This window comes from Achromobacter sp. UBA5777 (genome assembly GCF_002418565.1).
Lineage (GTDB): Bacteria > Pseudomonadota > Gammaproteobacteria > Burkholderiales > Burkholderiaceae_B > Achromobacter > Achromobacter animicus.
This window is the reverse complement of sequence record NZ_DIEJ01000276.1, coordinates 1-48,483: the sequence shown is the minus strand read 5'-3', so window position 1 is coordinate 48,483 and position 48,483 is coordinate 1. Positions and strand designations below refer to the sequence as shown.

At 65.5% G+C, this 48,483-nt stretch carries 48 protein-coding genes; 22 read left to right on the top strand and 26 right to left on the bottom strand.

What is annotated here, in order from left to right; translation table 11 throughout:
* Positions 1-385: 385 nt before the first annotated feature.
* From B3446_RS23700 to B3446_RS23685, 4 genes are all read right to left on the bottom strand, one after another.
* Entirely contained in the window at positions 386-1,579 is a 1,194-nt protein-coding gene (locus tag B3446_RS23700; protein ID WP_291385857.1) for a hypothetical protein, read from the bottom strand.
* 55 nt (positions 1,580-1,634) lie between these two features.
* The gene (locus B3446_RS23695; protein WP_291385855.1) at positions 1,635-2,363 is read right to left on the bottom strand and encodes a hypothetical protein; all 729 of its coding nucleotides are present in this window, start codon (positions 2,361-2,363) and stop codon (positions 1,635-1,637) included.
* An 18-nt stretch (positions 2,364-2,381) separates the two neighbouring features.
* The gene (locus B3446_RS23690; RefSeq protein ID WP_224776715.1) at positions 2,382-4,109 is read right to left on the bottom strand and encodes an alpha/beta hydrolase; all 1,728 of its coding nucleotides are present in this window, start codon (positions 4,107-4,109) and stop codon (positions 2,382-2,384) included.
* Between the two features lie 102 nt (positions 4,110-4,211).
* Entirely contained in the window at positions 4,212-4,871 is a 660-nt protein-coding gene (locus B3446_RS23685; RefSeq protein ID WP_291385852.1) for a glutathione S-transferase family protein, read from the bottom strand.
* A gap of 167 nt (positions 4,872-5,038) precedes the next feature.
* On the opposite strand from B3446_RS23685, the gene B3446_RS23680 reads away from it, so the two are divergent.
* Positions 5,039-5,803, top strand: a complete 765-nt coding sequence (locus B3446_RS23680) for a class II aldolase/adducin family protein (RefSeq protein ID WP_175137640.1) — start codon at positions 5,039-5,041, stop codon at positions 5,801-5,803.
* A 44-nt stretch (positions 5,804-5,847) separates the two neighbouring features.
* Here B3446_RS23680 and B3446_RS23675 read toward each other — a convergent pair whose 3' ends face one another.
* The 3 genes from B3446_RS23675 to B3446_RS23665 form a co-directional block, all read right to left on the bottom strand.
* Positions 5,848-6,636: a hypothetical protein gene (locus B3446_RS23675; RefSeq protein WP_291385850.1), complete on the bottom strand. Its 789-nt coding sequence runs from the start codon at positions 6,634-6,636 to the stop codon at positions 5,848-5,850.
* 163 nt (positions 6,637-6,799) lie between these two features.
* Positions 6,800-7,261: an SRPBCC family protein gene (locus tag B3446_RS23670; RefSeq protein WP_175122728.1), complete on the bottom strand. Its 462-nt coding sequence runs from the start codon at positions 7,259-7,261 to the stop codon at positions 6,800-6,802.
* A gap of 93 nt (positions 7,262-7,354) precedes the next feature.
* Positions 7,355-8,938, bottom strand: coding sequence for an FAD-dependent monooxygenase (locus B3446_RS23665; RefSeq protein ID WP_291385848.1), 1,584 nt, complete (start codon positions 8,936-8,938; stop codon positions 7,355-7,357).
* Between the two features lie 333 nt (positions 8,939-9,271).
* On the opposite strand from B3446_RS23665, the gene uvrA reads away from it, so the two are divergent.
* Both uvrA and B3446_RS23655 read left to right on the top strand, forming a co-directional pair.
* Positions 9,272-11,908: an excinuclease ABC subunit UvrA gene (gene uvrA / locus B3446_RS23660; protein ID WP_291385846.1), complete on the top strand. Its 2,637-nt coding sequence runs from the start codon at positions 9,272-9,274 to the stop codon at positions 11,906-11,908.
* A 6-nt stretch (positions 11,909-11,914) separates the two neighbouring features.
* A complete protein-coding gene (locus B3446_RS23655) occupies positions 11,915-12,364 on the top strand; it encodes a GNAT family N-acetyltransferase (protein WP_291385845.1) in 450 nt (149 codons plus the stop codon).
* 25 nt (positions 12,365-12,389) lie between these two features.
* Here the strand turns inward: B3446_RS23655 and B3446_RS23650 are convergent, their stop codons facing one another.
* Positions 12,390-13,172 carry a hypothetical protein gene (locus B3446_RS23650; protein WP_291385844.1) on the bottom strand — a complete coding sequence of 261 codons (783 nt, stop codon included), beginning with the start codon at positions 13,170-13,172 and terminating at the stop codon, positions 12,390-12,392.
* 169 nt (positions 13,173-13,341) lie between these two features.
* Here B3446_RS23650 and B3446_RS23645 point away from each other — a divergent pair, with 169 nt between their 5' ends.
* The 7 genes from B3446_RS23645 to B3446_RS23615 all read left to right on the top strand — a co-directional run bounded on the left by B3446_RS23645 (position 13,342) and on the right by B3446_RS23615 (position 20,816).
* Complete coding sequence (locus B3446_RS23645) at positions 13,342-13,851, top strand: RNA polymerase sigma factor (protein WP_291385842.1); 510 nt, start codon at positions 13,342-13,344, stop codon at positions 13,849-13,851.
* Positions 13,838-14,824, top strand: coding sequence for a FecR family protein (locus tag B3446_RS23640; RefSeq protein WP_291385840.1), 987 nt, complete (start codon positions 13,838-13,840; stop codon positions 14,822-14,824). The genes B3446_RS23645 and B3446_RS23640 overlap by 14 nt, the downstream gene beginning before the upstream one ends.
* A 220-nt stretch (positions 14,825-15,044) precedes the next feature.
* The gene (locus B3446_RS23635; RefSeq protein WP_291385838.1) at positions 15,045-17,489 is read left to right on the top strand and encodes a TonB-dependent siderophore receptor; all 2,445 of its coding nucleotides are present in this window, start codon (positions 15,045-15,047) and stop codon (positions 17,487-17,489) included.
* A gap of 112 nt (positions 17,490-17,601) precedes the next feature.
* A complete protein-coding gene (locus B3446_RS23630; protein ID WP_291385836.1) occupies positions 17,602-18,651 on the top strand; it encodes an NADP(H)-dependent aldo-keto reductase in 1,050 nt (349 codons plus the stop codon).
* Positions 18,652-18,933: 282 nt separating this feature from the next.
* Positions 18,934-19,998, top strand: coding sequence for a PAAR domain-containing protein (locus B3446_RS23625; RefSeq protein WP_291385834.1), 1,065 nt, complete (start codon positions 18,934-18,936; stop codon positions 19,996-19,998).
* 8 nt (positions 19,999-20,006) lie between these two features.
* Positions 20,007-20,426 (top strand): hypothetical protein, encoded by a 420-nt coding sequence (locus B3446_RS23620; protein ID WP_291385833.1) that lies wholly within the window; start codon positions 20,007-20,009, stop codon positions 20,424-20,426.
* Positions 20,427-20,816 carry a hypothetical protein gene (locus B3446_RS23615; protein ID WP_291385831.1) on the top strand — a complete coding sequence of 130 codons (390 nt, stop codon included), beginning with the start codon at positions 20,427-20,429 and terminating at the stop codon, positions 20,814-20,816.
* Positions 20,817-20,846: 30 nt separating this feature from the next.
* On the opposite strand, the gene B3446_RS23610 is transcribed toward B3446_RS23615, so the two are convergent.
* The gene (locus tag B3446_RS23610; RefSeq protein ID WP_291385829.1) at positions 20,847-21,650 is read right to left on the bottom strand and encodes a metallophosphoesterase; all 804 of its coding nucleotides are present in this window, start codon (positions 21,648-21,650) and stop codon (positions 20,847-20,849) included.
* Between the two features lie 108 nt (positions 21,651-21,758).
* On the opposite strand from B3446_RS23610, the gene B3446_RS23605 reads away from it, so the two are divergent.
* A complete protein-coding gene (locus tag B3446_RS23605; RefSeq protein ID WP_056558453.1) occupies positions 21,759-22,163 on the top strand; it encodes a lysozyme inhibitor LprI family protein in 405 nt (134 codons plus the stop codon).
* Positions 22,164-22,333: 170 nt separating this feature from the next.
* On the top strand, positions 22,334-22,894 hold the full coding sequence (locus B3446_RS23600; protein WP_291385861.1) for a DNA-3-methyladenine glycosylase I: 561 nt from the start codon (positions 22,334-22,336) through the stop codon (positions 22,892-22,894).
* Between the two features lie 77 nt (positions 22,895-22,971).
* Here the strand turns inward: B3446_RS23600 and B3446_RS23595 are convergent, their stop codons facing one another.
* Both B3446_RS23595 and gvpU read right to left on the bottom strand, forming a co-directional pair.
* Positions 22,972-23,667 (bottom strand): pentapeptide repeat-containing protein, encoded by a 696-nt coding sequence (locus B3446_RS23595; RefSeq protein WP_291385825.1) that lies wholly within the window; start codon positions 23,665-23,667, stop codon positions 22,972-22,974.
* Between the two features lie 5 nt (positions 23,668-23,672).
* The gene (gvpU, locus tag B3446_RS23590) at positions 23,673-24,119 is read right to left on the bottom strand and encodes a gas vesicle accessory protein GvpU (RefSeq protein ID WP_191576177.1); all 447 of its coding nucleotides are present in this window, start codon (positions 24,117-24,119) and stop codon (positions 23,673-23,675) included.
* Positions 24,120-24,290: 171 nt separating this feature from the next.
* On the opposite strand from gvpU, the gene B3446_RS23585 reads away from it, so the two are divergent.
* Positions 24,291-24,671: a hypothetical protein gene (locus tag B3446_RS23585; RefSeq protein ID WP_291385822.1), complete on the top strand. Its 381-nt coding sequence runs from the start codon at positions 24,291-24,293 to the stop codon at positions 24,669-24,671.
* A gap of 51 nt (positions 24,672-24,722) precedes the next feature.
* Here the strand turns inward: B3446_RS23585 and B3446_RS23580 are convergent, their stop codons facing one another.
* A complete protein-coding gene (locus B3446_RS23580; protein ID WP_291385820.1) occupies positions 24,723-26,081 on the bottom strand; it encodes a ParB/Srx family N-terminal domain-containing protein in 1,359 nt (452 codons plus the stop codon).
* A 190-nt stretch (positions 26,082-26,271) separates the two neighbouring features.
* Between B3446_RS23580 and B3446_RS23575 the strand changes: the two genes are divergently transcribed.
* Entirely contained in the window at positions 26,272-26,946 is a 675-nt protein-coding gene (locus tag B3446_RS23575; protein ID WP_291385818.1) for an ankyrin repeat domain-containing protein, read from the top strand.
* A 54-nt stretch (positions 26,947-27,000) separates the two neighbouring features.
* Here B3446_RS23575 and B3446_RS23570 read toward each other — a convergent pair whose 3' ends face one another.
* Entirely contained in the window at positions 27,001-28,107 is a 1,107-nt protein-coding gene (locus B3446_RS23570) for a porin (RefSeq protein WP_191576173.1), read from the bottom strand.
* Positions 28,108-28,359: 252 nt separating this feature from the next.
* Between B3446_RS23570 and B3446_RS23565 the strand changes: the two genes are divergently transcribed.
* From B3446_RS23565 to B3446_RS23555, 3 genes are all read left to right on the top strand, one after another.
* Complete coding sequence (locus tag B3446_RS23565) at positions 28,360-29,013, top strand: NUDIX hydrolase (RefSeq protein ID WP_291385816.1); 654 nt, start codon at positions 28,360-28,362, stop codon at positions 29,011-29,013.
* Positions 29,014-29,116: 103 nt separating this feature from the next.
* A complete protein-coding gene (gene prs / locus B3446_RS23560; RefSeq protein ID WP_291385814.1) occupies positions 29,117-29,962 on the top strand; it encodes a ribose-phosphate diphosphokinase in 846 nt (281 codons plus the stop codon).
* A 47-nt stretch (positions 29,963-30,009) separates the two neighbouring features.
* Positions 30,010-31,710 carry a nicotinate phosphoribosyltransferase gene (locus B3446_RS23555; protein ID WP_291385812.1) on the top strand — a complete coding sequence of 567 codons (1,701 nt, stop codon included), beginning with the start codon at positions 30,010-30,012 and terminating at the stop codon, positions 31,708-31,710.
* A gap of 84 nt (positions 31,711-31,794) precedes the next feature.
* On the opposite strand, the gene B3446_RS23550 is transcribed toward B3446_RS23555, so the two are convergent.
* The 5 genes from B3446_RS23550 to cyoA all read right to left on the bottom strand — a co-directional run bounded on the left by B3446_RS23550 (position 31,795) and on the right by cyoA (position 36,752).
* Positions 31,795-32,574 carry an SURF1 family protein gene (locus B3446_RS23550; protein WP_191576169.1) on the bottom strand — a complete coding sequence of 260 codons (780 nt, stop codon included), beginning with the start codon at positions 32,572-32,574 and terminating at the stop codon, positions 31,795-31,797.
* Positions 32,574-32,996 (bottom strand): cytochrome o ubiquinol oxidase subunit IV, encoded by a 423-nt coding sequence (gene cyoD / locus B3446_RS23545; RefSeq protein WP_370647789.1) that lies wholly within the window; start codon positions 32,994-32,996, stop codon positions 32,574-32,576. The genes B3446_RS23550 and cyoD overlap by 1 nt, the downstream gene beginning before the upstream one ends.
* Positions 32,997-33,004: 8 nt before the next feature.
* Positions 33,005-33,649, bottom strand: coding sequence for a cytochrome o ubiquinol oxidase subunit III (gene cyoC / locus B3446_RS23540; protein WP_175137660.1), 645 nt, complete (start codon positions 33,647-33,649; stop codon positions 33,005-33,007).
* Positions 33,642-35,645 carry a cytochrome o ubiquinol oxidase subunit I gene (cyoB, locus tag B3446_RS23535; RefSeq protein ID WP_291385809.1) on the bottom strand — a complete coding sequence of 668 codons (2,004 nt, stop codon included), beginning with the start codon at positions 35,643-35,645 and terminating at the stop codon, positions 33,642-33,644. Before cyoB ends, cyoC begins: the two co-directional genes overlap by 8 nt.
* Positions 35,646-35,708: 63 nt before the next feature.
* The gene (gene cyoA / locus B3446_RS23530; RefSeq protein ID WP_105241679.1) at positions 35,709-36,752 is read right to left on the bottom strand and encodes a ubiquinol oxidase subunit II; all 1,044 of its coding nucleotides are present in this window, start codon (positions 36,750-36,752) and stop codon (positions 35,709-35,711) included.
* A 221-nt stretch (positions 36,753-36,973) separates the two neighbouring features.
* Between cyoA and B3446_RS23525 the strand changes: the two genes are divergently transcribed.
* Positions 36,974-38,308, top strand: a complete 1,335-nt coding sequence (locus tag B3446_RS23525; RefSeq protein ID WP_191576167.1) for an MFS transporter — start codon at positions 36,974-36,976, stop codon at positions 38,306-38,308.
* 69 nt (positions 38,309-38,377) lie between these two features.
* Here B3446_RS23525 and B3446_RS23520 read toward each other — a convergent pair whose 3' ends face one another.
* Both B3446_RS23520 and B3446_RS23515 read right to left on the bottom strand, forming a co-directional pair.
* Positions 38,378-39,421: a histone deacetylase family protein gene (locus tag B3446_RS23520; protein WP_291385806.1), complete on the bottom strand. Its 1,044-nt coding sequence runs from the start codon at positions 39,419-39,421 to the stop codon at positions 38,378-38,380.
* A 40-nt stretch (positions 39,422-39,461) separates the two neighbouring features.
* Positions 39,462-40,040, bottom strand: coding sequence for a YdcF family protein (locus B3446_RS23515; RefSeq protein WP_291385804.1), 579 nt, complete (start codon positions 40,038-40,040; stop codon positions 39,462-39,464).
* A 208-nt stretch (positions 40,041-40,248) separates the two neighbouring features.
* Between B3446_RS23515 and B3446_RS23510 the strand changes: the two genes are divergently transcribed.
* Entirely contained in the window at positions 40,249-40,650 is a 402-nt protein-coding gene (locus B3446_RS23510) for a hypothetical protein (protein ID WP_191576163.1), read from the top strand.
* A gap of 73 nt (positions 40,651-40,723) precedes the next feature.
* On the opposite strand, the gene B3446_RS23505 is transcribed toward B3446_RS23510, so the two are convergent.
* The 3 genes from B3446_RS23505 to B3446_RS23495 all read right to left on the bottom strand — a co-directional run bounded on the left by B3446_RS23505 (position 40,724) and on the right by B3446_RS23495 (position 42,799).
* Entirely contained in the window at positions 40,724-41,368 is a 645-nt protein-coding gene (locus B3446_RS23505) for a hypothetical protein (RefSeq protein ID WP_291385802.1), read from the bottom strand.
* 52 nt (positions 41,369-41,420) lie between these two features.
* The gene (locus B3446_RS23500) at positions 41,421-41,819 is read right to left on the bottom strand and encodes a hypothetical protein (protein ID WP_191576161.1); all 399 of its coding nucleotides are present in this window, start codon (positions 41,817-41,819) and stop codon (positions 41,421-41,423) included.
* An 86-nt stretch (positions 41,820-41,905) separates the two neighbouring features.
* Positions 41,906-42,799, bottom strand: coding sequence for a LysR family transcriptional regulator (locus tag B3446_RS23495; protein WP_291385799.1), 894 nt, complete (start codon positions 42,797-42,799; stop codon positions 41,906-41,908).
* 120 nt (positions 42,800-42,919) lie between these two features.
* On the opposite strand from B3446_RS23495, the gene B3446_RS23490 reads away from it, so the two are divergent.
* The gene (locus B3446_RS23490) at positions 42,920-43,906 is read left to right on the top strand and encodes a TerC family protein (protein ID WP_175122755.1); all 987 of its coding nucleotides are present in this window, start codon (positions 42,920-42,922) and stop codon (positions 43,904-43,906) included.
* 222 nt (positions 43,907-44,128) lie between these two features.
* Positions 44,129-44,902 carry a trans-aconitate 2-methyltransferase gene (tam, locus tag B3446_RS23485; RefSeq protein ID WP_291385796.1) on the top strand — a complete coding sequence of 258 codons (774 nt, stop codon included), beginning with the start codon at positions 44,129-44,131 and terminating at the stop codon, positions 44,900-44,902.
* Between the two features lie 91 nt (positions 44,903-44,993).
* Here tam and B3446_RS23480 read toward each other — a convergent pair whose 3' ends face one another.
* Positions 44,994-45,800: an AraC family transcriptional regulator gene (locus B3446_RS23480; protein ID WP_291385794.1), complete on the bottom strand. Its 807-nt coding sequence runs from the start codon at positions 45,798-45,800 to the stop codon at positions 44,994-44,996.
* A gap of 143 nt (positions 45,801-45,943) precedes the next feature.
* Between B3446_RS23480 and B3446_RS23475 the strand changes: the two genes are divergently transcribed.
* The gene (locus B3446_RS23475) at positions 45,944-47,281 is read left to right on the top strand and encodes an MFS transporter (protein ID WP_313492432.1); all 1,338 of its coding nucleotides are present in this window, start codon (positions 45,944-45,946) and stop codon (positions 47,279-47,281) included.
* Here the strand turns inward: B3446_RS23475 and B3446_RS23470 are convergent.
* Both B3446_RS23470 and B3446_RS23465 read right to left on the bottom strand, forming a co-directional pair.
* Positions 47,202-47,534 carry a protealysin inhibitor emfourin gene (locus B3446_RS23470; protein ID WP_175122759.1) on the bottom strand — a complete coding sequence of 111 codons (333 nt, stop codon included), beginning with the start codon at positions 47,532-47,534 and terminating at the stop codon, positions 47,202-47,204. The two genes, B3446_RS23475 and B3446_RS23470, sit on opposite strands and share 80 nt — an antisense overlap.
* Positions 47,531-48,483: M4 family metallopeptidase (locus B3446_RS23465; protein ID WP_291385792.1), on the bottom strand; the 953-nt coding region annotated here is incomplete at its 5' end. The genes B3446_RS23470 and B3446_RS23465, both read right to left, overlap by 4 nt.

Below are 48,483 nucleotides of genomic sequence, written 5' to 3'. Positions count from 1 at the left end.
ACAACGACAACGGCTGGCAGCAGCACACGTCGTCCGGATGGCAGCCGGTCCAGCCCAGCGCGCAATCAAATTATCTGAACTCGCAACGACAGGCGCGGGACTATTCGACGCAACGCACGGANGACGCGTATGGCGGTGGCTGGCAGAACCGCATGAGCGATTCCGCGGGCGGCTGGCAAGGCCGCAGCGACGGCGGCTGGCAGGGACGCAGCGAAGGTGGCTGGCAAGGGCGCGGGGAGGGCGGCTGGCAGGGCCGCGGGATGGAGGGGCGCAGCTTTGGCGGGTTTGGCGGGTTCCGGGGCGGTGGCGGATTCCGGCGCTGAGCCTGAACGGGGCAGCGCGCTCACGTGGCGCGCAACGCGTGCCGGCTCCGCGGGCNNTGTGGTCAGTCCCGCACCAGGTACGCCTGTCCGCCCGGCTTCAGATACGCGGCCAGATCGCTGAACGGCACCTGCGCCAGCGTGCCAAGACACACGCCCGATGCATGCCCCACGCCCGACACAGACAGGCTCAGCGCACCCGGAGCGGTCGCGCCCAACGCAAGATAAGTCGGCCACAGATCCCAGCAGCCTTCCTTGGAGCGGTCTTCCGTCAGCCCCGCCTCGTCGCGCGCCGCCAGGGTTTTCTGTACCTGACCGGCAAGTTCCTTCAGCGCGGGGCGCGGTTCGCGGTTGTTCGGCTCGTAGGCGTCGAATACGCGGTTCCAATCCAGCGTTTCGCCGCGCAGCAGGTCCAGCGTGTAGGGATCGAAGTGGTTGTTGGGATGCGCGCCGCCACAGTCCAGGCTGCCGGATTCGGTCACCGTCATCATCGCGCTGGACAACCACGGCACGTTGACGACTTCTTCCTCGTAGTTGCCCAGCGTGCCCGCGGATGGGCCGTCGCTGGTGTAGGCCGACGCCTTGCAGGCCAGCGCCGCGTGGCTCATGCGCCAGTGGCGCTGTTCGAGCAGATGGTTGACGCGCGCCATGACCTGCTTGTCCGGATGCCGCGACAGGCGCGGATAGCTGAACTGCGTGCGCGGATCGCGCCACATGCGATAGGCCACGGTGGCGCTGCCGATGTCGTCGCCGACGGGCTCGGCATGGCCCGCCAGTTTGAGCGTGTCGTAGGGCACGCGGGCCGCGTCGATCTCTACGCCAAACTCGATGCCGCCATCGGGCGTCAGCGCGCTGGCGTCGTACTGCGCGACACGCGTGAGCGTGAAGCTGCGTTGCTTGCCCGTGCGCGTGTCGATCCAGACGCCGCGATAGCCCTGCGCGTCGAGCGTGCCTTGCCAGGTGGCGGCAGGCTTTGCGCCCGGCTGTTTCGCGGCCTGGTACGTCAGCGGCTCGGTCAGCGATTTGCCGGTGCCTTTGAGCGGAATGTCGACGCCGTTCTTGGGATAGAAGTAGCGTCCGGTCAGCTCGCCATCGGCGGCCGCGCTGTCCAGCTCCATCACGATGTCGCCCACGCCTTGCAGCATGCCCGTATAGACGGTGCGCTCGGCGGCCCTGGCCTCACCGGACGCCTGCATCAGCAGGGCCAGCGCCAAGGCGCCAAACGGAATCGAAAGCGGGCGAGCAATGGGAGAAGGCATCTGCGTGGTGGACCCTGAGACGTGGGCCGGTCAATATACCCGACGCGTCGGGGCTTCAATCTGCTGACCGCCACTGTCCAACGCCGGGGTTCACGCTGACGCGCCGGCCGTCCGCCCAGACCTGTTCCTCTTCCAGCCGCGACGCCGTTTCGGAGTCGACATCGAAGACGATGCCAAGCGCCTGCGCAACCGCCGGATCTTCGATCGGCAGCTCCCAGGACAGAAAGAGTTGCGACAGATCCCGGTCATCGGCAAAGTCCGCATCGTCATACTCGCTTTTATGCCGGGGAATCACGGCGTGCGGCTGGCAGGTGTCGAAGACGATGGCCACGCCGCGTGTGAGCGAAATGCGGTGGCCGGTGCCGGGAAAATGCACGTCCAGACCCTTGTCGTCGGACAGGAACAGATTGCAGAACGCCGCGCTGCCGTATTGACTGCCGTCGTGGTGATAGCGCGCGCCGCGGCAGGCCATGAGCGCCATGTCGCTGGCGGCCAGCGCATCGCCCAGCCCCAGCGCGCGCGTCCAGTCGCGCATGGCTTGCACACACACGCCGAATTCCGGCCAGCGCGCGTGGGTGCGCGACAGCGGCATCTGCTCGACGTCGCCGGGTTCGAGCAGCAGCCGCGTGCGGATCTCGCGATCCCAATCGGCAAGGAGACGCGCCGGCGGCGTGGGCACGTCCAGGTGGCCCGCGAGCAGCCGGCTGCTGACGCTGCGGCTGCGCAACACGTCATCGCGCGCATAAAAAAACGACGTCAATCGATCCTGCGATGGGTGATTCATGAGCTGCGCCTGCCGCGCCTAACCTCCGCGTCCTTCATAGGCGCCTTCGTCGCCGTCCTCGTCTTCCATCGCGGCCTGCGCGCGCTCCAGCAGATAGCGCTTCAGGCCTTCGAGACCATCGGGCGTCCAGTCCGTCACGCCGGTCACCGCGACCCACGCATCCACATAATGCTGCGGCGCGTAGACGTGTCCATATCCCATGGGCGTCGCCGTGCCCACCGCCATGTCCAGGGCCAACTGCAACATGGTCACCACGGGATACCAGCGCAGTTCGGGCGACACGTCCGGCCCCATCGGCGCGTTCATCCACGCGGGCGGACGGTACAGGTCGCGATAGTCGAAGAACGTGACGGGGTCGCTGGCGTATTGCAGGTAGACGACACGCATCGGCCCCCACGGCGCGTCGGCCGGCACGGGCGATCCGTGCTGGTTCATGAAGCGCACGAACGCGCCATCGCGCAGTTCGGGCAGCCAGGCGGGCGAGCCGGGGTTGCGGGCGTCCGTGATCTTGCGCCAGACCCGGCTTTCAAACGGGGGGCCGCTCCAGAGCGCGCCCTGGATCGGGTCGCCGATCATCTCGAACAGTTCGGCCGAACCGGCGGAGTTCATGGCGCCCAGGCTCAGGCCATGCAGATACAGCCGGGGCCGCCGGTCCTTGGGCAGCGTGGTCCAGTGGCCATACACCGCCTGAAAGAGCGCGCGCGCGGCCTCGGCGCCGTATTCGGGCTGCGCCAGCAGCGACAGCGGGCTGGACAGGTACGAATACTGCATTGCCACGCTGGCCACGTCGCCATTGAGCAGGTATTCCAGCGAGTCGGCGGCGGCGGGGTCGACCCACCCCGTGCCGGTCGGCGTGATGACGACCAGCACCGAGCGGTCGAAGGCGCCGACGCGCTTCATCTCGTCCAGCGCAAGCTGCGCGCGGGCCTGCGGGGTGGCCGCGCCGCGCAGGCCGACATAGACGCGAATGGGTTCCAGCGCCTCGCGTCCCGACTGTGTGGTGATCTCGCTGGCTGTCGGGCCCGACGCGATGTATTCGCGGCCCGCACGGCCCAGTTCATTCCAGCGGATCAGCGACGCCGGACCGCCCGTCTTGTTATCGGCGGTCGGCTGCGGGCGTTCGGGTTCCAGCAGCGCGTCGAATTCTTTGAACGAGGCGTCCAGCACGTGCAGCGCGCCGCGAAAGAACACATCGGTCGCCAGCAGCCAGAAGATCAGGAGGGCGATGGCCGCGCCCGTGACGTTGGCCACGCGCCGCGGTACGACACGCCGCACCTGCCGGGTCAGATAGCGGGCGATCAGCTTGAACAGCCGCGCCAGCGCCAGCAGCACGGCAAATGTTGCGAGGGCGATCAGGCTGACCTTGATGGGATGTGCGCTGGTCACGGGTTCCATCTGCATCAGCGCGCGGATGGTGTTCTGCCATTCGGCCGCGCGGCCCAGGAAAACGATCGCCACCGACACACACAGCAGGCCGATGACGGCATTGATGATGCGCGCCGTCCGGCCCCGGGGCTCGGGCAGTTCCATGTAGGCCCACAGCCAATGCCACAGCACGCCCAGGCCATATCCCGCGGCAAGGCAGGTGCCGGCAAGGACGCCCTGCGTGACGTGGGTGCGGGGGATGAGAGTGGGCGTCAGCGCCGCGGCAAAGAACAGCGTGCCGAGCATGAGGCCGACGCCGGATAGGGACTCCAGGTGCGAGCGCAGGAAGGTAGGCAGGTGGCGGGGCAAGGTCTGCTGCACGGTGGGCGTCCTCATCCGGGAGGGAATGGCGGGGATTCTCGCACGTTGCCGCGCGGGGGTCGCGGCTGTCGTTGTTTGTGGGAGCCGACAAGGAAGGGTCTGTCAGTCGCGGTCGGGCGCGCCCAGCGGAAAGAGCGTGCGGTAGGGCCGGGCCTCGTCGACCGCCCGCGCGAACGACGGACGCGCCAGCAGCCGCGCGCGATAGGCCCGCAGATGCGGATAGGCGTCGGCAATCGGATGGGCCCAGTCGGCGTAGAACAAGGCGGGCGCAGCGGCGCAGTCGGCCAGCGTGAAGTCGCTGCCCGCCGCCCACGTGCGCGTGGCAAGCTGCGCGTCGATCCAGGCGTACGCCGTTTCCAGCTTCTGCGCGGCCAGCGTCCGCGCTTCGTCACGTTTGGCCGGGTCGCCGGTCAGCGCACCGTTCACCGCGTGCTGCATCCAGTACATGACGTGCAGGTCAAAATAGCGGTCCAGAAAGCGCACGTCCAGCGCGGCCATCGAGTCGGCGGGAATCAGCCGGACGGGGCCGGGGTGGGCCAGTTGCAGGTATTCGATGATGATGCTTGATTCAGCGACGTTGCGTTCGCCGTCGACCAGCAGGGGAAACTTGCGCAGCGGCCAGCGTTGCATCCAATCGGCGGCATGCTGGGGCGTGTCAGGCCCGATGCTGCGGAACTCGAACGGCGTGGCGTTTTCGTACAGCGCGATCAGTGTCTTCTGCGTGTACGACGAAAAGGGATGACCGTAAAGTGCAGGCAGCATTCTCGGAGTCTCCTCGGACGTGGCTCACAGGTTAATGGGTCTTGGGCTGTTTCACCAGACGGACGCCGCCGCGGTGCCGCCGTGCGCGCCGGGCGCGAAAAGGAATACAGTGCATGACGGATCCCGGCGCAACGGCTCGGGGCCGACACCAACAATACGGAGACAGGATGGATACGGCAGGCAAGCAGGGCGCCAGTGTGCGCGAACAGGTCGGCGAAACGGAATGGCAGGTCCGCAAGGACCTGGCGGCGTTGTACCGGCTGGTGGCGCTGTTCGGGTGGGACGATCTGATCTTCACGCACATCACCGCCAAGGTGCCGGGCACGGAGCATTTCCTCATCAACCCCTACGGGATGATGTTCGACGAGATCACCGCGTCCAGCCTGGTCAAGATCGACCTGCACGGCAACAAGGTGATGGACTCGGAATACGACATCAATCCCGCCGGCTTCACCATCCATAGCTGTATCCACGCAGCTCGCAAGGATGCGATGTGCGTGCTGCATACGCATTCGATCAACGGCGTGGCGGTGTCGGCGCAGAAGGCAGGCCTCTTGCCGCTGTCGCAGTTTGCGTTCATCGTGCTGCGCTCGCTCAGCTACCACGACTACGAAGGCCTGGCGCTCAATCCCGACGAGCAGCCGCGCCTGGTGCGCGACCTGGGCGCGAACAACTACCTCATCCTGCGCAACCACGGCCTCTTGACCGTGGGTCAGAGCATGGCCGAGGCCTTCCAGGCCATGCACCGGATGGAAGCGGCCTGCATGGTGCAGGTGCGCGCCCAGGCGGGCGGCGAACTGACCCACATCCCCGCGGACATCCTGGCCCGCGCGGCGGTGGAGTCGCCGGCTGACCGCGCCCACAAGGCCCAGCTGGCGTGGCCGGGCCTGCTGCGCCGGTTGGACCGGCGCAATCCGGGATACGCGGAATAAGCGTGAAGGCCGGTGTCCCACACCGGCCAACGTCAAGCCGCCGCCTACTTCTTCGCAGCCGGATCCGCCGACAGGAACTCGGCGCAATCCGGCAGCGGCGTGGCCGGCTGGTACGTCGCGTCGCCGGCATTCCATGTGTAGGTGACGGTGTAGCTGCACTGCTTGTCCGCCTGCGGCGCGAGCTGCGCCTTGGTCAGCGCGGGCCGCGCGCTTGAATCCGCGAGACGGCTGGCGCCGGCCGGCGAGCGGGTGGCCTGCGTCTTCACCTGCAGATCCGGCAGTTCCTTGCCCGGCAGGGCCTTCAACGATGCCGTGAACTGATAGACATCGCTGCACTGCCCGGCGCGCTTTTCGTGGTCCGCCTCGTTGAAGCACGCCCGGATGGAGGCATCGGCCGTGTACGGCATGACGAGCACCAGGCTGGCGCCGGCCTGCTCGCCCAGACTGACGTCGTACAGATACAGATCCCGGCGCTCGAATCCGCCGCCCGAGAACGGCGTCGACGCCTTGAAGTCGGGCTCCGACGGGCCGATCACGCCGACCAGCGCCCGCTCTTCGCTCAACCGGATCAGTTCCGGCCAGACCTTGAAGTCCTTGAAGTCGGGAATGTCGGGCGAGTCCCAGAACCGGTAGTCGGCGCGCAGCGTCCTGCTGGTCGCAAAGGGACCGTTCTCGTTGAACGCGCCGTCCGTCTTGATGCCCACGCACCAATCGGTCTGGGCGTTGCAATACAGCTTGTTGTCCGCGTTCAGCTTCAGGGGCTCGGTATCGGGGGCGGCCAATGCCGCGGCGGGCAGGGCGGCGCAGAGCAGCAGGGCAAACACTTTTGACACGATTCTTCCTTCTTGTGGGATGCGCGCGGGCCAGCATGTTACGGCCCGCGCAGCGCCGCTGGGGCGCGCCACATTTTGTAGGGAGTCGGGCCATTGCGCGCGACCCGATGGTGTCAAAAGATGAACAAACGTATCGGAGTCGATGCCGTTCGCGCCGGCGGCCTCAGTCGCGCACCGGGCCGTCGGGCGTATCGGTTTCCACCAGCCGGGCCAGTTGCAGCAGCGATTCCTGCCAGCCCAGGTAGCACATCTCGGTCGGGATGACCTCGGGAATGCCCTCCTGCACGATGGTCAGTTCCGTGCCGCACGAGACCTGCCGCAGGTTGATGGTCGTCGTCATCTCGCCCGGGAGGGCGGGATCGTTGAAGCGGTCCGTGTAGCGGATCTTCTCGCCTTCCACCAGCTCCAGGTATTCGCCGCCGAACGGCTCCAGGTGGCCGGTGGCGAAGTTGCGGAACGCCATTCGGTGCTTGCCGCCCACGCGCGCGTCCAGTTCCTGGACCGAGCAGGTGTAGCCATACGGCGGAAGCCACTTGGCGACGGCATCGGGTTCGAGAAAGGCGCGATAGACGCGGTCGGGGGAGGCGCGCAGGACGCGCAGGTGTCGTACGGTTCCGGTAGTCATGGTGTAGTCCGCCTTGAATTGAGGGTGGGTGCATGACTACGACGAACCGCCGGCACCCGGATCGACACAGATTTACTTGGGGATTTCCCTAGGTCATGGCGTCTGCGCGGATTGGCGCAGCCGTTCAATGTACGCCGACAGCGTCTCGGCGTGCCGCTGCTCCGCCCGCAGGCCGACGTGGCCGTCCGCCCGCACCGCCAGCAGCATCATGTCGCCCACGCCCATCCGGGCCGCCGTGGCGGGCTCCAGGTAGGCGTCCACGTCGGTGACGCCATCGCTGGCGGTCAGAGCCACCACCACCTCGATGATGTAGCCGTCAGCCAGCGCCATCAGCTGGCGGCGCAGGTCCGACAGCGGCTGCTGCGCCGTGCCGGGGCCGCCAATCAACAGGACGGTGTGGCCGCGCCGCTTGGCGTACTCGTGCAGCTTGCCTCGGCCGCCGGTGGAAAACCGCACGTCGATATGGTCCGGCAGCCGCTGGCCCGGCCAGATGGCATCGTGCCGGTCACCCATCACGATGGGCGACCCGGCATAGTCGATATCGAGCTCGGCTTCCGACACGGCCTCGCGGTGACGCGCCTCGGCGTTGCCGAAGGCCGCGCGGATCGCCAGATCGCGCGCGCGCCGCTCCGCGTTGCCGTGGGCCATTTGCGCGTTTTCGGCCGCATCGCCCGACGCCATCACCATGTCTGCCACGGGCCGGCGCTCGGCGTGATAGCTGTCCAGCAGCGCGGGCGAACAATGCCCCTGGCAGACCAGCGCCAGCTTCCAGCCCAGGTTGTAGGCATCCTGCAGGCCGGTGTTCATGCCATGTCCCTGCGCCGGGCTGCACGTGTGCGCGGCGTCGCCCGCCAGCAGCACGCGGCCGGACCGGAACGCGCGCGCCACCTTGGTGTGACATTCGAAGCGCGCCGGGTGCGAGACGTTGTAAAAGCCGGCGTCGGGCAGGTAACGCCGAAGCGTGGACAGCGCGTCCTCGACCAGGTCCGACTCCGCGGAGCTGGGGCGAAGGTAGACGCGCCAACGCTCGCCGGGCAGTGCGGTCAGAATCACCGGAATCTGATCCAGGTAGGCGTAATTCGCCTCGAACGCCTCCGGCCAGTCGGGGATGGTGGCGTCGAACACGGCCCACGGCTGATTGATGTCGTGGCCGTCCTGCTCGATACCGGTCAGCATCCGCACGGTGCTGTGATGCCCGTCGCAGCCGACGACCCACTGCGCCAGCACCTGCGACAGCTTGCCGCCGCGCTCCACGGTGGCCAACACGCCGTCGTCCTGTTCCTGCAATCCCACCAGCTTCGTGGCGCGCGTGACCTTGCCGCCCAGCCGCGCCAGATGGTCGGCCAGCACCGTCTCCGTGACTTCTTCCGAGATGCCGATGTTGAAGGGATAGCGGCTGCCGGCCAGTTCCAGGTCGATGATGCCCAGTTCGCTGCCGCCCGCGTGAATGCGGGCGCGCCGCTGCTTCACGCCCGCAGCCAGCAGGGGTTCGATGATGCCCAGCGCATCCAGGATTTCAAGTGAGCGCGGATGCACGACGGTCGCGCGGTCCCAATCCAACGGGCGTTCGTGCGCATCGATCAGCAGGCAGTCAACGCCGCGGCGCTGCAATTCGGCGGCGGTCAACAGGCCGGCCGGGCCCGCGCCCACGACCAGGACGGAAATCGAGATCACCATGTCTTGCCCTCAGCAATGTGGTCATCAAGTCCTGCCGCAAGGGATGCAGCCTGCCCGGCAGTCGGAAGCAGCGCGGTCGCGCCGATGCTGCCGGCAGCACGACAAAGGCGGCGCATTGCGCCGCCCCTGCCGTTTCGCGTGTAGCGAAATTAAAGCAGCGCCATGGCGCCGTCAACGGCAATGCGCGGCGCCGCGCGTGCGTCGGGATGGCGCCCGTTGCAACGGTATGGATGCATCAGTGCGCGCGGTCTCCTGCGATGGGATGAGGCGCCGCTCACCCGGTTGGCCACGCCCGCGAAGGCATCCGCCGTCCGGTCCATTACTATTTCAGCCATGAGCCAGCGCAAGAATCCTTCGAAGCCGGGCCCCGATGCCTGCATCCGCGTGCGAGGCGCGCGGGAACACAACCTGAAGAACGTGGACGTCAGCATCCCGCGCGATGCGCTGGTGGTGTTCGCCGGCGTGTCCGGATCGGGCAAATCGTCACTTGCATTCGGCACGCTGTACGCCGAAGCGCAGCGCCGCTACCTGGAATCGCTGTCGCCGTACGCCCGGCGCCTGATCGATCAGGTGGGTGTGCCCGACGTCGACGCCATCGATGGTCTGCCGCCCGCCGTGGCGTTGCAGCAGCAGCGCGGCACGCCGAACGTGCGCTCCACGGTCGGCAGCGTCACCACGTTGTCGAGCATGCTGCGGATGCTGTATTCGCGCGCCGGCACCTATCCGGCCCGCCAGCCCATGCTGTACGCCGAAGACTTCTCGCCCAACACGCCGCAGGGCGCCTGCCCGCATTGCCACGGCCTGGGCTACGTGTACGACGTGACCGAGGCATCCATGGTGCCGGACCCGTCGCTGTCCATCCGCGAGCGCGCGATCGCATCGTGGCCGCCGGCCTGGCATGGCCAGAACCTGCGCGACATCCTGGTGACGCTGGGCTACGACGTGGACAAGCCGTGGCGCGACCTGCCCAAGAAGGACCGCGACTGGATTCTCTACACGGACGAACAGCCCACGGTGCCGGTCTACGCCGGCTTCACGCCTGCCGAGACGCGCGCGGCGTTGCGCCGCAAGACCGAGCCCAGCTACATGGGCACCTACACCGGCGCGCGCCGGTACGTCATGCACACGTTCGCCACCACGCAGAGCGCCATGATGAAAAAGCGCGTGGCGCGCTTCATGACCGGCGCGCCGTGCCCGGAATGCGGCGGCCGGCGCCTGAAGCGGGAAGCGCTGTCCGTGACGTTCGCGGGCCTGGACATTGGCAGCCTGTCGCAACTGCCGCTTGCCCGCATCGCAGAGGTCCTGGCGCCCGCCGCCGAAGGCCGGTTCGACGAACACGCGGCGCAGTCTGGATCGACGCGCAGCAAGGCCGCGGGCGTGCGTGCCAACGCCAAGCGCGTCGCGGCTGGCGGGCTGTCGCATGCCGGCAGCAGCGACGTGCGCCGCACGCCGGACCTGTCGCCCGAGAAGCGCATCGCCGCGCAGCGCATTGCACATGATCTGGTCGAGCGCATCGGCACGCTGCAGGCGCTGGGTCTGGGCTATCTGGCGATGGACCGGTCCACGCCCACGCTGTCGCCCGGCGAGTTGCAGCGCCTGCGGCTGGCCACACAGATCCGCTCCAACCTGTTCGGCGTGGTGTATGTGCTGGACGAACCGTCGGCCGGCCTGCACCCCGCGGACGGCCAGGCGCTGCACCGCGCGCTGGATGAGCTGAAAGCGGGCGGCAACACGCTGTTTGTCGTGGAGCACGACCTGGACACGCTGCGCCGCGCCGACTGGCTGGTCGATGTGGGACCGGGCGCGGGCCAGCACGGCGGGCAGGTGCTGTACAGCGGTCCGCCCGACGGCTTGCGCAAGGTGAAGGAATCGATCACCGCCAGGTACCTCTTCGACACGCGCGCCGCCAGTCGACGCACCCCGCGCGAACCGGCCGGGTGGCTGGAGCTGCGCGGCATTCATCGCAACAACCTGCATGGGGTGGACGCGCGCTTTCCGCTGGGCGCGTTCACGGCGGTCACGGGCGTGTCCGGCTCGGGGAAATCCAGCCTGGTCAGCCAGGCGCTGGTCGAACTGGTGGGCGAGCATCTGGGCCAGGAACTGCCGGCCGAGGAGCCCGACAGCGACCTGCCGCAGCCCGGCAACCTGCCGCGCACCACGGGCCGGCTGCATGCAGGCGGGCAGGCCATCAAGCGGCTGGTCAACGTGGACCAGAAGCCCATTGGCCGCACGCCGCGATCCAATCTGGCCACGTACACCGGGCTGTTCGATCACGTGCGCAAGCTGTTCGCCGACACCAAGGCCGCGCGCGCCCGACGCTACAGCGCGGGTCGCTTCTCCTTCAACGTCGCGCAGGGGCGCTGCGAGACCTGCGAGGGCGAAGGCTTCGTCCACGTCGAACTGCTGTTCATGCCCAGCGTGTACGCGCCGTGCCCCACGTGCCACGGCAGCCGCTACAACGCCAAGACGCTCGAAGTCGAGTGGAATGGCCGCAACATCGCCCAGGTGCTGGACATGACGGTGGACGAAGCGCGCGATTTCTTCAAGGACGAGGCGGTGGTGGCGCGCCCCTTGACGCTGCTGGCCGAGATCGGCCTGGGCTATCTGCGCCTGGGCCAGCCCGCCACCGAACTGTCTGGCGGCGAAGCCCAGCGCATCAAACTGGCCACCGAACTGCAGCGCAGCCAGCGCGGCAACACGTTGTACGTGCTGGACGAGCCCACCACGGGCCTGCACGCTGCGGATGTGGACAAGTTGATGACGCAGTTGCATGGCCTCGTTGATGCCGGCAATACCGTCGTCGTGGTCGAACACGACCTGCGCGTCGTCGCGGGCAGCGACTGGATGCTGGACGTCGGTCCCGGCGCCGGCGAAGAGGGCGGCGCTATCGTCGCGGCCGGCACCCCGGAAGCCGTCAGCCGCGGCAACGCGGGCGTGACCGCCCCGTTCCTGCGGCGTTTTTTTGACTGAGGAAACATGGAACTCATCTACCGTCCCGCACGCGGCGAAGACGTTGCGGCCTGTATCGACATCCGCGGCAAGACCCGCGAGAACGCGTTTTCCGCAGCGGACCTCGCCGCGGTCGGCGTCACGCTCGAATCATGGACCGCGGCGGTCCAGGACGGCTCGCTGCCCGGCTACGTGGCAACGGTCGACGGCAAGGTCGCCGGGTACTGTTTTGGCGACACGCAGACAGGTGAAATCGTGGTGCTGGCGCTGCTGCCTGACTTCGAGGGGCATGGCGCGGGCAAGACGCTCTTGAATCTGGTCGTGCGCGACCTGAAGGCGCTGGGCTTTCAGCGGCTGATCCTGGGATGCGCCAGCGACCCCGCCGTCCGTTCATATGGCTTTTACCGGCACCTGGGCTGGACGTCGACGGGCACGTTCGACGACCGGGGCGACGAGGTGCTTGAATTGCTTGCCTGAAATTTTTGCCTGAATGCCGGCCGCGCTATTGCTGCATTTCCTGGGCAAGCGTGGCCTGCATGCGTTCCATGCTCTCCTGACCGACTTCGATCAGGCCCCCGCTCGGTTGGTCGATATCCAGAATGAAGGTCAGCACCAAGGCGATCAGGGCGGCGAACATGCCGGTGGAGATCGGCCGGCGCCGACCATACAGACCGGTGCCGTAAGCGATGTAGCCCATCGATCCGCCGGCCACGATGAAGAGCAGGTAATACACCGGCTCGGGCACGTGGTTCTCGAGCGCAACGCGGCGCTTTTCGTTGACCTGCGCCATCTCGTTGATGGCCTGGATGAACATGATGGTCGAGATGGACGGCGGATTCTCCGCCCGCTCCGCGACCGCCTTCCGGATCTGGCGTTCGATACGGCGCGCGGTGGCGTTGGCGGCGTTAAAGCGAGGCGAATCCCGGTCCGCCAGGTGATAGTCCAGTGACGCCGAGGTGTATTCGTGCAGCATCTTTGCCACCACCGGCCGGTGCTCGGCAGGAATGAGCTGCGACCGCCAATAGGCGTTGCCAATGGCGTTGGCCTCTTCCAGCACCAGGTTCTTGCGCGTCTCGAACCGCGTGACCGACATGGCGAACGTAAACCCCAGCAACAGGGCCAGCAGGCCGAGCAGCGCGGTCTGCAGTGCGGTGATGTGCGTCTTGGCGGCCTCGTCGGCCGGCTTGCGCAGGCGCCGGCCAAGGCGATAGCCGACCTCGATGACGCCCAGGAAAATGATGAGCACGACGAAAAAGAGGATGACCTCGTCAACTTCCCTGAGCATGTCTTTTCCTGGCGCGAATGGGGCGGTCCAGAGTATGCCGATTGCCCCGCGGCGACAATAGTCAGCCGCATGGTGGGTGATGCGCCTGTGACGCCCGTGCGCGTATCAGGTTTGAAGAAATGATAATGATTTGCAATAATTGCCGATTGCTCTCAATCCCGCGTCCGACATGTCTCAGCCTCATTCCCAGCTTTCTGGCTGGCTCGCGTTGTATGGCGAGTTCATGCAGGCGTTCGCGCATCGCTTCGGCAATCGCAGCGATGCCGAGGACGCGGCGCACGACGCCATCGAGCAATTGCTCTCGCGCAGCGACGTCACGACCGTCGAACACGCCCGGCGCTTCCTGTTCCGCGCGGCGGCGCATCGCCGTATCGACGCGTGGCGGCGGGATACGCGCAATCCGCACATCGCGTGGCAGGATCTGCCCGAACAGGACCAGCCCTGCGTGCCCAGCCCCGAAGCGACCGTCCGGGCGAGGCAACTGATGGCGGCGGTCGAAGCCGCGCTGGTGCAGCTGCCGCTCAATTGCCGTCGCGCCTATGTGCTGAACCGGATCGAAGGCTGGACGCACCGAGAGATCGCGGTGACGCTGGCGTTGTCGGTCAACAGCATCGAACGTTACGTGATGCAGGCGTGCCAGCATGTGCGGGCCGCCTTGAATCCCCATGATTGGCGATAGTCCCGTCGCCGCGGAGGCGATCCGCTGGTCTGCGCGCCTGCACGCTGGCGACTTGAGCGCTGCCGAGCATGCCGAGCTGCTGGCGTGGCGGCGCGCCCGGCCTGAACACGAGGCCGAGTTTCAGGCGCAGCAGATGGTGAGCCGCGCAGTCCTGGCGTTGCCTGACGACGCGATTCGCCGGCTGTATGGGGGAGAACTGCCCGAACGTCCAAACCTCGGACGTCGCAGGGCGATGCGCGCCGGCGCCGTGCTGCTTTGCGCGGGCGCTGCGGGCGCCGCCGCTCTCACTTTCGGCGGCGGACCCGGCCGGCCGGAATACGCCGCCAACTTGTCCACGCGCAAGGGCGAACGGCGCAGCGTGTCCTTGGCCGAGGGAAGCGTGCTTGAACTGAACACGGACACCCAGGCCGCCGTGGCCTTCTTCGAGGACAGACGGGTCGTGACGCTCACGCGCGGCGAGGTGCTGTTCGACGTCAGGCCCGATGCCGCTCGGCCCTTCTACGTGGAAGCCGGTCCCGCAACCGTTCAGGTCACCGGCACGCGATTCAACGTCCGGCGGGGCGCGCAGGAAGTGCGCGTGGCGGTGCAACAGGGCGTGGTGGAGGTCCGCAGCGGACCCTGGTGGCATCGCAGCCGCAACCTGTTGAGCGCGGGGCAGGGCACGCTCGTTGACGGCGATGGCCGCCAGCCCGGCCCGCAAGCCGTCAACCTTGCTGCCGAACTGGCGTGGACCAACGGCCGGCTGGTATTTCGCAATGCGCCCTTAGCGGCCGTGGTCGAAGAGCTCAACCGCTATCTGCAGCACCCCTTGCGGCTGGCCAACGATCGCGTCAGCAGGCTCCGCCTAACCGCCTCGTTCAGGCTTGATGATCCCGAAGGCATCGTGGAGGGCCTGCCGGGCGTGCTGCCGGTCGTGTTGCACCGCCTGCCGGCTGGCGGAATTCTGCTGGATCTCAAGCCGGAGCCGGCCTGATACATCGCTGTTTCAAACAGAAACAACTGTGCGGCGGAAAACATTCAGGACTTTTGCTCGCTGATTCGTAGTACATGGCAGGCCGCCGATTTGCACCCGGCCGGCCCGTCACGATCCTTGGCCAAGGGATCGGGCGCAAAGCGCCCGCTGCAATCATCGAACGAGTCCCGTCTTGAATCCACATTCCCGTATCACCTTTCGTGCGCCGCGCAGGCGTCCCTTGCCGGCCAGACTGACCATGGGCAGCCTGGCGCTGTCGGTGGCGCTTGCGCTGGCCAGCGGCCTCGGTGCTTCGTCCGTTTACGCCCAGTCCGCCACGGTGCAGGTCGACATCGCTCCGCTACCCCTGTCCGAAGCACTGCTCCAGTTGGCCGAGCAAACGCGGCTGCAGATCCTGTTCGCACCGGACATCGTGGCCGGCAAGGCCGCGCCGGCGCTGCGCGGCAGCTTCACCGCCGACCAGGCGCTGGCTGCGCTGCTCAAGGGCAGCGGCTTGCAGTATCGGCGTGAGGGCGATCGCTACCTGCTGACGGCAGGCGCCGCCGATGTGCTGGACGCCGTCACCGTCATCGGCATGGCTGAACGCCGCAGCATGACGGAGAACACCGGATCCTATACAACGCGCATCACCAGCATCGCGTCCAAGACCGAGCAGAGTTTTCGCGAGATTCCGCAATCCGTCTCGGTCGTGACCCGGCAGCAGATGGAAGACCAGAACATCACCGATGTGCGCCAGGCCTTGCTCGCCGTTCCCGGCATCACGTACAACGGCGTGGACTTCTTTTCGCGTGGTTTCGCCATCACCAGCATGCAGCTCGACGGCGGCGCGCCGCTGGCGCTGGGTTCTTATAACTACGATCCGCAGCAGCAGATGGCCTTCTACGACCGCGTGGAAGTGATGCGCGGCGCCTCGGGCCTGTTGGGCGGCGTGGGCGATCCCGGCGGCATCATCAATCTGGTGCGCAAGAAGCCGCTGGCGCAGGATCAGCTCAAGGTGACGCTGGGCGCCGGGAGTTGGGACGATTACCGCAGCGAGATCGACGCCAGCGGCCGGCTTACCGAAAACGGCAAAGTGCGCGCCCGCGGCGTGTTCAGCTATCAGAAGAGCGGCTCCTACATCGATCACCGCAGCACCGAGCGGCCCGCGTTGTATGGCGTGCTGGAAGCCGACCTCGGTCCCGATACGCTGCTGACCGTGGGCGGCAACTACAGCCAGATCAACAATGACGGTGCGCCGCCTACACTGCCGCGCTACAGCAACGGCGCCGATCTGGGCCTGTCGCGCAGCGCGAACCTCTCGCAACCCTGGGCGTACGACGACACCGATCGCTGGGAAGTGTTTGGGCAGCTGGAGCATCGGTTCCGCAATGGCTGGATCGCCAAGCTCAACGCGACGCATACCGACCAGAAGACCGATCGCATCTGGAATTACACGTCCGGTTCCGTGGACCCCATCACGTACAAGGGACTGACGTGGGGCGCCGGCCGCGCGAACTCCGAAAACAAGCAGGACATGGTGGACGCCAACCTCAGCGGCGCCTTCGATTTGCTGGGCCAGACGCACGAATTCGTGGTGGGCGCGGACTGGCAGCGCGTGCGCAGCGACTGGGTCAACTCAAACCTCGCGATCAATTACAAGGATCCCGTCGATCCGTTCAACCCGGGCGCGTGGAATCCCGGCAGGACGGACGCGGACTACAACTACAGCGCGCATTACGGCCCGTGGGGCCAGGAACAGGTCGGCGGGTACGCCCTGCTGCGCCTGCATCCCACCGACCGCCTGAGCGTCGTGGCCGGCGCCCGCGTCAGCCGCTACGAGTTCTCGCAGCTCATCCGCACCAAGCGCGGCGCGGCCGACTGGCAGGTGTTCCAGGATGCCCAGTTCAAGGAATCCACCGAGATCACCCCATACGGCGGCCTGATCTACGACCTGAACAACCAGTGGTCGGTCTACGGCAGCTATTCGGCCATCTACAAGCCCCAGCCGCTGGTCATGCAAGGCCCGCCGCCGGGCAGCTCGCTGCCCCCCATCAAGGGCAAGAGCTTCGAGGCCGGCATCAAGGGCGAGCTGTTGGACGGCGCCGCCAACGCCACGCTAAGCCTGTTCAACGTCGAACGTACGGGCACCGCGGTCCTCGATCCTCGTTACGACAGCAGCAGCAGCGCTTATGACGGGGCCTGCTGCTACACGGCGCAGGGCAAGGTGGTGAGCCGGGGTGTCGATGTCGAATTCAGCGGGGAGCTCGCCACGGGCTGGCAGATGACCGCCGGCTATACGTTCAACACCACCAAGGACAAGAGCACTGACAGCGTCTACAGCAGCGTGACGCCCAAGCACCTGTTCAAACTGGCGACCGCGTATCGACTGCCAGGCGACTGGACCAAGTGGACGGTGGGGGGCAGCATGCTCATCCAAAGCGCAAGCTACGTGTCCGGCACGGCGCGCGATGCGAGCGGTGCCTTCGCGCCGTTCGATTTCAACCAGGGCGGCTACGCCATCCTGAACGCCATGGTGCGCTACCAGCTCACACCGCAGTGGAACATGACGCTCAACGTCAACAACCTGACCGACCGCGTCTACTACCAGCAGGTGGGCACGTTGAACGGCAACAACGTTTACGGCACGCCGCGCAATGCGATGCTGACGTTGCGGGGAACGTTCTAAGGGCGGGCGCGCCCGCAGGATCGGCCGGCCCCAGGCTGATCCTGTCAGCGAAACGCCAACATCTTGGAGTAAGGTGTCGCTTCTTAACCCCAAGACCCGCACGGAGCAGAACTTGAAATACCGCAAACTCGGCCGTACCGACCTGGATGTCAGCCTGATCGGGCTGGGCACCATGACCTGGGGCGAGCAGAACACCGAAGCCGACGCGCATCAGCAGCTGGACTACGCGCTGGAGCGCGGCGTCAACCTGGTCGACGTGGCCGAGATGTATCCCGTGCCGCCCAAGCCCGAAACCCAGGGGCTGACCGAAACCTACATCGGCACGTGGCTGGCAAAGACCGGCCGCCGCCAGGACATCGTGCTGGCCAGCAAGGTGGCCGGCCCCGTGCGCGATGCCAAGCGCCCCGGCCACATCCGCGACGGCAAGACCTTCCTGGACCGCAAGAATCTGACCGCGGCCCTGGACGCCAGCCTGAAGCGCCTGCAGACGGATTACCTGGACCTGTATCAGCTGCATTGGCCCGACCGCACCACCGCGACGTTCGGCCAGCTCAATTACCCGTGGGTCGAAGACGAGCACACCGTGCCGATCGAAGAAACCCTGTCGGTGCTGCAGGACTTCGTGCGCGCCGGCAAGGTGCGCCACGTGGGCGTATCGAACGAAACCCCGTGGGGCGTCAGCCAATTCCTGCGCCACGCGCAGAACGCCGACCTGCCGCGCATCGCGTCGATCCAGAACGCCTATAGCCTGTTGAACCGCGTGTACGAGATCGGCCTGTCGGAATTCACGCATCACGAAGGCGTGGGCTTGCTGGCGTATTCGCCGCTGGCGATGGGCATGCTGTGCGGCAAGTACCTGGACGGCGCCAAGCCAGCCGGCGCCCGACTGACGGTGTACACGCGCTTCACCCGCTACAGCAACCCCCAGGCCGAAGCCGCCACGCGCGAATATGTGGAACTGGCGCGCAAGCATGGCATCTCGCCGACGCATCTTGCGCTGGCTTGGGTGAATCAACGCCCGTTCGTCACCAGCAACCTGATCGGCGCGACGTCGCTGGCGCAGTTGAAGGAAAACATCGACAGTGTTGATGTGACGTTGTCGGCTGAGGTGCTGGATGCGATCAACCAGATCCACGTGCGTCATCCGAATCCGGCGCCTTGATGCGCGCAGGGCAGGACGGGAAGCCGTTCATGCCCTGATGGAAAGCGGTTGATCTCCTTCGAGGTCTACAACCGAAAAGCTCACTTGCGAAAGCGGTGGGCTTTTTTCATTTCCGAGGGGCAAGTTCTGTAATGCAGCCGCTGGCACGCCTGTTTCAAGCGGGGGGGCAGGTCGTGCGTCGCATCACGGGAGAAAAGTGAGTCAGGCAATTTTCGCGTTTATCTGATTCAAGTCGATTTCTACGACGCTCAGACTTTCGCGCATCAGTAATTGCCTGGAGCAATGATGACAGCGCGCCCGATCATTCGTGTTGGTGACAAGACAACCCATGGCGGAACGGTGTTGGAGGGGTTTTCGTCCTACGACATCGACGGCCGCGCGGCGGCAGGCCTGGGCCACAAGGTTGACTGCCCTAAATGCAAAGGGGTATTTCCCATCATCGAGGGCGTGCCCAGCTTCGCCGTCGGTGACAGCCTGGTCGCCATAGAGGGAATGAAGACCGCCTGCGGCGCTGCGCTGATCGCGAGTCAAGGGTTCGCGCGGGTGGATCCTGGGCCGGGAGGGATTGTTCGTGCGTTCAGCAATCCAAGTCCCTCGGAAATTGGCCGTTCGGAGGGTGGCACCTCGCCTGCTAAGTTTCTTCCGAATGGCTTGGGGAATGTCACCTGCAGACACGCGGACACAGCGGTCCCGCTGGCTGAATTCATTGTTCAGGAAATGAAGACCAACCCTTTTTCCATTGAAGGAAGGAAGATTCTCCGCGCGAACAGTGCGAATCCCCAAGCGCCCCGTGCCGAATGGCAGAGGCGGCCGTGGTACTTACGGCTGGGCGAGCCGCCAGACTTTGACGGCGCAGCAGCAGGACGAAAGGCGGCTGCATACGGCATGTGGGCGGAGAGGGTCGGTCCGGACCGACCCTGGGACCACAAGCCGATCTTGAAGCGCATGCTCGGCCAAAATCTGAATAAGGGTTGGCAGAAGTACGGCGACCACGACTATTACTTGGACATCTGGTCGAACATCCACTATGGCTATGTTGGCGTAGCACTTGGCTTTAGCGCTGCCGAACTGATAAATGGTGCGGGCCTGGCACAGGCCATGTTCGATGGCTGGACGAAGCTGACACAGCAGAATCATCCCGAGAACGGCCCGTGGCCCGCGAGCGCGGACGACCGGCCGGACCACATTTCAATCATGCTGGGAATAGAGCTTTGTGATGAGGTTGAACCTCACGCGCTGACCGTAGCCACGTTGCTAGAAAAAATTAGTGCCGTGCCCGTTCCGTGGGGCACATGGCGGGACAACGCAAAAAGGCTGCACAAGTGCGTCGGGAGTGGTCCGACATGAGCAGGCGCTTGATCAAGCGAATTGCAACTGCGTTGGTGGCGGCCCCGCTTTTGTGGATCTTGTTCCTGTTTCATTGCAGGCCGATTGTGGCGCTGCACTATTCACAAGAAGCTTCGGATTCGATCGGATTCTTCTTCATGGTGGACTACTCGACCATAAAGCGCGGGCTCGCCCCGGGGGAGACGGTAGTGGTGCCTACTCCGATGTTTCCTCGGGCTGATATGCATTACCTGCTCTCGTTTCCGTTCGACAGTGCAGACGCTTTGGAGATTAGCCAGCCGTTCAGCCGGATCGATGTCTGCGTCGGCCCCGGAGCAACGATTCAGCGAACGGAGACCCGGCATGGTTTTCTCGCGCGGTTCACGCAGCCAAGCCAGCCTTGCGAGCCCGCTGCACACGAACCCAACGGCCGCGATAGGATGCGATGAATGAAAGCCAGATCATCATTGAGGCCGGGCTGCAGGGCAATCTTTTATGCGTTGTGCGCCACCGTCCTGTTCTTGTATTTCTGCCGGCCGGTCGTGGCAATTCATTATTCAGCTGCCGCAAAGGAGCCAATCGGATATATCTACGACACCGACTTGTACCTTTCACGGGGCGCTCTTGATCCTGGCGAATCGAACGGTTATTTCGCAGATTGGCGCCAGAAGCCCGACCACTGGACCGGAATCAGCGTCGTTAGGGAGAAGTGGGACGATGTAGAAATAAACGGACCGTTCAGCCGAGTGGATGTGTACGTGGGGCCGGATGCGAAAGTGCAACGAACAGAAATTCGATACGGCTTTTTTGCACGATTCACCACGCCGAAGGGTCATTGATCGACACCGCCGGGGTCCCGGGGACGATGTTCACAACTCCCACAATTTTCCGGGGTCGAAATCCGCCTGCTCCCCCTTCTTCGCATACCCCAGCGGATTCGCGATCACCCGGCAGCCCTCCTTCACGTAATCCTGCGCGCAATGCAGATGCCCGTGAATCCACACGTCGGCCAGCGGCAGCAATCCATCCAGCGCGTTGCAAAACCCCGCCGTGCCGGGCGTGACGCCATAGCGCGGATCGGCGCTAGCCAACGTAGGCGCAAAGTGCGTGACCGCCACCGTCGTGCCGTCGAAAGGCACACGCAGGGCGGCGTCCAGCCACGCCTGACAGGCCAGGCCCTGCTCGCGCATCTGTTCAGCCATGAAGGGCGCGCCATGCCGGCGCATCTCGGCTTTTTCCAGATAGAAGTCCGCCGCCCGGAAAGCCTTCGCTCGCTTTTTCAACGCTTCACCCAGCGTGTCGTCCGGCGCGGCCAGCGCGTCGAAGTCCGTCCACAGGGTCGTGCCTATGAAGCGCACGCCGCCGATGACGGTGGTCTCGCGTTCCAGCCACTGGATGTCCAGCGCGCGGCACAGGTCTTGCAGGCGCGCGTGCGTCTCGTCGAAATCCACGTTGTCGTATTCGTGATTGCCCGGCACGTAGAGGACAGGCGTCGGCCAGCCGTGGCGCGGCGAATAGGTGCCCAGGCCGAAGTCGTCCCGTTCCAGCCGTGAACCCTGGCGGTACGAACCGATATCGCCGGCCAGCACGAGCAGGTCGGCGCCCGGCGAAGGTTGTGCCACAAAGGTGGGATCGGTTTCAAGATGCAAGTCGGAAAGCAGTTGGATCTTCATGGGGCTATCTTAGGCGACGGACAGCCGCGCTGCGCCTCGCCGGCTTCCATGCGACACTTTCCCCCATGCGTTGACCACCCCAAACCCACCCCAAAAGGAGGAATTCCCATGCGTATCGTGTTTGCCGCCGCCGCGCTCCTGCTTGCAGCGGGGGCGCAGGCCCAAGTGCTCAAGTGTGACCAGGCGTCCACCCAGACCGACATGAACCTGTGCGCGGATCAGGCGTATCGCCAGTCCGACGCCGAGTTGAACGCCGCGTACAAGGAAGCGACGGAGCGCCTGAAGGACAGCAAGGACGCCTTGACGCAACTGCAGGCGGCGCAGAAAGCGTGGCTGTTCTTTCGCGATGCCGAATGCGCGTTTTCGTCGACAGGCGTGACGGGCGGCAGCGCCTATCCGATGGTGTTGAGCATGTGCCTGGACAAGCTCACGAAGGCCCGGACCAAGGAATTGCGCGCGTATCTGGCGTGCGAGGAAGGCGACACGAGCTGCCCGGTGCCGCGCAAGCCATGAGTGCTGCCGCGCAGACCGACGGACATCAGGCCAGCCCGGAAGTCGGCACTCCGGACGTCAGCAGTCCGAACACCAGCAACCCGGACATCGCCGACCCGGCCGCCGGCGTCCCCGACACCGGCCTGATCATTGACGAGCATGGCAAGCCGCGTTGCTTCTGGCAGCCGTCCATGCCGGACTATCACGATCATGAATGGGGCCGGCCCGTCGTGGACGACCGGCGCCTGTTCGAGAAGATCTGTCTGGAAGGTTTTCAGGCCGGCATGGCGTGGATCACGATCCTGCGCAAGCGCGAGGCGTTTCGCGAGGCCTTTGACGATTTCGACATGGAACGGGTGGCACGGTATACCGAGCGCGACGTGGAGCGCCTGATGGGCAACGCCGACATTGTGCGCAACCGCGCCAAGATCGTGTCGGCCATCAATAACGCGCAGCGCGCGCGCGAACTGGCCGACGAGACCGGCTCGCTGGCCGGCTGGCTCTGGGCGCATGAACCGCCGCCGCAGGATCGCCCGGCGGCGGTGGATCGGCATTATTGGGACAACAATCCCACGTCCAAGGCGTCGAACGAACTGTCTCGCGCGCTGAAGCGGCGCGGCTGGACGTTCGTGGGCCCGACGACCATGCATGCCTTCATGCAGGCCGTGGGCATGGTGAACGAGCACATGAGCGGCTGCGTGTGCCATGGGCAGATCGAGGCGGCGCGCAAGTACTTCCGGCGGCCGGGCTGAATCGATGTGCGGCAACGCAGGCCCTGGCGGCATCGCCGGCCTGCAAGTCCGCAAAGACGCGCTGCGTCAGGACCGTGTCAAACCACGCTGATGCGCAACTCGGCCAGCAACGCCGCCGCCTGGGTCTTGGAAATCGTCGCGCCGGCCAGCCGGGCGGCCGCCGTCAGGTCCAGCCCGCCAAGGTCCGCTTCCCGCAGATCCGCGCCTTCGAAGTGGACGTTCTTCAACGTGGCATTGCGCAGGCTGCCGCCGTGAAACACCGCCTCGCGAAAGTCGCTTCCCGACAGGTCCGCGTCCGAGAAATCCAGTTGCTGCAGATTGCACTTGCGAAACGACACGCCGCGCAGCAGCGCGCCGACCAGCAGGCATTCTTCGAGCGACCAGCCCAGGCATGCAATGCCATCGAAATCCGATCCGGTCAGCTTGCACGACCGGAACTTGGCGCTGGCTAACCGCGCGCGGCGCCAATTGGCGTTGTTCAGGTCGCAGTTCTGAAAGAGGGCCTCGCTGGCGTCTGCCGACGCAAAGCTGGCCGACCCGCCGCGGCAGCGTCGCCATTGGGAGTCAGTCAGATCCGCGCCCTGGAACGAGGCGCCCGCAATCGCGCAGCCGCTGAACTGGAAGCCGCGCAGTTCCAGGCGCGAAAAGTCCGCGTCCTGGAAGTCGCAGTCCACGAACGACAGCGCCTTGCCTGCCGCCGTCTCGATGAGGGCCTGCATGGCCTTGCGGTCGATCTCCTGGCCCTCCATCGACGGAGTAACGGTTTGCGTCATGCGGATCAGGCCGAGGCGTCGGACTGCAAACGGCCCAGGATGAACCCGTCGACGGCGCTGGTGCGGCCGCGCCACAACGTCGGCTGGCCGGCGATGGGCGTGCCGTCGGCGGTGAAGAACAGGGCGTCCGCCAGGTGAATGTAGTTGGGCAGCGGATCGACGGGCTGGGGCAGGCGGAACACGTCGCCCAGTTCGGCCAGCGAGGCATGCACGGTCTGGCGCGTGTCGGGGTCCAGCGATTCCAGCGAGCCCGAGAAGCTGGCCGCGAAGGTGTCGAAGTACTCGGCGCCCGAGACGATCGAGCCGGACACCAGCATGCCGCCCATCTGCAACGTCACGCCAATGCTTTCGATCTGGCTGCCGTTGTTGACGAGGTTGACCAGGAACTGCAGGAAGGCGTCTGCAGCGGGCGTGGCGGTAGCGGGCTGGCTCGAGGAGGTGTCGATGCTCATGAGAAGGGTCTCTGGAAGGTTTGCGAGAGGCACAAGATACTCGAAGGGCGCTAAAAATGGTCGGACCGCAATCCGCAGAGAAACGGGCGGTTCGGGCGGCTGACCCGGTTTTCCGTCGGCGCGGCTGGGGAGTATGTTGGCACCCTGACCGCCAATCCCTCTGGAGCATCCATGAGCAGCGTGAATATCCTGGGTATCAATGCCGCCGCCGGCCAGTCCGCGTCGGCCGCCAAGAACGCCAACGCCAACGCCAATGCCGGCGAGCGCTTCCGCGCGGCGTTTGCCGATGCCACCGAGCGCAACCGTTCTGCCATGGGCCACGGCGTGTCCGGCGCCTCGCAGGCCGCGCCGTCGCAGGCCGAAAAGGAATTCATGGACTACGCCGGGATGTCGATCGAAGACAAGATGTTCTACGCGGCGCTGGCCAGCCTGGGCATTTCCAAGGAAGAATACGACGCCATGTCGGCCGCCGAACGCCTGGAAGTCGCCAAGAAGGTCGCGCTGGCGATGCAGCAACTGGCGAAGGCCGAGAATACGCAGGAAGTGCTCTGACGCGCTGACTGCCCGATGTAAAAAGGCCCGCTTGCGCGGGCCATTTTCACCTTACCAGCCCCAGCAGGTGCCGGCCGCAGGCTTGCCGCAGGTGCGGTAGTTCACCGCGAACCAGAGCTTGCCCGCGCCGCGCGGCGTACCGTCGGACGTCTTGACGTCGTTGCGCGGCAGTTCTTCCAGCGTGTCGCGCGCCGTCTTGGTGGCCGAGCCGCTGGCGGCATTGGCCTCCAGGACGATGCGGCCCAGGCTGGCGGCGTCGCGGTCTTCGAACACGATGGCCGTGTCAGCCAACGCGCTCATCTTTAGCGACGCATCGCGCACGGCGGCGGCGTAGCTGTCGTTGGCCCCGGTGGGCAGGATGTCTTTGTTCAGCGTGCTGACTGCCAGGATTTCCGCGGGCGTGGCCGGCGCCTGCATCTTGTACTGGTCCAGGCCCTGCAACTGCGCGGCCGCGGCCTGGCGGCGCAGCCAGTCGCCCCACAGGAATTCCGCGAATTCAGGCAGGTTGCCGTTGCTGTAGGCGATATCGCGCGTGAAATACACCAGGGAGCGGTAGCGGTCTTCCTGCATGCCGCCGGGCTCCTGCGCATGGGACAGTCCGACGCGCGTGGGCAGCTGGTCGACGGTGATCGGCTGGTTCTGGCCGTCCCGCAACCATGCCCGGCGCTCGTCGACCAGACGCTGCCAGAAGGCTGCCGCGTTCGGGAGGTCGCTGTAGTTGGCGTCGACCTTCACCCAAACGGGGAGCTTCGGGCCGCCATCTGAGATCTCGCGCAGGGACGAGAACGTGTGGTGGCCGTCGGTCAGGTACAGGTTGCCGTCCCAGCCCACGATCACCGTCTTCAGGTTGGCCGTATTCGTGCCGGGCGCGTCCAGGCAGGTGAACGTCTCGGGCTGGTCCAGGCGCGCGGCCCGGGCCTCGGCGATGCTCTGGAACTTCTGCGCGCGCTCGGCGCCGCCCACGTCCTCGCAATAGTCGTCGAACTTCTTGCCGACGGTGCGGTTCAGGTAATCCAGTTGCAGAACGGGGTCGGCCGCCCAGGTGGCGCGGTCGAAGTCGCCTTGCCAGCGGCCGAGCTTGTAATAGATCTGGTCGTAGCCGATCGCGGCCTGGGTCGGATGCAGTTCCTCGATGCGGACCTGGATGACGTCGCCCGCCTTCTTCTGAAGATAGGCCGTGTTGCGCGGTGGCGTTTCGGGTTCGGGTTCAGGTTCCGGTTGCGGTTGCGGTTGCGGCGTGGGCTGCGGCGCCGGGGTTTCAGCGACGGGCGGCTGGACGTCGTCATCGTCATCATCGCTGCCGCCATTGCAGGCAGCCAGGGCCAGCGGCAACAAAGCCAGGGCCAGGGCGCGCATCAGGCGCGACGGACGGGCAAGGGGAGAAAGCGCGGAATCGGAACGGGAGGGCATGGCAGTTCTTGGGGGCTGCGATCAGTAAGGGAGGCCGATCATGCCGGACGCGTGTTTCCTGCGCATTGCACGTCACCGAGAATCTGACCGAGCATAGGCCGCGCGCGCGGCCGGGGGCAAGGAGATAATGGCAGCGCGCCCGGCACGGGACCGGGGCGCCAAACAGACATATCCAAGGAGGCTGCCGCCAATGGCTTACATCACATTCTGGCGCGTCTGCGTCGTNNGCGCGATCGGCTTTGGCGCCGCAGCGGAAGATCGCGCCGCGAACGCGCGCGGCGCCCAATTGCTGGAGGCATCCGGCAAGGGCGATTCGGCGCGCGTGCGCCAGTTGCTGGCGGAGGGCGCGCCGATCGAGGCGCGGGACGGGCAGGGCAATACGCCGCTGCTGCGCGCCACGCAAGGCAACCACGTGCAGGCCGCGGCGGCGCTGATCGACGCCGGTGCAAACGTGAACGCCCAGAACAACATGCAGGACAGCGCATACCTGCTGGCGGGCGCGCAGGGCTATCGAGAAATACTGGAGCTGACGCTGTCGCATGGCGCCGACCTGAAAAGCACCAACCGCTATGGCGGCACGGCGCTGATTCCGGCGTGCGAGCGCGGCCACGTCGAGGTCGTGAAGCGGCTGCTGCAGGCGGGCGTGGATCCCGACCACGTCAACCGGCTGGGCTGGACGGGGCTGCTCGAGGCCATCATCCTGAGCGACGGCGGACCGCGCCATCAGGCCATCGTGGCGCTGCTGATAGAGGGGGGAGCGGACGTGAATCTGCCCGACAAGGACGGGCTCACGCCATTGCAGCACGCGCGTCAGCGCGGCCAGACGGAAATCGTGCAGATGCTGGAGCGCGCCCGGGCGCGGTAGCTACCCGGGCGGCAGGATGGGCCGGCGCCGCGGGGCGGCCGGCCCGACACACGCTTAGAACTGGTGGCGGATGCCCACGCCGGCGGCGGTGCTCTTCAGACCGTCGATGAACGCGTAGTCCGTGCCGTACGAACCGTAGGCGTACAGGTTGGTGCGCTTGGACAGGTCGTAGGTGTAGCCCACGCTGTACACATTCATGTTGGCGTCGCCGCCCGTCAGCTTGTCGTTGGACGGAGCCACGTGCTGCCACGAGGTGAACAGGCTGCCCGAGGCGCCCACCGGGAACGTTGCGCCCAGCATGTAGGAATTGGCCTTGAAGCCGTCCACAAAGCGGTTGGTGCCGAACTCGTCGCTGAACGGCGTGCCCGACGGCAGGTCCTGGCCGACGAACCAGCCGTCGGTGGTGCGGCCGTAAGCGGCAGCCAGCTTGACCACTTCCAGGTCGTACGAAGCGCCGACGGCGTATTGGCGCGGCGTGGCGCCGTTGTCGACGGTGCTGCGGTTGGCGCCGTTCAACTGGTCGTACGTCAGCGTCAGGTTCAGCGGGCCTTGCACGTAGCGCAGGCCGGTGGTGATGCCGCGCGTGTTGTCGGCGGTCTGGAAGCCGGTCTGGTCCGAGGTGGTGTCGTCCACGCTGAACGAGTACCCCACGGCGAATTCAAAGCCGTTCACCGACGGGGTGCGGTACATGACCATGTTGTCCCAGCGCATGGTGTTGGCCGCGCTGAAACCCAGGCCCAGGTTGGATTGGGTGTAGCTGGTGTAGAAGGGGTCGATGTCGGCCAGGTAGTTCGAGCCGACCGTGGCCTGACGGCCGAATTCCAGCGAGCCCCAGGCGTCGTTGGCCAGACCGATGGTGGCTTGGCGGCCGAACAGGCGGCCGGATTGGCCGCGCTGGCCGTTGGCCGAGTCAAAGCCGCTTTCCAGCTTGAAGACGGCGCGCAGGCCGTCGCCCAGATCTTCGGATCCGCGCAGGCCCCAGCGGGAGCCGGCCTGGATGCCGTTGATCATGCCGACTTTGGAACCACTGTAGCCATCGCCCTTGATCTTGTTGTAGCCGAGGCCGGTGTCGATGACACCGTAGAGGGTGACTGACGGTTCTGCCTGGGCAACGCCTGCGAAAGAGGCCAGCATTGCCGCGGCGAGCAGCGTCTTTTTCATCCGGAAAACTCCTGAGTTGCAGTTGAAGAAAAAGCAAAAGGAACACGACGCCAGGCATCAACCCGACCGTGTTCCTCGGCGCATAGTGTAGAACAATGCGTTAATTGTCGTTATCCGCCGTCAATTCTTGCCAAAATTCGAACACTTTCTAGTGGGGCGTTAGGGTGTTTGATCTGGGACGCAGCAGAGCGAATTGACCTGGCGGCGTCATAGTGGCATCTTGCCCAAAACCTCAACTACGGAACCCGCTTCTTGGACTTTCCCCAACCGCTCGTCACCGTCGACGCCGTCCTTCTTACCCTGCGCGAATCCGGCCTGGAAGTCGCGTTGCATCAGCGCGACCGCGAGCCGCTTCAGGGCGCCATGGCGCTGCCGGGTGGCGTGGTGCACGCCAACGAAGACACGTCCACCGAAGACAGCATCCGGCGGGTATTGCGCGACAAGACCGGCTTCGAGCCGCGCTACCTGGAGCAATTGCAGGTGTTTTCCGGTCAGGATCGGGATCCCCGGGGATGGTCGATGTCGGTCGCCTATGTGGCGCTGGTGCCTGCCGCCGAACTGGCCGCCGCCACGCGCGCGGAATTCCGTTTTGTCAGTGTGGACGCCTTGCCGCCGCTGGCGTTCGACCATGCGGACATCATCACTGCCGCCGTGGACCGCCTTCGCAGCAAATCCACGTATTCCACGCTGCCGTTCTTCCTGCTGCCCGAGCGCTTCACGTTGACGCAACTGCAGCACACCTACGAGGCGATCCTGCAGATCCGGCTCGAAAAGTCGAACTTCCGCAGAAAGATGGAAGCGTGGGGGGCGCTGGAAGCGACCGACGACGTAGTCGGGGGCGCGCAGCGCCCGGCGCGTCTCTACCGGTTGAAGGATTTCACCTTTTTCGACCGCAGCGTCGGCTGATTCGACGGCACAAGCCTTTTTCAATGCAAAGATAGTTGCATAACAACAATAAGTGGGCATATACTGGCCCCACTTAGTTTTGAAATGCCACTAAGGGACGATCATGTTCACCATCACTGCGGTAATCGAAGGACAACGCAAGACCGATACGCCAGCGGCGTTCCGGTTTCCGGGCGGCGAAATGCAGGTCACCATTCCCGCCGGCTTGCGTGAACACGCCGACGCCGCCCGCGAGTTCCGCATCCACGCCCTGCTGAAGTCGGCCGACGACGTCATGCAGTTGCTGCTGCTGACCGACGCGCTGCGCCGCCTGAACCCGGCCGCGCCCGTGCACCTGGACATGCCCTACGTGCCGTATGCGCGCCAGGACCGAGTTTGCAATCCGGGCGAGGCGCTGGGCGCCGCCGTGTTCTGCAAGCTCATCAATGACCAGCAGTACGCCACGGTCACCATCGTGGAACCGCACAGCGACGTCACGCCAGCGCTGTTGCAGCGGGTGCGGGTGATCGACGCCGCCGCCTACCTGAAGAAGGCCCTGGCCGCCCCGGCCTTTGCCCAGGGCGTCACGCTGATGGCCCCTGACGCCGGCGCGCGCAAGCGGGTGCAGGCGCTGGCCAAGGCGCTGGGTGTGACGGACGTGCTCTTCTCGGAAAAGGTCCGCGACCCCCAGACCGGCCGCATCACGGAAACCCGTGTGCCCGACGATATCCCCGCCCAGCCGGTGCTGGTGGTCGACGACATCTGCGACGGCGGACGCACGTTCCTGGAACTGGCCGCCGCGCTGGCCGACAAGACCCGCCAGCCGCTCTATCTGTATGTGACGCACGGCATCTTCAGCAAGGGCCTGACCGAACTGAAGGCCCGCTATGCAGAGATTTTCACTGCCTACGACTGGACCCGCACGGATGATGCCGCCGCGACCGCCGCCGGTGCGGTGCTGGTCAACTAAGCATGCAGATCAACCAAGAACACCGATCAACCAAGAAGGAACCCGCCATGAATGCCCCCGACACCCTGGCCCCCAAGCTCAAGAATGGCCTGAATCCCTTCCTGCAGGCGGACTTCTACAAGACCGGCCACCCGTTCCAGTACCCCAAGGGCACGAACAAGATCCTGGCCAACTTCACGCCGCGCTCGGCCCGTCTGGCGCCGGTGCTGCCCGAATTGTTCGACGAGAAGATCGTCTGGTTCGGCCTGCAAGGATTCATCAAGGAAATCCTGATCGGCCTGTTCGACCGTGAGTTCTTCGGCAAGCCCGCCAGCACCGCCGTGCGCCAATATCAGCGCCGTGTGGACAACGCGCTCGGCAAGGGCGCGGTCACGGTCGATCACCTGCAGGCGCTGCACGACCTCGGTTATCTGCCGCTGGAGATCCGCTCGGTGCCCGAAGGCGCGCGCGTCGACATCCGCGTGCCGCCGGTCACCTTCATCAACACCCAGCCGGAATTCGCCTGGCTGGTGACCTACATCGAAACCCTGTTCAGTTGCGAGTCCTGGAAGCCGTCCACCGTCGCCACCATCGCCTTCGAATACCGCAAGCTGCTGACGTACTTTGCGCAATTGACCGGCAGCCCGATGGCGTTCGTGGACTGGCAGGGCCACGACTTCTCGATGCGCGGCATGGCCGGCCTGTACGACGCGCGCAAGTGCGGCGCGGGTCACCTGCTGTCCTTTACCGGCACCGACACCATCCCGGCCATCGACTACCTGGAAGACCTCTACAACGCGGATTCGGACCGCGAACTGATCGGCGGCTCGGTGCCGGCGACGGAGCACTCCGTGATGTGCCTGGGCAGCAAGGAAGGCGAGATCGAGACCATCCGCCGCCTGGTCAAGCAGGTGTATCCGGCCGGCATCGTGTCGGTGGTGTCCGACACCTGGGACTTCTGGCAGGTGGTGACGGACTTTGCCGCCGCGCTCAAGTCCGAGATCATGAGCCGTCAGCCGGACGCGCTGGGCAACGCCAAGGTCGTGTTCCGTCCGGACTCCGGCGACCCCGTGAAGATCCTGACCGGCTATTTCTGCACCGACGTGCCGGACGTGCAGGACCGCGCCGCCCTGCAAGCGGCGCAGGCCGCCGGCTTCGAGGCCGTGCGCGATGCGGCCACGGGCACGTACTGGCTCCTGGGCGAAGACGCCAGCGCGCAGCAGACGCTGCGCGAGCCCGAGGTGAAGGGCGCGGTGCAATGCCTGTGGGACACGTTCGGCGGCGTTCAGACCGATCGCGGCTACAAGCTGCTGGATCCGCACGTGGGCCTGATCTACGGCGACTCCATCACGCTGACCCGGGCGCGCGACATCCTGGTGCGCCTGGAACGCAAGGGCTTTGCGTCGGGCAACGTCGTGCTGGGCATCGGGTCGTACACCTATCAGTACCTGACCCGCGACACCTTCGGCTGGGCGCTGAAGGCCACGTATGCCGAGGTCAACGGCGAACCGCAGGAACTCGTGAAGGACCCGGTCACCGATTCCGGCGTGAAGAAGTCCGCCAAGGGCTTGCTGCGTGTGGACAAGACGCCGGACGGCTATGTGCTGCACGACCAGCAGACGCCCGAGCAGGCGGCGGGTGGCGCGCTGGTGCCTGTGTTCCGCGACGGCGAACTGCTGGTCGAACAAAGCCTGGCCGAGATCCGGGCGCGGCTGCAGGGATCGTGGACCTGCCCCGAGGCGGGCAGCATCCGCTGGCCGGCCTGCTGATCCCGCCGGCATTCGCCAGTATTTGCCGGCCGATCAAATGACAACGGCGCCCTTGCGGGCGCCGTTTTTAATCGTGGCGGCGAATCAGTCCGGCCGGCGCGCGCGCTTTTCCTCGCGCACGAAGATCACCACGCCCACGATCACCATCAGCGCCAGCGCATACCAGGTGATGGCATACGTCAGATGGTTGTTCGGGAAGTTGATCATCGTAAGTCCGCCAACCGGTTCCCGGGCGGGATCCTTGCCGGGGCTGGACGCGGCGTCGGCGTCGATGAAGTAGGGCGCCACGTCGGCAAGCCCGCGCGCCGCCGCGATGCCGGGCAGATCGCGTGAATACCAGAGGTTGGCGGCCGGATCGTTGTTGCGCAGAAAGCCGCTGGCCGGTTCGCCCATGCGCAGCAGGCCCGTGACCTGACCCGGCGCGGGCGGCTGGGCGCTATTGGCCGCGTCCTTGCGCCATGCCGGCAGCACGAAGCCCCGGTTCACCAGCACGGTGCCGCCGTCCGCCAGCTGCAACGGCGTCATGACCCAATAGCCGCTGCCCAGTTCCGTGGCGGCCTGCACCAGCGTCTGCTTGTCGAAGTGGTAGGTGCCGGATGCGGTGACGTGGCGGTATTCGGCGTTGTCCTGCGTCAGTTGCGCCCATTCGTTCTTGCCGGGGGCGGGCGTGGCGGGCGCATGGGCGCGCTGATCCACCTGCGCGATCAGCGCGCGTTTCCAGGCCAGCCGGTGAACCTGCCAGGTGCCCAGGGCGCAAAGCCCGGCGAAGATGGCGACAGCCAGCAACCCCAGGATGACCAGGGTTGCCTTGCTGCGCGGAGAACGGGAGGTGTCGCGTGAAGAAATGTCTTTGACTGCTGCCATCAGGGCATCTTGCGCATGTCATGCGGTGACATGGGCATCATGTTGGAGTTCAAGTGGTACATGATCCAGATGGATCCGCTGAGCGTGATGACGACCAGCACGAGCGTGAATATTAACGCCAACATGTTCCACCCGCTTTCGGACTTGGTGTCCAGGTGCAGGAAATAGATGATGTGGACCACAATCTGCACGACGGCAAAGGCCAGGATCACCAGGCCAGTGACCCGCGAGCTGTCGATGACGCGGTCCATGACCAGCCAGAACGGAATCGCGGTCAGGATGGCGGCCAGCACGAAGCCGGTCATGTAGCTCTTGAAGGTGCCGTGGCCGGCGCCGTCGTCATCGTCATGGTGGCCATCGTGATGATCGTGGCCGCTATGGCCACCGTGGCCGCCGTGGCCGGTGTCGGCCAGGTTATCCATGTGCGACGTCATGGCAGCACTCCCATCAGATACACGAACGTGAACACGCCCACCCAGATCAGGTCCAGGAAGTGCCAGAACATCGACAGGCACATCAGGCGGCGGCGGTTTTCGGGGATCAGCCCATGCAGGCGCACCTGCAGCATCAACGTCACCAGCCACACGATGCCGAACGTGACGTGCAGCCCGTGCGTGCCGACCAGCGTGAAGAACGCCGACAGGAACGCGCTGCGCTGCGGGCCGGCGCCTTGGTGGATCAGGTGCCAGAACTCGTAGATTTCCAGCGACAGAAAGCCCAGGCCAAGAATGCCGGTGACCGCAAGCCACAACTGCGTGGCGCCGATGCGGTTGCGCCGCATCTCCAGCATCGCGAACCCGTAGGTGATGGACGACAGCAGCAGCAGCGACGTGTTCACCGCCACGAGCGGCAGGTCGAACAGGTCGGCGCCGGATGGGCCGGCCGCGAAGCTCCGCCCCAGCACGCCGTAGACCGCGAACAGGCACGCAAAGATGAGGCAGTCGCTCATCAGGTAGACCCAGAACCCGAGCAGCGTGCCGTTCTTGGGATGATGTTCGCCAGGAACGTAGAAGACCGGTTCCTGGGACGACGGCGCGGCGCCGCCGGGCATGGGGTGGGCGAGGGTATCAGACATGTTGCGCTAGCAGCCTTGTACGGGCGTCTTCCGTGGCGACGACCTCAGCGGCCGGCACGTAGTAGTCGCGCTTGTAGTTGAAGGTATGGATGATCGACACGAGGATCAGCGCCGCGAACGACAGCACCACCAGCGGCCACATGTGCCAGATCAGCGCAAAGCCCAGCACCACGCTGATCCCCGCCAGGACGATGCCCGCCCAGGTGTTCTTCGGCATGTGGATCGGAATGAAGCCCTGTTGCGGACGCTGGTAGCCGTGCTGCTTCATCTGCCACCAGGCGTCCAGGTCGTGCACGCGCGGCGTGAACGCAAAGTTGTACACGGGCGGCGGCGACGAGGTTGACCACTCCAGCGTGCGGCCATCCCACGGATCGCCCGTGGTGTCGCGCAACTGATCGCGGCGGCGGTAGCTGACCACGAGCTGGATGATGAAGCTGGCGATGCCGCACGCGATCAGCAACGCGCCGAAGGCCGCGATCTGGAACCAGATCTGCAGCGACATGTCTTCAAAGTGGTTTACGCGGCGCGTCACGCCCATCAGGCCCAGCACGTACAGCGGCATGAAGGCCACATAGAAGCCCACGAGCCAGAACCAGAACGAGCACTTGCCCCAGAACGGATCGAGCTTGTAGCCGAATGCCTTGGGGAACCAGTACGTGATGCCGGCCATCAGCCCGAACAGCACGCCGCCGATGATCACGTTGTGAAAGTGCGCGATCAGGAACAGGCTGTTGTGCAGCGCGAAGTCGGCGGGCGGCACGGCCAGCAGCACGCCTGTCATGCCGCCGATCACGAACGTGACCATGAACCCCAGCGTCCAGAGCATCGGGACTTCAAAGCGGATGCGCCCGCGATACATCGTGAACAGCCAGTTGAAGATCTTGGCGCCTGTCGGGATCGAAATGATCATTGTCGTGATCCCGAAGAACGAGTTCACGCTGGCCCCGGACCCCATGGTGAAGAAGTGGTGCAGCCACACCAGGTACGACAGCACGGTGATCACGACCGTGGCGTAGACCATGGACGCATAACCGAAGAGGCGCTTGCGGCAATACGTGGACACCACTTCGGAAAAGATGCCGAAGGCCGGCAGGATCAGGATGTAGACCTCGGGGTGGCCCCAGATCCAGATCAGGTTCACGTACATCATGGCGTTGCCGCCAAAGTCCGCCGTGAAGAAGTTGGTGCCCACGTAGCGGTCCATGGACAGCAGCGCCAGCACCGCCGTCAGCACCGGGAACGCCGCCACGATCAGCACGTTGGTGCACAGCGCGGTCCACGTGAAGATGGGCATGCGCATCATCTTCATGCCGGGCGCGCGCATCTTCACGATGGTGACCAGCAGGTTCACCCCGGACAGCAGTGTCCCTATGCCCGCTATCTGCAAGGCCCATATGTAGTAGTCGACCCCGACGTCGGGACTGTGCAGGATGCCCGATAAGGGTGGATATGCCAGCCAGCCGGTGCGCGCGAATTCCCCGACGAACAGCGACATCATCACCAGGATCACGCCGCCCGCGGTCATCCAGAAGCTGAAGTTGTTCAGGAACGGAAACGCGACGTCGCGCGCGCCGATCTGCAGCGGCACGATGAAATTCATCAGCCCCGTGACCAGCGGCATGGCCACGAAGAAGATCATGATGACGCCGTGCGCCGTGAAGATCTGATCGTAGTGGTGCGGCGGCAGAAAGCCGGTGGAGTCGCCGAAGGCCACGGCCTGCTGCGAACGCATCATGATGGCGTCCGCAAAGCCGCGCAGCAGCATGACGATGCCCAGGATCACGTACATGATCCCGATCTTCTTGTGGTCGATGCTGGTGAACCACTCGCGCCACAGGTAGCCCCACTTCTTGTAGTAAGTGACGGAGCCCAGCAGCACGATGCCGCCCGCCGCCACCACGAAGAAGGTGCCCAGGAGGATGGGGTCGTGAAACGGAATGGCGTCCCAGGTAAGCCGGCCGAAGATCAGCTTGGTGAGGTCAGGTTGATCAGGCATCTCGATTCCAGCAAAAAAACCGCGTTTACATGGAGCACGTCGCGTGCCGAAAAACCTGCCGCGCTAGAGCACCAGTCCTTCAGAGGCCGTGCACATGGCGCCGACATACTTGCGCGGCGGCGTTTCCGTAAGACCCAGCTTCTCGCGCACTTGCGGGTCCAGGGTGGTGAGGTTGTGCGCGCCCGGTATGCCGGCGCCGCCTTGCGCGTCGATGGCCATCGCGTCGCGCATGCACATGCGGTTGGGTTCGACGCAGCGGTTCACGATGGCGTCGAAAAGGCCGGGCGCAACGGTGGCGTAAAGCTGCACCGGGTTGCGCTCGCTGGGTTGTTCAAGCTTCAGGTAAGCGGCGCGGTCCAGCGTGGCCTGCGATTTCTGGGCCTGCGCGACCCAGTCGTCAAAACCCTTCTGGTCCAGCCCATGGAAGCGGAAGCGCATGCCGGAAAAGCCGGAGCCGCTGTAGTTGGCGGACAGACCTTCGTATTCACCAGGATGGTTGATGACGGCGTGCAGCGTGGTCTGCATGCCGGGCATGGCGTAGATCTGACCGGCCAGCGCGGGCACGAAGAATGAGTTCATGACCGACGACGACGTGATCTTGAACTGGATGGGACGGTCCACCGGTGCGGCCATCTCGTTGACGGCGGCCACGCCTTGCTCGGGATAGAGGAACAGCCACTTCCAGTCCAGCGCGACCACTTCGACGACCAGCGGCTTGGTGTTGGGCGGCACTTCACGGCCTTCGGACAGTCGCGCCAGCGGCCGGTAGGGATCAAGCTGGTGTGTGCTGACCCACGTGAGCGCGCCAAGCGCGATGATGATGAGCAGCGGCGCCGCCCAGATCAAAAGCTCCAGCATCGTGGAGTGGTTCCAGTCGGGGTCGTAGGCGGCTTCCTTGTTGCTGGCGCGATAGCGCCATGCGAACAGCAGCGTGAGGATGATGACCGGCACGATGATGATGAGCATCAAGCCGGTGGAGATGATGATCAAGTTGCGTTGTTGCACGGCCACGTCGCCCGATGGCGACAGCAGGACCGCATTGCACCCGGCGAGCAGCGGCAGGGCGGCAAACAGGATCAATCCGCGGAGCCTTGCGAAGGACGACATGGTCATACCCCGAAACGTAACCGTGCGAAGTAAACGAAACACTACGCTGGAAGCCGCGAAAAATCTAGGGTAAAAAGAGCAAAAGTATGCACGGGAACGCGTGCGGGGCAGTCATGGGCCAAAACGCTTGCGGCTTCCGGCATGATGCGCGTACCGTGGTGCTGGTGTGTTGCAAGATCGTAGACAAGGCTTGTCCAGAACCTTCTTTTGCGAGCGAATCCATGTCGACCACCACGCAGTATCCTGGTCATCCCTCTCCCGGTTCCGGACCCGGGGCGATCAGCGGCGGCACCAGCCACGCCAAGGTGGCGCCCGGTGAAATCGCCGTGGGGGTGGTCGTCGGACGCGCCTCTGAATACTTCGATTTCTTCGTCTTCGGCATCGCGTGCGTGCTGGTTTTTCCGAAGGTGTTCTTTCCCTTCGAAGGCCAGCTGGAAGGCACGCTGTCAGCCTTCATCATCTTCTCCTTCGCCTTCATCATGCGTCCCATCGGCACCGCGCTGTCGATGGCGATCCAGCGCCGATGGGGCCGCGCAACCAAGCTGACCGTCGCCTTGTTCGTGCTGGGCACCGCGACCGTCGGCATGGCGTTTTTGCCCAGCTATGAATCGATCGGCGTGCATGCCATCACCTTGCTCGCGGTCTTCCGCTGCCTGCAGGGCCTGGCGTTTGGCGGCTCGTGGGACGGCCTGCCGTCGCTGCTGGCGCTGAACGCGCCGCCCAACCGGCGCGGCTGGTATTCGATGATGGGTCAGCTGGGCGCGCCTGTTGGATTTCTGGTGGCCAGCGCGCTGTTTCTCTATCTGCACATCACGCTGACGGAGGCCGACTTCATTGAATGGGGCTGGCGCTACCCGTTCTTCGTGGCGTTCGCCATCAACGTGGTGGCGCTATTTGCGCGGCTGCGGCTGGTGGTCACCGAGGAATACACGCAACTGCTCGAAGAAGGTGAACTCGAGCCCATCGGCATCCGCGAGATCATCAGCCAGCAAGGCTACAACCTCTTTATCGGCGCGTTCGCCGCGCTGGCCAGCTATGCGCTGTTTCACCTCGTCACGGTTTTTCCGCTGTCGTGGATCGCTGTCAGCGGCACGCAACAGATTTCGGATGTGCTGATCGTGCAGATCATCGGCGCGGTGATCGGCATCCTGGGAACGATCGCGTCCGGATGGCTGGCTGATCGCATCGGGCGGCGCACGACGCTGGGATTGCTTGCCATGCTGATCGGCGTGTTTGCGATCGTCTCACCGTGGTTGCTGGGCGGCGGGCCGAAGGCGCAGGATGCGTTCATCTTGATTGGCTTCGCGCTGCTGGGCCTGTCTTATGGACAGGCATCCGGCACGGTCACTGCCAACTTCACGCGGCGGTTCCGTTATACCGGTGCGGCCTTGACGTCCGACATGGCGTGGCTGGTCGGCGCGGCGTTCGCGCCGGTGGTGGCGCTGGGGCTGTCGGCACGATTCGGATTGGTGGCAGTCAGCGTGTACCTGCTGTCCGGCGTGGCGTGCACGTTGATTGCGCTGCGCATCAACAAGGTGCTTGAGACCCGCGATTGAATACGGGGCAGTGATTCGTTGCCCCGGTGTCTGACACCTGCATCCAAGCGGATGCGGCCGCCCCGGCGTTCAGCCCAGATACCCTTCCAGTGCATTCGCCACATTGATGCCCACGTCGGCGACCGCGTAGCCGCCTTCCATCGTGAACACCGCCGGCAGGCCCAGGCCGGCCAACATGCGTCCGACCTGCAGATAGTCGGCGCTTTTCAACTTGAACTTGGATATCGGATCGCCTTCGTAGGTATCCACGCCCAGCGCAACGACCAGCGCATCGGCCTTGAACGCGCGCACCGCGTCCAGGCCCTGCTGCAAGGCCGCCGTCCATGCGGCAAAGTCGCTGCCGGCGGGAAGCGGCAGGTTCAAGTTGCAGCCTTCGCCTGCGCCATCGCCGCGCTCGTCGGCGTATCCCAGATAGAACGGATATTCAGTGGTCGGGTCGCCGTGGACCGATACGGTCAGGACGTCGCCGCGGTCATAGAAGATGCTCTGCGTGCCGTTGCCATGGTGATAGTCCACGTCCAGCACGGCAACGCGCTGCGCGCCGGCATCGCGCAGCGCCTGGGCCGCCAGCGCCGCGTTGTTCAAAAAGCAGTAGCCGCCAAAGAAGTCCGCACCGGCATGATGGCCTGGCGGTCGCGTCAGCGCCATGGCGGCGCGCTGGCCCTGGCCTTGGGAAATGGCGCGTGCGGCGTCGATGGCGCAGGCGGCGCCGGCGGTGGCTGCCTCCCAGGTGCCGGCCGTCAGCGGACAGCCGCTATCGAACGAGAACAGCCCGACGCGCGCGGCAAAGTTCGTGGGTTCGACGTCGTGCCTAAATCCGCGCACGGGCCAGATCGACGGCAGCACGTCCAGATCCGCGTTGGCCGGATCCAGCGCAATCCATTCGTTCCAGGCGCTTGCCAGAAAGTCCACATAGCGCGGCGTGTGCACGCGCTTGATCAGATCCATGTCGGGCGCGGAGGGCGCGCGCAATTCACCGATGCCGCGCTGACGCACGGCGTCCAGCACGTATTCCAGCCTGGCCGGCGTTTCGTGGCAGGGCACCAGCTTGCCGCGGAACATCTCCTGGCGGCCGCTGTGTTTGTCGTGAACGGGATTGTGGAAGATCAGCACGATGGAAAGTCCTGGAAGGGTAGGGCAGGCGGAGGCGCCGCTACAGGGGCCGGAAAATATACATCGCCATGGCCGGCAGTTCGCGCAGGACGGAATAGCCGTCGCGCCATTCGAAGAATGCGGGGTATGCGCCGCTCACGTCCGCGACGCCCTGGCGCTTGAGCGCGAGCATCGTGCGCGGCACATGGAAATACTGCGTCACGGCCATTGCGCTCGTGTAGCCGTGCTGGCGCATGTAGGCGCTGGCGTGGCGGGCCGTGGCCCAGGTGTCGACGCCGGCGCTGTCCACGACGATGCGGTCGGCGGGCACGCCGCGCGCCAGCAGGTAATCGCGCATGGCCGCGGCCTCGTCCGTGCCGGCCGGATCCACGCCGCCACTGACGAACAGGATGCGGCAGGTTGATGCGGCGTAGCAGTCAAAGGCGCGGTCCAGCCGCGCGGCCAGGCGCGGCGAAGGCTGGCCGCCGGGTTCAACTTTGTTGCCCAGCACGACGGCCACGTCGGCCTGCCGCGCGCTGGTCAGCAAGCCGGTCGCGGCCAGCGCCGCCGCGGCCAGCAGCACGATCGCCGCCAGAACCATCACGGCGCGGGTCGCAAATCGGTAGGTCGAAACTGTCATGGGGTGAGCCAGGTTGCAGGGCAAGGGCAGGAGCTTACGGCAAAAGGCGTTTGGGGCAGTCTCACGCCTGAAGGATTACGGGTAGCGAGCAGGGGGGCGGACCGCCTCGCGCTTGCGGGTAAACGCGCAGTGCGCGTGCGCGGGTGGTCATCCTGGTTAGAATCGGGAAGATATCGACCCGCGCCGTTGTGGCTGGTGCACCGTCCCCATGAACCTGCCGTTTCCCATCCGCCAAGAATGTCCTCCCGGCGCCTGTGTGTGCGACCGGGAGCAGTTGCTGGCCAATCCAACGACGGACATGCGGGTCCTGCGGCTGACGCGCGAGGAAGAAAAGCGCCTGGTGGCGCGGCTGGAAAACATCACCAGCCTGGACGACCTGCGTGCGATGCAGGGGCGGATTCAGGCGCAGCTTGGCATCGTCATCCACATTACGCCCAGCGAAAACGAGGTGCGGACCTCACGCGGCATTTCGATCCAGCTTGAAGAATTGCCGGGTCTGTGCCGCAAGACGCGGGCGTCGCTGCCTGCCGCGATCCGTCGCGGTTTCGACAGCCGGCCCGAGATCGTCTATGCGCTGCTGAACGAGCGCGACCTGCTGAGTGGCACGTGAAAGGACAGCCTAGGGGCTGTAGGACGGCAATCGCGCCGTAGCAACGCGGTCCCGCGTCAGCAAATAAACGCGATCAATGTTTGCGAGGCGTGGCGCACGAAAGCAGCGGCACCACGTCCGCAGGCGCGCGCCCGGCATCGGGCCGCGTGACGTCACGCTTCTTTCCGGTGCGGGCGGGGTAGATGAGGAGTACGGCGCTGCCGGGTTCCAGCTTGGGACTCTGCGCCGTGCCGTAGGCGACGGTCCAGCCGCGCAAAGCCAGCGGCGCCAGCGTGTATTGCAATGCCGAGCCGGGCGCCACGTGCGCGACTTTGCCCGCATAGAGTTCCTGCTGCGGGGTGTCGACGCCGTTGATCGTCTGGTAGGTGGCGATGCTGACCAGCGCCGCCGATTCGCCGTGACGCGCCAGGACGGCGGTCTTGTACTTGCCGGGCGGCACGTCCTGCAGGTTGACGGTGACGGTGTTGCCGCCCTGGCCCGCGGCGTTCAGATGCACGCCCACGACGTCCGCGTGGGAAAGCGTCTTGTCGCTGGTGTTTCGCACCCGCACGCTGTATTGCCCCGAGGTCCCCGTCACCGTGCACACTTCGATGCCGTGGGGGGAGGCGGTGTGCGATGGTGCGGTTTGCGAAGGCGCCGCCTGCCCGGACGTCGCGGCGGCGCTGGCCAGCAGCGCCGCAAACGGCAGGATCAGACGGCGGGTAGATCGAGAGGGCACGGCACGCTCCGGTTGAGGGCAGCGTGCCGGGCGGCGCGTCGCCTGCCCCTTTTTACACCACTTGCCGGCCAGGGGCCGTCTGCTGCTCGCGCTTGCCGGCCAGCCAGTGCAGGATCAGCGCAAGCACCAGCAGGCCCGCCATGATGAAGCCCCAGCAGATCCAGCCCAGCACGGTGATCAGCGAACCCAGGCTGCCGGCAAAAGGCAGGACCTGGTTCAGGCCTTGCGCGGCCCAGACCAGGCCCCCTTGCAGCGATGCCAGCCATGCCGGGTCAACCCACGGCGCCGCCCAGGCCGGCGCCACCCACTGCGAGGTGTCGATCGCGGTGCCGGGCACCTGCGCCGTGGCGATGGTGGCCAGCACCCAGTCGGTCAGTTGCAGTGTCAGTGCCACCAGCCCGGTCCAGAGCGCCGCGAGAACGGCAAAAACGAGCCAGATGATTTTCTTCATTTGTTCAGGTACTCCGATGACTCAAAAAGAACGGCCACGATACCGGGGATTCTATTTCTGAAAAACCAGAGTGGATGTGACAAACATTAAGGTAAAACCGAAGTTTTCGCCTGCGCGAGGATCTCTCGCACCAGGGGATGATGCTGGCCTCGGCGGTTGCGGATGGCGTGGATTTCCTCGTGCACGTCGTCGCAGCGCGCCAGCGGCCGCAGACCGCGCAGCAGCGCGACATCGTCCCCGCCCAGCCGGCTGAGGGGAAATACGCCCAGGCCGCGTGCCGCGAACACCGACATCAGGGCGCTGTCCTCGAACTCGCCGACCACGTTCGGGTACACGCCCTGCTCGGCGAACCAGCGGTCCAGCGTCTGGCGCAGCACCGAATGGCCGGTGGGCAGGAGCACGGGCAGGCGTTCCAGACAGCCCGGAAAATCCAGCGTGTCCGGCTTGCGCACCAGCTTGGCCGGGCCGTACCAATCCACCGGCGAGGACACCAAGCGGTCGCTGGTGAGCCGTAGGTTGGGGTTGGCGGGGGCGCCCTGGCCAGCCAGCACGAGATCCAGGTGATGCCGCGCCAGCTCGCCCAATAGCTCCTCGACTTCACCTTCATGACAGGTCAAATGCAGATCGGGCGTGTGCAGCACGGGCCCCAGCAAGGCGTGTGCCGCCAGCTTGGAAATGCCATCCGACAGGCCCACGGACAGGCGCACGACCGGCTTGGTGGCGGCGGCACGCACTTCCTGCGGCAACACCTGCCCGATCTGGAAGATTTCTTCGGCGCGGGCAAAAGCGGCTTCACCGGCGTCGGTCAGCGTCACGCCGCGGCCAGCCGGCTTGAGCAGTTGATGGCCCAGGTTCTTTTCCAGTTCTCGGACCTGCGCGCTGATGGTCTGGATAGCCATGTCCAGGCGCTCGGCGGCGCGGGAAAACCCGCCCTCCTTGGCGACCATCCAGAAGTAGTACAGGTGGCGGTAGTTCAGCATGGGTGGTGGCTCAGTAGTCGGATTACTTCGTTTTTTTCGAACCTTAACTCACTTTCAGGCTGATTTCTCCATCTGCGCCGGATCCGGATCATGGGCACCTTCGAATCTAGCGGGGCAATCATGGACACTTTGATCACCTTCTTCAATGCCGATTTCCTCGGCACGCCAACCTGGAGCTGGCTGCTCTTCATCAGCATCGTCGTCAGCCTGCTGGCCTTTGACCTGGGCGTGCTGCACAAGGAAGACCGCGAGATCGGCGTGCGTGAAAGCCTGCTGCTTTCCGCCGGCTACATCACCGCCGCCGTGCTGTTCGGTGGCTGGGTCTGGTGGAACATGGGCGCCGAAAGCGGCATGGCCTATTACACGGGCTTCATGATCGAGAAATCGTTGTCCATGGACAACGTGTTCGTGATCGCGCTGATCTTCAGCTTCTTTGCGATCCCGCGCCAGTACCAGCACCGTGTGCTGTTCTGGGGCATCCTGGGCGTGATCGTGCTGCGCGCCACGATGATCGGCCTGGGCGCCGCGCTGGTCAGCAACTTCGGCTGGCTGCTGTATCTGTTCGGCGCGTTCCTGGTGTTCACGGGCATCAAGATGTGGATGATCGCGGACCAGACGCCTGACATCGCGACCAACCCGATCCTGAAGTTCCTGAAGCGTCACATGCGTGTCACGGACGGCCTGCGCGGCAACGCGTTCATGGTGACCGAAACCGATCCGGCGACGTCCAAGAAGGTGCGTTACGCGACGCCGCTGTTGCTGGCCCTGGTGCTGATCGAGTTCGTCGACCTGGTGTTTGCCGTGGACTCGGTGCCCGCGATCTTCGCCATCACGACCGACCCGTTCATTGTGTACACCAGCAACATCTTCGCGATCCTGGGCCTGCGGGCGCTGTACTTTGCCCTGGCCGCGATGATCCACCGGTTCCACTACCTGAAGTACGCGTTGGCCCTGGTCCTGGTGTTCATCGGCACGAAGATCTTCCTGGTCGGCTTCATCGGCAAGGTGCCTCCCGCGATTTCGCTGGGCGTGACCTTCAGCCTGATCCTTGGCGGCGTGCTGTTCTCGCTGTGGAAAACCCGCACGGATGAGCTGAAGCCTCAGTAATCCGGCTTACCGCCCCACGAACCCGTCCGCCGGCAAACCCGGCGGGCGGGTTTTTCTTTGTGGCGAGCCATATGCGGGGGATATGGCAGGCGGGTGTTTTGTGGATTTGTCATTGGAAAGGGCCAGGCGTAGAGTCGGCGGCTGACAAACCGCTATTTCCGACACGCGCTACCGAGTCGCACCACCGGGTCTCACCATCCGGTCGCCAAACAAGGAACGATCATGAACACCTGGTCCGCCAAGCAGTATTCCGCTTTTGAAAACGAACGCACGCGTCCGGTGCGGGACCTGGTGGCGGCGCTGCCCAATCTGGTCGTCCGCCGCGCCGTGGACCTGGGCTGCGGGCCGGGCAATTCCACCGAGGTGCTGGCCAGCCGCTACCCGGACGCGGAAATCTCAGGCATGGACAGTTCGCAGGACATGATTGACGCCGCGCGCAAGCGCATGCCGGCGCTGTCTTTCGAGCTGGCCGACATTGCCAGCTGGAATCCGCCGCAGGCGTACGACGTGATCCTGGCCAACGCCGCGCTGCAGTGGGTGCCCGACCACGCCACGCTGTACCCGGCGCTGGTGGCCAAGCTGGCGCCCGGTGGCAGCCTCGCGGTGCAGACGCCGGACAACCTGGAAGAGCCCGCGCACCGTCTTGCCCGGCAGGTGGCCGGCGAAGCGCCCTGGGCCGCCAAGACGGGCGGCGTGCAGCATCCGCCGCGGCACAGCGCGGCGTGGTATTACGAATTGCTCAAGCCGCATTGCGGCACGCTGGATGTGTGGCGCACGACCTATCACCATCCGCTGGCGGGCGCCGCCGCGGTGGTGGAATGGTTCAAAGGCACGGCCCTGCGGCCGTATCTGGACAAGCTGGACGGCGATGAGCAGGCGGGCTTTCTGGCGCGCTATCAGTCGCTGATCGAAGCGGCGTACCCGGCGCTGGCGGACGGGACGGTGCTGCTGCCATTTCCACGGCTGTTCATCGTGGCGAGCGCAAAGCAGGCGTAGTGGCGGACGATCTTCCGATCAGAGGATCCCCGGGCCGATCCTCGCGGCCGAACGCCGTGGCCGACCCCCACGGCGAACGCCGCGGCAATCCCTATTGCACCGCAGCCTGCCCGTCGGCCTTGTCCGCAAAGTAACGCGCGGGCGTCTTGCCCAGCGTCTTCTTGAACATCGTGATGAAGGCGCTGACAGATTCGTACCCAAGGTCGTCCGCCGTGCGTTGCACCGACACGCCCGCCGACAGCCGCTGCAGGGCCAGGATGATGTGCAATTGCTGGCGCCAGCGGCCGAAACTCATGCCGACCTCCTGCTGCACCAGCCGCGCCAGCGTGCGTTCGCTCATGGCGACACGCTTGCCCCATTGCGCGACGGTGCTGCGGTCCGCGGGATCCGTGTTTAGCGCGTCCGCGATTTCGCGCAGACGCGGGTGGCCGGAGATGGGCAGGTGCAGCTGCTCGGCGGGCATGTGCGACAGCTGGTCCAGCAGCACGTCGGCCAGTTTGCGGTTGGCGTCGGCCGCGGCCTCGGCAGGGGTCAGGTGGGCCAGGTGTACGACCAGCTCGCGCACCAGCGGGGTGATCGATAGCGTGCAGCAAGCGGTAGGCAGGCGCGGTGCGTCGGCCGGCACGAACAGAAAGCACATGCGCCCATTGGCGGTGACGCGATTGCTGTGCGGCAGGCCGCCGGGAATCCAGACCGCGCACTGCGGCGGCACCATCCACAGGCCCTGCGCCACCGAGCACGTGACCCCGCCACGCAGCGCCAGGACGAGTTGGCCCATGTGATGCTGATGGGTGGGCGATTCGTTGTCCCGCTCGGCCGCATGCACGGGCATGGCGAAGGCCCATTGCGTGGGGCTGTCGGGATCGAACGGAGCGGTGGGCGTATCGGGCGTGCGCATGGGCGTCGGCCGGGCAGAAGGGCGCGTTTTGGCCGGATTGCGAGAGAGTTTGTCATTATCTCGAAATTCGGTAAAGCGGCCGATGCGTAAGCTGGCGGGATCGAATAGGGCATCCATGCCTGAAGAATTTCACAACTGACTCCATGCAAGCCTCCCGCCACCCGATGCCAAGCCACCGCAGTTCCGGCCATCCCGCACCCGGCCAACCTGCGTCCAGCCACGCCTCATCCAGCCACCCCATACCCAGCCGCCCCGCGCTGCTGATTCTGGGCATCCTGTTCATCGCCATGGCCCTGCGCGCGCCGTTCACCGGCGTGCCGCCGCTTATCGGCCTGATCCGCGCCGAGTTGAATCTGTCGTCGGCGGCGGCGGGGATGCTCATCACGCTGCCGCTGCTGGCCTTCGCGGTGGTGTCGCTGTTCGCCGCGGGACTGGCGCGCCGCTTTGGACTGGAACGCACCCTGTTCGCGGCGCTGCTGCTCATCGCCGGCGGGATCGGGATCCGCGTGCTGGGCGATGCCGTGGGGCTCTATGCGGGCACGGCCATCATCGGCGCGGGCATTGCGCTGGGCAACGTGCTGCTGCCCAGTCTGCTCAAGCGCGATTTCCCGCAGCGCCTGGCGGGCCTGACGTCGGCCTATGTGCTGACGATGGGCCTTGCGGCCGGGCTGGCCTCGGCCGTTGCGATTCCCCTGGCCGAATTGCCGATGTCCACCCCTCAACTGGGCGGCTGGCGGTTTTCCACGCTGTGCATGCTGGCGCTGCCGCTGCTCGGCCTCTTGCTGTGGCTGCCGCAACTGGCCAACCATACGCCGCCCGCCGCGACCACCGCGCACGCACCGCACGGCGTGCGTCTGTGGCGCTCGCCGCTGGCCTGGCAGGTCACGGCATACCTCGGCATCAACTCGTTCGTGTTCTATGTCGCGGTGAGCTGGCTGCCCGCCATCCTGCATGACGCAGGCTTCTCGGCCGAGCGCGCCGGATCGTTGCACGGCTTCATGCAGCTGGCGTCCGCGGCGCCCGCGCTGTTTCTGGCGCCGTTGCTGCGCCGCTTGAAGGACCAGCGCGCGGCGGCGTTCTGCGCGGCGGGCGCGTCGTTCGTGGCGTTCACGGGCCTGATCGCGGCGCCCGCATGGGGTGTGGTGTGGATCGCGTTTCTGGGATTGGGCACCGGCGCGGGCATCATCCTGGGCTTGGCGTTTGTCGGGCTGCGCGCCAGCCACGCGCAACAGGCGGCGGCTCTGTCTGGCATGGCGCAATGCGTGGGGTATCTATTTGCCGCGACGGGCCCCACGCTGGTGGGCAGTGTGCACGACGCGCTGGGCGGCTGGGGCGTTGCGTTGGGCGTGTGCGCGGCATTGTGCGCGCTGATGGCGCTGGCCGGGCTGTACGCCGGGCGCGCTATCCAGATTGGCCGGCCTGGCGTTTCCACAACTGCACCAGCGTCGGCGGCGCATCCGCCTCGGGCACGTCAAAAGTGATCCGCGGCGCGTCCGCGCCTTCGAACTCGACTTCAACGTGAAAATAGCGCTGATCGCCGCGCGCATCCGGCCCGCAGGACACGGCCTTGGGCGCGGCATGCAGCAGCGCCTCGCACACTTCCTGCCGCACGCCCGGCGGGCAGGCGGTCATGTCGATGTGGCGCGGCTGCGCCAGGCCGGGCAGGTAGGCAAGACCGCCCTCGCGCGTCAGGCGCACCAGTTGGGCGAGATCCAGCGAGGGCAGTTCGATCATGGCAGCACTCCCACGGCCTTCCAGGCGTCGTCGATGGCGCGGCGCACGGCCGCATCGTGCTTCTCGCCGGCGATCTGGATCGTCAGGCTCGCAAAATCCTTGAAGCCGGCGTCGTGGCGCAGGCGCTTGTCACACAGCGTGTCGTACCAGACCTGGCCCGCGCCTTGCCACGCATTGCCATTCAACGCGGTGGCGGCCAGATGAAACGCGCGGTTCGGAATGCCCGAGTTGATGTGCACGCCGCCGTTGTCGCGCGGCGTATCGACGTAGTCGCGCATGTGCGCGGGCTGCGGATCCTTGCCCAGCACCGGATCGTCGTACGCGGTGCCCGGCTCGGCCATGGAGCGCAGTGCGCGCGCCCGCACCTTTTCCGTGAAGAGGCCCTGGCCTACCAGCCAGTCCGCCTGCCGGGCGGTCTGCCCCAGCGAATACTGCTTGACCAGCGCGCCAAACACGTCGCACAGCGATTCGTTCAGCGCGCCGGATTGGCCCTGATAGAGCAGGGCCGCCTCGGTGTCGATGACGCCGTGCGTGAGTTCGTGGCCGATGATGTCGACGGCGATGGTGAAGCGGTTGAAGATTTCGCCGTCGCCATCGCCGAACACCATCTGTGCGCCGTTCCAGAAGGCGTTTTCGTAGTCCTCGCCGTAATGCACCGTGCCGATTAGCGGCAGGCCGTGCGCGTCGATGGAGTGGCGCTTGTACACGTTCCAGAAAAGCTTGTAGGTCGAACCCAGGTGCGCGTAGGCCTCGTCGACCGCGGGGTCGCCGCTGGGCCGTGCGCCTTCGGCGCGCACCAGTTTGCCGGGCAGCGTGGTGCTGTTGCCCGCGTCGTGCACGGCGCGGTCGGGCGTGCCGGCTGGCGCCACCTGGCGCGAAGGCGCCAGCGTTGCGCGCGGCGGCTGCTCGGCCATCTCGCGCAGGCTGCGTTGCTGCTGATCGATAATCA

What these genes read in the sequence shown, in the direction of transcription:
- B3446_RS23695 (WP_291385855.1), bottom strand. Translation starts at nt 2,363, where the DNA reads ATGAATCACCCATCGCAGGATCGATTGACGTCGTTTTTTTATGCGCGC.
- B3446_RS23610 (WP_291385829.1), bottom strand. Translation starts at nt 21,650, where the DNA reads ATGAAGATCCAACTGCTTTCCGACTTGCATCTTGAAACCGATCCCACC.
- B3446_RS23595 (WP_291385825.1), bottom strand. Translation starts at nt 23,667, where the DNA reads ATGACGCAAACCGTTACTCCGTCGATGGAGGGCCAGGAGATCGACCGC.
- cyoC (WP_175137660.1), bottom strand. Translation starts at nt 33,649, where the DNA reads ATGTCTGATACCCTCGCCCACCCCATGCCCGGCGGCGCCGCGCCGTCG.
- B3446_RS23490 (WP_175122755.1), top strand. Translation starts at nt 42,920, where the DNA reads ATGGACACTTTGATCACCTTCTTCAATGCCGATTTCCTCGGCACGCCA.
- B3446_RS23550 (WP_191576169.1), bottom strand. Translation starts at nt 32,574, where the DNA reads ATGGCAGCAGTCAAAGACATTTCTTCACGCGACACCTCCCGTTCTCCG.
- B3446_RS23640 (WP_291385840.1), top strand. Translation starts at nt 13,838, where the DNA reads ATGATTGGCGATAGTCCCGTCGCCGCGGAGGCGATCCGCTGGTCTGCG.
- B3446_RS23625 (WP_291385834.1), top strand. Translation starts at nt 18,934, where the DNA reads ATGATGACAGCGCGCCCGATCATTCGTGTTGGTGACAAGACAACCCAT.
- uvrA (WP_291385846.1), top strand. Translation starts at nt 9,272, where the DNA reads ATGAGCCAGCGCAAGAATCCTTCGAAGCCGGGCCCCGATGCCTGCATC.
- B3446_RS23570 (WP_191576173.1), bottom strand. Translation starts at nt 28,107, where the DNA reads ATGAAAAAGACGCTGCTCGCCGCGGCAATGCTGGCCTCTTTCGCAGGC.
- prs (WP_291385814.1), top strand. Translation starts at nt 29,117, where the DNA reads ATGTTCACCATCACTGCGGTAATCGAAGGACAACGCAAGACCGATACG.
- B3446_RS23515 (WP_291385804.1), bottom strand. Translation starts at nt 40,040, where the DNA reads ATGACAGTTTCGACCTACCGATTTGCGACCCGCGCCGTGATGGTTCTG.
- B3446_RS23495 (WP_291385799.1), bottom strand. Translation starts at nt 42,799, where the DNA reads ATGCTGAACTACCGCCACCTGTACTACTTCTGGATGGTCGCCAAGGAG.
- B3446_RS23500 (WP_191576161.1), bottom strand. Translation starts at nt 41,819, where the DNA reads ATGAAGAAAATCATCTGGCTCGTTTTTGCCGTTCTCGCGGCGCTCTGG.
- B3446_RS23585 (WP_291385822.1), top strand. Translation starts at nt 24,291, where the DNA reads ATGAGCAGCGTGAATATCCTGGGTATCAATGCCGCCGCCGGCCAGTCC.
- B3446_RS23665 (WP_291385848.1), bottom strand. Translation starts at nt 8,938, where the DNA reads ATGGTGATCTCGATTTCCGTCCTGGTCGTGGGCGCGGGCCCGGCCGGC.
- B3446_RS23525 (WP_191576167.1), top strand. Translation starts at nt 36,974, where the DNA reads ATGTCGACCACCACGCAGTATCCTGGTCATCCCTCTCCCGGTTCCGGA.
- B3446_RS23645 (WP_291385842.1), top strand. Translation starts at nt 13,342, where the DNA reads ATGTCTCAGCCTCATTCCCAGCTTTCTGGCTGGCTCGCGTTGTATGGC.
- B3446_RS23580 (WP_291385820.1), bottom strand. Translation starts at nt 26,081, where the DNA reads ATGCCCTCCCGTTCCGATTCCGCGCTTTCTCCCCTTGCCCGTCCGTCG.
- gvpU (WP_191576177.1), bottom strand. Translation starts at nt 24,119, where the DNA reads ATGAGCATCGACACCTCCTCGAGCCAGCCCGCTACCGCCACGCCCGCT.
- B3446_RS23470 (WP_175122759.1), bottom strand. Translation starts at nt 47,534, where the DNA reads ATGATCGAACTGCCCTCGCTGGATCTCGCCCAACTGGTGCGCCTGACG.
- B3446_RS23650 (WP_291385844.1), bottom strand. Translation starts at nt 13,172, where the DNA reads ATGCTCAGGGAAGTTGACGAGGTCATCCTCTTTTTCGTCGTGCTCATC.
- B3446_RS23605 (WP_056558453.1), top strand. Translation starts at nt 21,759, where the DNA reads ATGCGTATCGTGTTTGCCGCCGCCGCGCTCCTGCTTGCAGCGGGGGCG.
- cyoD (WP_370647789.1), bottom strand. Translation starts at nt 32,996, where the DNA reads ATGGATAACCTGGCCGACACCGGCCACGGCGGCCACGGTGGCCATAGC.
- tam (WP_291385796.1), top strand. Translation starts at nt 44,129, where the DNA reads ATGAACACCTGGTCCGCCAAGCAGTATTCCGCTTTTGAAAACGAACGC.
- B3446_RS23510 (WP_191576163.1), top strand. Translation starts at nt 40,249, where the DNA reads ATGAACCTGCCGTTTCCCATCCGCCAAGAATGTCCTCCCGGCGCCTGT.
- B3446_RS23655 (WP_291385845.1), top strand. Translation starts at nt 11,915, where the DNA reads ATGGAACTCATCTACCGTCCCGCACGCGGCGAAGACGTTGCGGCCTGT.
- B3446_RS23475 (WP_313492432.1), top strand. Translation starts at nt 45,944, where the DNA reads ATGCAAGCCTCCCGCCACCCGATGCCAAGCCACCGCAGTTCCGGCCAT.
- B3446_RS23480 (WP_291385794.1), bottom strand. Translation starts at nt 45,800, where the DNA reads ATGCGCACGCCCGATACGCCCACCGCTCCGTTCGATCCCGACAGCCCC.
- B3446_RS23680 (WP_175137640.1), top strand. Translation starts at nt 5,039, where the DNA reads ATGGATACGGCAGGCAAGCAGGGCGCCAGTGTGCGCGAACAGGTCGGC.
- B3446_RS23700 (WP_291385857.1), bottom strand. Translation starts at nt 1,579, where the DNA reads ATGCCTTCTCCCATTGCTCGCCCGCTTTCGATTCCGTTTGGCGCCTTG.
- B3446_RS23600 (WP_291385861.1), top strand. Translation starts at nt 22,334, where the DNA reads ATGCCGGACTATCACGATCATGAATGGGGCCGGCCCGTCGTGGACGAC.
- B3446_RS23685 (WP_291385852.1), bottom strand. Translation starts at nt 4,871, where the DNA reads ATGCTGCCTGCACTTTACGGTCATCCCTTTTCGTCGTACACGCAGAAG.
- B3446_RS23555 (WP_291385812.1), top strand. Translation starts at nt 30,010, where the DNA reads ATGAATGCCCCCGACACCCTGGCCCCCAAGCTCAAGAATGGCCTGAAT.
- cyoA (WP_105241679.1), bottom strand. Translation starts at nt 36,752, where the DNA reads ATGTCGTCCTTCGCAAGGCTCCGCGGATTGATCCTGTTTGCCGCCCTG.
- B3446_RS23670 (WP_175122728.1), bottom strand. Translation starts at nt 7,261, where the DNA reads ATGACTACCGGAACCGTACGACACCTGCGCGTCCTGCGCGCCTCCCCC.
- cyoB (WP_291385809.1), bottom strand. Translation starts at nt 35,645, where the DNA reads ATGCCTGATCAACCTGACCTCACCAAGCTGATCTTCGGCCGGCTTACC.
- B3446_RS23615 (WP_291385831.1), top strand. Translation starts at nt 20,427, where the DNA reads ATGAAAGCCAGATCATCATTGAGGCCGGGCTGCAGGGCAATCTTTTAT.